The sequence below is a fragment of the Candidatus Methylobacter oryzae genome (assembly GCF_003994235.2).
GTDB lineage: Bacteria > Pseudomonadota > Gammaproteobacteria > Methylococcales > Methylomonadaceae > Methylobacter_A > Methylobacter_A oryzae.
Map to the genome: position 1 here is coordinate 1 of NZ_RYFG02000102.1, position 57,671 is coordinate 57,671.

The following is a 57,671-nucleotide window of genomic DNA, read 5'->3' on the forward strand; positions in this document are numbered from 1 at the left end:
ATTAAGTTTCATTACAGCTGATGAACCGCCTAGTGCGGACCCGCATGCTAGGTGGTGTGGGGGCTGGGAGCTAGACACTCCCGGCTACCCGGTTAGCTGCTACTTTACAGTTCATGCTTTTCATTGCAGCCAAAATCTAAAGCCACGCATGGTTGATCACCGTTCACCCATGCATCATGACCTGGTGCCAATTCAAAAGCCTCGCCGGGACCAACCACGGACTCCTCGCCGTTGGCGCTTTTCACAATAAAAGAGCCAGATAATATATAGCCGATGTGATTTTCTGATGGTTTTCCCGTTTGCTTGCCTACATGCTCAGACCACCGCCAGCCAGGCCGATATGTGCCTATGCCGACAAATGACGTTCTAAGGTTTACGGCAGATCTCGTACTGCCGTCTAGAAATTCCCATCTCGTATCAGAAGAAGATGGATCTTTGATTATGGGTTCATTATTCAAGTTTCGACCTCAATTATTGGAATGTAGGAGCTACAACAGCTAACAAAGTATTAGAAAGTTTCTTATATCTCCTTCTAACAGATGATATACAGCTATTAATCTTAACAACCGTCTGCTATTGGACTCAAATACGCCGTAATAGAAACTACCCACAAAGCAGTTTCGTACGATCATATTCTCCTAACAGCCGGATTACATTCAATCGGCACGCTACCCACCGCGTACCATTTTCAAATTTTCCCGATAAATTAAACCGGAAACGAAGAAAACTGATCCCCCACAGCCCACCAACGCCCCTCTTCCTTAACCATGAAAAACATATCGCGCCCGGCCGAATTGAAGGTTTGGCCGTTCATATCGAACGCTATGTCGAAATAATAGGCAACCACGGAGGCATCGCCGTAAACGTGAATCACCGGGTCGGTTTCCCGCCAATGGTGGATGCGCGTGGCTTCGGCAAATCCTTTCCAACCGGCAATACAGTCCACGCCGCCTTCGCGGCGCATGCGGTCGGTGGACGTAATCGCCACCATGTTCCGGTGAAAATAGTTAGCCAGATCATCCGGATTGCCTTTTGTCCAGGCATCGTTCAAGGCCCGGATGGTTGTCCAGATTTCCTGTTGTACCGGATCGTCAAAACGGATGATCATTGGCTAATGCGCTGAAAACTAGATGAGGTAAAACACGCACAGCTTATTGCCGTCGAGATCGCGGAAATAAGCTCCGTAAAAACCGTTATCGCCGCGCGGCCCCGGAGCGCCTTCATCGCTTGCGCCGAGTTCCAGCGCTTTTTCGTAAAGCGCATGCACTTTCTCCTGGTTGCCTGCATACAGCGAAACCATGACGCCGTTGCCGACCGTGGCCGGGTTGCCGTCGAACGGCTTGATGACACTCAAAGCCGTCTGTTTGGGACTGGTGCCCCAAGCAATGTATCTTTCGGTATCCCTAACGCGTTGCGCGCCGAATTCGGCCAGCAACGCATCGTAAAAAGACGCGGCGCGCTCTAAGTCATTGGTGCCGAGCGTGATGTATCCGATCATAAAATCTCCTGAAAATAATGGTGTAATAAAACGCTGCGTAGTTTACACGCTTGCACGGCCCGCTAACAGGCGTAATCAGCGTTTAAACTTAGAAACTTGGTTGACGAAGCATGAACGATTTTTCACTCGTTCCTAAAGGGATGGCGAAAAATTGCTGTTTAGCCTGGCAAACCCGCGTTCGGCTTTAAACTTCAAACCGATTAATTCCCCGAAACACATAAGCCGGATTAATGCCGAAAGTCTCGCGGAAGCTGTGGCTGAAATGGGGCGCATCCGCAAACCCGGCATCCAGCGCGGCAATGGTCATGTTATCGGCGGCATTTAAACTATCCATTGCCAAAAACAGGCGCTTCCAAGTCCTGAAACGCCGGTACGGCACGTCGGTATGCTGTTTGAACAAATGCAGAAACCGGGACGGCGAAAGATCGGCCCTGTCGGCCAGGTATTCTTTCGAGAAATTGTAATCCGGTTCACTGCGAATTAAATCGATAGCGGCCTGAACGCGCGGGTCAATGACTAGATTGAGCTCTCCATCGCAACGCAACAAATCGTCCAGACAGTTTTCAATGACGGCTTTATCGGGGTCCGATTCATAAATCCGGCATAATTGCTGAACCAGCTCATCATCTTGAAATAACGACAGCGCTTGTTCGCGATAAGCAAAGCGGCGCTTGAAATACAAAAAGTCGGAACTGTCCCGTTCAATGAATAACTTGCCGTGCACGCCGCCTTCAAAATCAAGCTCATGCGGAGTACCGGGCGGAACGATTGCACAACGACAGCTTTGCCATGCGCCGTTAGCGATTTTTATCCTGAAAGGCCGGTAAATGCCGACATGCAAGGCCACGGTCGCATAGGCGTGCGCAGCTAACTGCACCGACGGGCCGAAATAAAGCGCCCGGCCTCGCCAGATAAATAAACGCATATAAGCAGGATAAAGTTTCAGCATAGCCAATTTATACAAGATTTAATTGCGACGGCCTGATTATAATCCTTGCAACTGATTTTTATGATCTTTCAGCAAGAGGCTCATCATGGACACTATTCAATTCAAGTCGCGCTTTACCGAATTACTGGACAATATTGCCCCAGGCGTTATTGCCGAACACCGTTTTTTTGAACTTCCGTCCGCGCAAAAACCCTGGCTCGATACCGGCCTTGATGTCGAAGCCGGCGATAATTTTAGCTCTTTCGCAACCGGACAAACCCGCTTTAAAGACTTGCCTCTCGTCTTCGAACCTAACTTCCAGTTGTGGTTTCGCATCGATCAAAACGGCAAGATATTCCGCGGTACCCGCGATAGCCATAGTTTTACCGTAGAGCAACCGGGACGGCTTTATCTGGCCAGCTATTTTCCCGGAGAGTGGGCCGACAACACAGGCAATTTGGCAACGCCGGATGAAGTCTACGATAGCGTCGCCGGCAACCTGTCGGTTCTGCTGATCCGCTGGCAGGGCAATACGCTGGACGGCTTAAAAACGCTTGCCGAGAGCGGCGACGTGGATCACCGTATCGCCGTTGAAATCGACCGGCTGGTATCGCCGGTTATATCGCCATCAGGTTGGGATTACTTGTGGTTCGTGGGTCCCGCTGAAATTTATCAATCCTGCGCCGCACCGGCCAAAAAAGAATCGGCTATCTGCTGCCATACCCATAATGACTGCGGCTTGTTGCAAAAACCGGTCGACCTGCCGTTTAAACCGGGTACCCGCTTGCGTTGGTCGTGGAAAATGGATGCCCTACCCTCTAGTGTACGGGAAGACACGCTGCCCACTCACGATTATTTAAGCATCGCGGTCGAGTTCGACAACGGCCAAGACATCACGTATTACTGGAGTGCCGAACTGCCGCCGGAAACGTCGTATCGCTGCCCTATTCCGACCTGGACCCACCGCGAAACCCATGTCGTGATCCGTTCCGGCTCGCAAGGCTTGGGCGAGTGGTTCGACGAAGACCGGGACGTTTATCAGGATTACATTAATGCGATAGGCGGAACCTTGCCGGGCAATATCGTTAAGGTCTGGCTGATTGCGGTCAGCCTATTTCAGCATCAACAAGGCGTCTGCCAATATGCGGACATTAGTTTTCTGAGTGACGGCCGCGTGGTGCCTATCTAGCCTAAAAACCACAAAGAGCAGATGAAAACCGTTCCTGCCGAGTCTTTCAAGCCTGTCATGGCTTGCCGAATCACATGAACGGCTTTCAATCCCGCTATTATCGGTTATTTAAGAGAGCCGCCAACCACGACGCCTCTCGGGCCGTAATTCGAGTTGTAGTAATCGACTCGCATCGTAAATGAACCTGTCGTTGCGCCCGCAGGTATAGGCACGGAAAGCGCAAACGATTTGTTCAGTATTTCCCCTTTCGGCGCTGTGTACGTGTAGGTTTTACTATTTGCCCCTACGGAAACGGTCGCATAAACAACATAATTGAAATCATCGTCCGCAGCCGAAGCCTGTTCCACCCATCCGGTACCGGATATGGAAAGCGTGCTGCCGCTCAGTTTCCCTGAGTAGGTATAAATATCATACCCAAACGGAGCGGTATACTCCGGTGGATCGACAAGATTTGCCCCGCTTATCGTATATTTAAGATGGTACTGCCCCCATTCGGCTGTCCCGCTTTTGCTGGTGCCTCCCGTGCTTGCCGATGTTTTGCAGTAGGTAGGAACCTCGGTAAATGTTGGCGTTGAACTACCGTTGCCTATCAGAGTGGCCACGAAATTTTTGTAACTGCTGCTGTTGCGTCCTGAATCCAAATGGGTTTTCGCCACACTTTGCACGGCGGCGTCGACCGCTGACTTGCTCAAATAAGGTGCGAGCGCATTGCGGCTCTGCTGTTCGATCTCAATATACTTACGGAACAGGTCGACTTCGGTCGCGCTCGCTCCGCCGCTACGCTTTCTGAGATTGTCCATCTGTCCGACCGACAATTGAAGATAGCGAGCATAAATGTCGTTCAACCGCGCTTTTCTTGCCGGAGCCTGTCCTTCCGCCGCTTGCCATTTCTGGTATTGGGCGACGAGTTGCCTGTCCGCCTCATCCGTGCTTATCCCGCGTATCTTGGCGACATGCGACAAAAGCTCGAAAGACCCGGCTCCGGTGTTGGCCACTAGCCCGTCTTGCGCCTTCCATGATTGGTAATGGGTCATGACCAAATCGTCGTTGACCCACTCGTTCACTTTCCTGGCCGATTCGACGTACACGCCTAAACCGCAGCTTGTTAGCGGAAGCACCTCGTTAAAAACACCGGCAACCAGTGTTTTAAGCGCCTGCTTGTAGTCGCCTCCGCATGAAGATCCCAATGCCGGCGCTGTCGCATCGACATATCCGCTTTTCTCCGATATTTTTTGCGCAAGCCGGGTTAATTCCTTCGGATCGCTGACCGACTCGATCAGCGCTTTCCCGATGGCTTTTGAAAACAGCAGCGACGCTTCCGCGGTCTGCCCTTCGGCGAGATTCTCAATCCCTTCCTGAACGACATCCGAGTTCGAGGCAAGCTTGGCGGCGACATTAGCGGCATAAGAATCGAACTCGAGATTCCCGGCTAACTTGCGCCCGCAGTCAAGTAGAGCGGCTTGCAAATCGCTCGACGACGGCAGCGATATTTCCACCTTGGTTTGCTCGTTAATCCATTTATCAATCGCCGAACTAGCCGCACGGCTGATAGGCGCAAAGGCCGTTTGAGTTCCCCAATATTTGTCATAAAAAGCCTTGTTAGCGAGCTTATCGATTGCGCTTACCTTGAAGCCGTTGTTGCTTTGCGAAAAGGCCAGCGTTACCGCATAGTAGTCGCTGCCGACGCGTAACGGAATAATCGATATGCCAAGCGGCGGACCGTACAGATAAGCGCTGCTGCCGGAACTATCGATTCCGGGTAACGGGGATTTCACCAACGGATTGGGATAGCCCGCTGTTATATTGGTTAGATCGAAAGAGTAGCCGGACAATCCGGAACGCAATGTCCAATCCACGGTCATATGCTGAGTTTTACCGGAAATAATATTCTCTATCCTTAGCGTATCGCCTATGAACGACGCCTTGGTATTCAGCAGCGACAAGCCGGAAATTCCAAGCGGTTCCTGGCCCAATATAACCGGGTATAAACCGTCGTCGAAATACTCGGGAAACATTGCCGCCAATTCATCCAACGTGATGGGTTCCGGCGTTGCGGTAGTCGATGCGCTAAACGTAGCAACCGCGCTCTTTTGCTCGGTAACATTGCTAAGCGTGCAAGTCGAAGCCGTTCCCGAGCAATTTCCGCTCCAAGCGGAAAAAGTGTAGCCGCTATTCGCTGTAGCCGTGCAAGTACTGCTGCCGCCCGACGTAACAGGGTTAGGACTGCATGCCACGCTGCCGCCGGCAGTCGGGCTTGCAGCCGTGGAAATCGTATAAGTGGCGGCTATATCGCCTTTGATTATAGTAATGCCGGCATTGCCGGATTGACTGTTGTACGACCAAGTCGATGGCGTTGAGTCGATGACGGTGTAAGTTCCCGCCTTAATAGTCGTCGCCGGATGTACTTCCCAATACAGGTTGTTTCCGGCAGTGCTGACCGCCTGCCATGGCCCATACATCGTTCCGTCGGAATGCTTAAGCCCTATTGTCCCCACCGTGCTGCCGCGACCGCTGTTCCAGTGGTACGTCAGAACATAGGTGATAGTGACAGGATTCGTCACGGTAAACACTGTTGCCGCGGTAGGATTATTATAGACGCCGGCAATATTGCCGTTATCGAAGATCGTGCTTTCCGCGTACGCCGCTTGTCCGCCGCTGCCCAACAAGAAAATCGCCCAAAACATCAAGTAAATAGTCTTCATGACCCGCTCCCTATAAACATACATGAGATGTGGAAGTCATTTCTATTCCAGGTTTTAAGCATTTCATCGACGGAAAATTATCAATCCGATTGCACCGGCATTTGCCGGCCACACAAAAACCATCAACGATGATCATCCACTAAATTCGATTATAACGCTCTATCACTGTATAACAAGATATTGCAGAGCTGTTTAATAATTAAGAACCGATGTTACGCACGGGAACGGTATCCATAACATTTCCCAATATCGGGTGGTGAAAGTCAGATCAGCAATTGCTGTCGCCAGGAGTCTCTGACGGTTGGATTGGCTGCTGAGGAACTCGTCCGGGCGCTAAACGTTTAAGCTTCGGATGTTATAAGAGAAAATGCAGGAAGCCCATCGTTAGGGATTATTGATGGGCTTAAAATTTGATGCAACAACTATTTTGACTTGGCAGGAACACTGTCCCATGATTTCTTGTTAAAGCCTAAAGCCGTTGCGGCCGCCCGTTTTTCCTTGCTTAGTTTATTCCATGCGGCGCCGTCGGATAGAACGCTCCAGAGTTTTTGTTCCTCAGCGGACATATCATCCCAATCGATTGCATCCCAGAATTTATTGACATCTCCGGTAGGTGTACGAACACCTGTTCTTGCTCCATCCTTTGCCGCTTCGGCAACTTTCTCAACAGGCGCGCCAGCTTCGGCGACAGGTGCCGGCTCAGCGTAAACCCAATTAGAAACTACAGCTAACGCCAAGATACAAAATAACTTTTTCATAAAATTCCTATCGGTAAAATTAACTATCGGTAATTGCTAATTAGCATAACAGATTGACGTTTCTTTGATAAGTTTGAGTTTGAGCTTTACGGCCGGGATAGAGTAAAGGACGTTGGGAATTATCTAACTGATGTTACGCACCGTCCACGAAAGGCACGGAAAATATCGGCCGTAGATTGGCCGCTTGCTGGAGATTAGACCTTCCAGGTTTTTACTGGAGCCGCTCCCGGCGGCTCCAGCACTTCTGACCTCCATGGATGGAGGAAATGCCGAGGACTGCCCGGAGCAGTCTCGGCCGCCATCCATGGCAGTCGTAAAACCTGGAAGGTCTGCCTATCGAACTGTTCTCCGCATAACGCCAGTTCCGGTTGCGCGTATTTTTCATCTCCTACACTACTTGACTGTTCCCTCGTGAAACCGCCAAGGATCAATAACAAAGCCGGTTTCTGCCGTCGGCTTTTGCTTGAAACAACTTACCGTCGGCTGCCGCCAGCATGTGTTCAAAGCGATCAAAACTAAGATCGTCATTCAGACCTATGCTCATCGTAACCTGAAGCTCGGGATGTATGGCTGCCCAAGGGAAATTTTCAATCTTTTTACGTAGCCTTTCGCACTGTTCCACTGCTTGCGTCAACGGCGTTTCAGGAAAAATAACGACAAACTCCTCTCCGCCATAACGGGCAACAATATCGCTTGCGCGTATGCTGTCTTTCAATATGCCGGAAACTGCTTTTAGCACTTCATCGCCGATCGCGTGAGAAAACTTGTCATTTACTTGCTTAAAATGATCAATATCGCCAATCATAAAACTCAATGGATGCTTATACCGCTGCATCTGGATAAAAAGCTTATCCGCCTGCTCATTAAAAAAGCGGCGATTATAGAGTTGAGTCAATTCGTCTCGGATGCTCAACTCTTTTAAAAGCAATGCCTGCTCACTGATCGTGCAATTGGACTCCTCCAGTTTCTCATAAGCATGAGCAAGATCGGCACTCATGCGATTAAATGCTTCAGCAAGGACGGCTGTTTCGTCCGTACCGTGCACTGTCACTGTTTGGCGGAGTTCCCCTTGATTCATCGCCCTGATAGCCGTAGTCAGTTCATGAAGCGACTTACTTAAGCGTTTACTGAACAGAAAACCAAGAAAAATCGCCAATGTGCCGGCAATAACAAATGCATAGATCAGTGCTTCCCTGATTATGGCCAGATAATTCCGGTCTATCGCCGATAAATTGGGCTTGCCCTGTGGAACCGCCAATGCCAGTAGCTGATTTTCCAGCATAATGGGAGTCACTCCCGAACGGTCCGACACCGGCACAAATTCTCCATGTTCATATTTTCCACCGCCCAATAACACCTTGCCCTGCGGATCGAGCAATATAAACAGGAACGGCGGAGCCCACTCCGGCTCATCCGGCATCGGCGGCCTTGATCGCGCCCCGGTAGGCTCTATTCGATCTTTCGATCCGGAAAAGATCGGCTCATCAGGATGCGGGCCGGTTAACGTGTGCCTGCGTCTGACGAACTGGCCAAAACGTTCGGCCTTTTGCGCCTCGTCCCAAGACCCGTAAGCGGCAATATAGGCCGTAACGTCCCCTTGGAAATTCTCAAAAGCGCGCTCCATCGCGATTTGGTCGAATCTTGTCGATACCTGCCACTGGGCAATAATACCGACAACAATCACCGCGCTCATGCTGGTGATAATAAGCGCTAATGAAAATTTAAATCTGAGCGACATTGATCCCTATGTTATGCAATTTGGTTTTATCCCTGATTATAACCGATGTTACCCGGCCTTTATTTATTGCAGTTGCGTAGGCGCGTCGACAGCTTTCCGTTGCCCAATCACAGGATGCTGGTTGTTATCATAAAGGTTCCGTCAACAATGAATAATGCGCAAAAGCTTTAACCACTTTTTGCTCTTCATTGAAATGAAACACTTCGGCAGCCAAGCGGCCGCCTGCCCCTCGATAATGGAGCGTGATGCTATTTACGCCAACCAACGTCGTTATCAATTCAAAATGCAAATCCGGAATCAGTTGCAGCGCTTTAGCCCAATAAGCGCCAACCGCAGCCTTGCCGCGAAGTGTGCCGCCGGCTTCGCCGGCAAGCTGGATAATCACCGGCGACGACATTTCAAAATCGTCGTCATAGTGCGATAAGATGCGCGCCAAGTCGTGGCTGTTCCACGCGTCTATCCAATCTTTGGCAAAATGTTCGGCAAACGCATTATTCATAAGTAATCCTTAGGGGTCATAGTAAAAGAGGACAGCCTTTTCGGCGGAACAGTTATAACTTCGGCATCCGGCAAGTTTTCAAAAACTTCCTCTACCGTTTTGTACTGCGTCAATGCTTCTATCACCACCGGCAATGGCTCGGGCAATATTTGCGGAAAGTCTTTTTCCAACGCATCGATAATCGGGAACGCCAGTTTTTCAATAGGCGGACAAAACTCGGCCGCCACGCCTGGCTTATTGCCTCGGGCATCAACGCGATACCAGCCGTGCTTTTCAAGATAAACCGCATTCAAGCCGTGCAGGCAATACGGCGGGCTATCGTTCTGAACCGTCAGCCGCTGGTAGCAAAGCCCGGCCGGAATGCCGTTAGCTCTTAACAGCGCGGCCAGCAAATGGCCCTTCGCATAACAATAACCGGTACCGTGTATTAATACGTCCGACGCTTTGCAGGTCACCGGGTTCTGCCGGTAATCCCAACTGTGCTTAATCGCATCGCGGACGAACTCAAAGCACCGTTTCGCTATCGCTTCATCGGAATCGCAGCCTTCGGCAAGTTCCGCTGCCTTGGCCGCTACCAAAGGATGATCGCAGTCAATGTACTCGCTGCTGTCGAGATAGTTTTCGATATCCAGTTTCATTTTCGCCCCGGTTGCCATTCCGGATAAGCAGGAATGCCTTCATGCTGAAGCCACGGCACATCGTGGGATGTCCAGATATGCAGTTGCGGAGTAACACCGGGATCTTCATCCAGCGTCGCTGCCCGAACAATAACGTTAGGCTGATTGACACGCTCAGCCACCAAATGCGAACCGCATACCGAACAAAAATAACGCAATTTTCCCGGCGAAGATTCAAAAGATGACAGTTTGTCTTCCCCCCTCAACCAGCGAAAATGCTCGCGCATGACTCCGGCCCCGGTGATAAACGGCGCCGCATGCGCTTTTTGGCAAGTCCGGTAATGGCAGTGAGTGACAGGCATATCGATGCTGTCGATTTCGTACTCAATTGCGCCACATAAACAACTACCTTTCATTTTGTCCTCCTTGTTAAATTAAAGCACGCCTAACACTTTAAGACTGGCTTTGCCCAATTCGATACGCTTAGCCGCGTCGCTTGCCTGCTGCATGTCCATGTTTAACGCAAAACTGTATAACTTATCGCCTTTTTGCACCCAGCCGACCCACCAACCGATGTTCGGCTTTACGGCGCTGGCCCAACCGGTCTTGCCGTACAAGATACAATGCTCATTCTGCTCCAATTGAACGATGTCCCGAACTTTGGCTTGAATCTCTTTGGGAAACGGCAGCTCGTCCCGGGCCAAGCGGGTCAGAAACTGTGCTTGTTCCACTGCGCTGATCATCAACGGTCCCTCTAACCAGAATTTATCGACAATGTTGCCTATTTCGCCGTTGCCGTAGTCCATTTCGTCAATACCATCCTGCATCGCCTCAAGACCTATGCGCCGGGCAAGCTCCTGATAGATCGGCACGTTGGATATTTTAATCGCCGCCCGCAAGCCCATATCCTGTTCCCATGTTTTATAAGGTTGCGGTTTGCCGCCATAAGGCAGCACGTCGTCAACATCCTTGACCGCAGCGACGGAAAGACCGATCAGACTATTGGCGATTTTGAACGTGGATGCCGGAATATAGCGGGTTTCGGCCCGGGCAAGATCGTGCCCTATAAAACGGTCCTCGGCAACATCGTAAAGGACAAAGGTACCTTGTACCCCGGCATGACTAAACAACTTTTCAACCTCCGGGCTATCCTGCCAATCTAAGACGTGGACCGGGTTAACGAGCAGCAGCATTACGATTGCGAATAGATATTTCACGTTAAAGTTATCCTGTTTTCTTTGAAAATTTAGGTTCAGTTTCCCATGCTCAGTGCGTAGCGTGACAACCGGAAACAGACCATAGCCGATATGCAGACCTTCCAGGTTTTTAAAACCTGGAAGGTCTAACTCGCAACGTTCTGAAAATACATAAGTATTTTTTTGCTTAAGCCGGCCGTGTGCGAAACGCAAGACGAGGACCGAACAAATTAATACACAACCCCGTAATAACCAATATCGCCGCGTTTATTTTCCAATCGAACAGCGGCTCGCCCAAGACTAACGTTGAAGAGCCAAAGCCGAATATCGGCACCAGCAGCGTAAACGGCGCTACGGTCGCGGCCGGATAGCGGCTAAACAGCCAGCTCCATGCGCCAAAGCCCAGTAAAGTCACCGGATAGACCATATAGCCAATCGCGCCGATAGTCAGCCACGAAATATGCGAAACGACGTCAATATTCCAACTGCTCCGCTCCATTAAAAACGACAACACCAACAGCGGCGGCCAAGCGACAAAACTGCTCCAAACCACCAGCGCCAGCATATCGACTTTGCCGAGCTTCTTGGAAATCAGGCTGCCTACTCCCCAAGTCACGGCTGCGGCGACAATCAGGATCAGGCCGTAAGCCGAAACTTCCCCGCCAATATTCGCTGCGACCAGACCGATTCCGGAAAACGAAACCAAGGCGCCCACGATTTGCCAGACGGATGGCTTTTCAGCCAAAAATATCACCGCCAGCAACACGGTAAAAAACACCTGCAATTGAAGCACTAAGGAGGCCAAACCCGCTGTTGTCCCGGCATGCATGCCGGAAAACAGCAATGCAAACTGTAACGAGAACATCACCAAGCCGAAAGCAACAACCATCCGCAATGGCGCGTCGGGCCGTTTGACGAAAAAGATTGCCGGAAACGCGGCCAGAAAAAACCGGAGCGCGCAAAGCAAAATAGGCGGAATCTCTTTAAGGCCGACTTTAATGACGACAAAATTGAATCCCCAAATGGCAACGATCATTACTGCCAACGCGATATGATGTAAACGCACTGCCGCTCCTGAGACTTGTTATGGTTAATGTAAAAAGGGCCGAGGCGCTTTTGGCACGTTCTGATTAGCCGCAATGTTATGTATTCGTTGACGTAGACGTAGACGTAGACGAATATGGTTGAAAAACTCAATGTTAAGTTGGAAACCGGTAAACACTGGTGTCCCAATAGCTGTTCCGGTGCTTGGCGGGTCCTGCCCAGCCCAAGGCGATAAGCTCTTTGGCAATCAGGCGGTTCATAATGCCGTGTCCAACCAACAAAACCGGGCCTTGCCCGGCAAGAGCAACCAGTTTACGAGCTGCAATCTTCGCGCGAGCTCTCGCAACTTGAATTGACTCGGAACCTCGCGAATAGCCGAAAAACCAAAACAGCCGAAAAAGTGCGGCCCAAACAACAGGCGGTAAGCGAGGAAATCGCCAAACAGCGAACGGCAGTTGCGCCTCGCAGAATACCGCATCGACAACGGATGGCGTATGCCCCAGCGCCTGAACCGACGATAACGCACGGGGAGCAGTGCTTGCGGCGATACAAGTAGAAGCATTGAGCCACGGTAAACCGTCAATCGGCGGCGCGCCGTTGGCTTCCACCTCGGCAAGGTTGTAATGCTCGATCCAGCGTTCCATCTCGACCGGCGTAATCCGGCCCGATTGAGCCAGAACAGGCTTTCCGTGCCGCATCAGGATGATTTTCATTGTAGAAGAACGTACTCTCACTCTATTCGCTCCAAATTACCGTAAGGTTCGCCTAATTGGCGGCATATTTCAGGCGCAGCCCGGTAGAGGCATGAATAATGCGATAGGCCGTTAAAAATTTCACTCGAAACGCAACCGGGAATCGCCGTTGCCAAATATTCCGCCATAGCAACCGGCGACCAGTTGTCCTCTGCGCCATGCCAGATGTATGTCTTGACGCCAATACCGGAAAGCGTGTCTTTCCAGGGCTGGACATAAGCCCTGATGTCTCTGACATACCCTTGAACGCGGCCAGTAAAACAGGATTTCAATATCTTGGCGATGCCGGATTGAAATTCGTGGTCGTCAGACAAGGCTTTGTCATCACCTGCCGCGCCGGAAAACAATAAACGAAATAACGCAACCGGAGAAAGTAAAGCCAATAACTTTTGCCAGTAAGATAACAGAACAAATAAAGCCGGGCATGTCTTTGCTAACTGAAAAACCCGCTTTCCAGCCATGTTTTCAAGAGAAATATCCGCATCCAACGGTGCGGCAGCCGAGATTAAATGCAGACTCCGAACTCCGTCACTCAGATAGCGGCAGCTCTGTAGAGCGATAAACGCACCGATTGAAAAGCCGATCACATCCACTTTTTTCCCGGCGGCTTGTTTTGAAATTTCCTGGGCCAGGAACTGATAATACGCGTCACCGGCTGTCGAATAATCGCAAGAAAAACGGTCGAAACAAATAAACGTCAATCCCTGTTCTTTAGCATAAAGATCGAAAATCGCACATTCTTCCGGTGCGCCGGGCGCGCCGTGAAAGTAGATCACTAATTTTCCATTATCGGCACCGAACCGGCTGAACATCATTGAAAACTCCGTTTAATACTTAACTTAAACAGGTTGCGCGAACGGTTACGAAATATTGCGCTCCGCAGGATGATTAACGCCATCGTTCGTTGGCACCTTCTCGGTTTCAAACGGATTGACGCCTTCCCGGCGCGCTTGACCACAATCTTAGATTGCACGATCAACTACCGTCTTCAAAAAAGCCGTAATTAACGGATGGGGCTTTAAAGAAGTCGGACGCGATTGCGGCACGAACAGCGTCCCGATAAAAAACGGATGCTCGGGATGCTCAATAACGCGAATTTCACCTTCGCCAAAGGAACAATGCAGTTGCGAAATGAACAGGTTTGAAGCGTAGGGATCGTATTCGGCGTGTTGTGCGTCCTTAAAACCTAGGACATTCCGGGCATATTCGATCACCATATGCTGAAACCCGCCGCAGGTGCCTAAACAAGGAATTTTATTTTCCCTGGCATGACGAATCGCCCACAAGGTAAGCTCCATATTTTTATACGGGCTTCCCGGCGCAATCCATAGGCCCGAATAGTGTTCAAACAAATTCGGGCTTATGTCTTCGGTTGAAATCCAGTCGGCCGTTAGCTTCGCATCCAACAGGCTTCGAGCCCGTTCTATGGCTTCGTTTGTCGAAATATGCGGCGGAAAAGCCGGCGTATATTCACCGAGCAAAGCAATTGACTTCATCATGCCGTTAGGATCGCAAAGTGATAAACCAAGAACTGCTCATCGCGCTTCCAGCCGGCCGATTCATAAAGTTTCTGGGCGGCTTCGTTAGTTATCGCCGTTGACAGCGAAATGCGGGCGGCCTCCCCGGACTCCGCGTATTCAACGGCGGCGTTTATCAGTTGCGAGGCCACGCCTTTTCTTCGGGCATGCTCATCGACGAACAGATCGTTAAGCACCAATATCCGAGCCAGCGATACCGATGAAAAGCTCGGATAGAGCTGGGTGAAACCAACGGCTTTAGCGCCTTCATGGGCAATGAACAAAACCGATTCATTATGATTGAAGCGCGCCGATAAAAACGCCGTTGCCGCCGACAAATCGCTTGGCCGGCCGTAAAATTGGCGATAATTGTCAAAAAGCGGCGCAAGCGCCTCAAGGTCCGTCAGGACGGCTTGGCGAATGGTGATGGTATTCATAATTCTCCGGAAACGCGGTTCGAAACCTCGATTAAATTCATGTCCGGGTCGCGCAAATAAACCGACATAATCGGCCCTGTCGCCCCAGTACGTTGTACAGGCCCATCAATCACCGTTACCCCACATAAAAACAAATGCCTTATCACCTCGGCTAACGGAACCGAACTGATAAAGCTGAGTTGAGCGGCTTGTCTGCTCAAACGAAACTTATGCCCTTTGGGTATAAAACACAAATCGGCAGAACCTGGAGTAGGCAACGATGCTTTGGGTTCAAATTCATTTCCGTATTCATGCAAATTAATTTTTTGCGAACCGAATGACAACGCTTTGCGGCCGCTGCCAAAGGTAACGACCTCCATGCCCAAGACTTTCGCGTAGAAAGCTGAGCTAACGTCGATGTTTTTAACCGTTAATACGAGATGGTCAAGGCTGTCTATTTTCATGGGTTTGGGAGTTTAATGTAACCTGCTTGATTGAAGACCATGTCAAGCCTGTTCCTTCACCTCAAGATCGGGATTTACATAATCCCAAGGCTGATGGCTTGCGCCCCAAAAAACTTGCTGCGGCTTAAACACGCCGGGATCTTTCAGCGTCGCGGCATGAAAGAACAACATGCCCGGATAACCGGACGACTTTTTTAAGACCGGGTTTCCGCAAGTCGGACAAAAACCGCTGCTGAGGGTATTGCCATTGTCCGAAGTTAATTCGTAAAACTTGAGTTCTCCGGACACAAGCGTGTCTTTGCCCAATGCGACAAACTCGGCCGAATGCCCCGTACCGGTGATTCTTTGGCATTGCCGGCACTGGCATAAGAAAGATAGCCGAGGCTCGGAGTTCAGCTGATATTTAACCGCTCCGCATATACAGTTGCCTTTAAATAAATTCATTTAATTCCCCTTGATATTCAGCGCGGCCCTGCGCCGGCTTCGCGATAATCGTTCAGCCAAGTCCCGGCATTTCTTGTTATCTCCTCATACACCTCATGGCGCCAGCTTTCCTGAAGCGCGGCGTTATGCCATTCCTGCATGGAAGGCAAGGCCAGCAGCCGTTCGGAATAGGCAAGCGCTTCCGGCGCCATCGCCAATTCATAGGTCTGTACGCGGAACGCGACAGGCGCAAAAAATGCGTCCGTCGCGGTGAACGACTGGCCGGCAAGATACGGGCCGCCGAAACGGTCGAGACTTTGTAACCACAGCTCATCAAGCCGGTCCAGATCCTTTTTCAGTTCCGAAGAATACGAGTCGATTCTCACCCTCGCCCCGCAATTCATCGTACAGAGGCTACGCAATGCCTGAAAACCCGAGTGCATCTCCGCCGCCGCACTACGCGCCCAAGCGCGTGCCGGCCGGTCGGAGGGCCATACTTGGGGTGTTTGCTCCGCCAAGTATTCGGCGATAGCCAATGAATCCCAGACAACGGTATCTCCGTCAAGCAGGCACGGCACTTTCCCGCTGGGCGAGAAATTCCGGAACGCATTCGACTTGATGTTGTCGCTGAAAGGTATTAAATGTTCAACGAACGGAATTTCAAGTTCGCGCATTAGCACCCAAGGTCTGAGTGACCACGACGAGTAGTTTTTGTTGGCAATAAAAAGTTCCAGCATGAATATCTCTGTAAATTGGATTCGGATGTTCAAAAAGCTGCCGGTTAGGCAAGCCGTTCCGCAAAGTGATAACTGACAATGCTCAGATTTTGGTTCAGGTAAAACTTGTGGGCTCGATGACGCTGAACGCCGGAATCGAGATGGAAAGCATTGCACCCATCCGCTATCGCCAGATCGCGAAGCCGGGCCATCATTCGTTTACCATAATCTTTCGACCGTTCAGTCTCTAATGTCGACAAGTCTTCGACATAGAGATGCCTGCCATAGAAGAGATTTTGCGAAATTTTAAACCCGGCGACGCACACAACCTGAGTTTCATCCCTGAGGTATGCGAGCCGGTAACCGTCAGTCATCAGTTCCCGGACAAGAGGAACAAAAGCAGCTTCGTCAAGCTCCGTGCGGAGCTGCTTCATGACTTGGAAGCAATCGGCTATTTCAATATCGTTTTGTGCTAGTTTGATCAAGAATTCACCCTTTAGGTTTTAGTGCGCATAACCTTTCAAACCGAAACGCGACGCGCACAGCGCCAATGGTTTCAATCAACGTTCGATTATCGATTTTTTTGATTACGCCAAGCAGGCGCTGGCTAAATTAGACTGGATTTTGCTATCAGCAACAACTGTTAATACTGACAGGTTCTGCCGCTTTTATTCGAGCATATTCCAAACTCAAGCCTCATAATATAGCCACTAGAAAAACCGGCGACAAACCTCATGAAAACTTGGCAAGAGAATCAACTTCAAGCATTGCAGTCCATTCAATCCGAGCAGCCGCTTTTCCAAATCATCGCTTCGCTTGGCAAGGAACTCGGCTTTGATTATTGCACTTACGGCTTGCGCGCGCCGCTGCCTCTTGCCGCGCCTAAGACCCTAATATTCAGTAATTACCCAACAGCTTGGCAAGCGCAATACAGAGCCAAAAATTATCTGGCGATTGATCCCACCGTACATCACGGTATGCGCTCTCTTCTCCCCATTCTGTGGACGGATAATCTATTCAATCCCGCGCGCGAGCTATGGGAGGAAGCGCAATCATTCGGGTTGCGTCATGGCTGGGCGCAATCCAGCCATGATTTCAATGGCGTTAAAGGCATGTTAACGCTGGCCCGCTCGAATGAGCCGATCTCCGATACGGAACTTGAAGACAAGCGATTCAAAATGGCGTGGCTGACTCAAACCGCGCACTTGGGCATGTCGCGATGCTTGACGCCGAAGTTGATGCCGGAAGCCGATGTGAAATTATCCAACCGCGAGATAGCGGTGCTCCGCTGGACTGCCGACGGTAAAACGTCCGGCGAGATTTCGGACATTCTTAAGATTTCCGAGCGTACCGTTAACTTTCATATTCATAATGCCATTACCAAGCTGAATGCAACCAACAAAACTTCAGCTGCGGTAAAAGCTGCGATGCTTGGATTTTTGTAACGGCACTATCGAATTACCTGATAAATAGTCTCCAAACGGCCAATTTTTTGCGCCTCGCCTACCTAAAACAACCGGATAAGCTTGCGCAAAAATACCGGCTCTCAAACAACGGGAAACGCAGTCTTATCGACGACCCGGCGCAGTACGAAACTTGAATGCACGCCGCTGACGCCTTTAATGCCGGTGATCCGTTTCAGCAGTAATTCCTGGTAAGCCTCCAAATCCTTCACGACCACTTTCAATTGATAATCGGCCGACTGGCCGGTAATTAACAGGCATTCCAGCACTTCCGGAATATCGGCGATGGCGGTTTCGAAATCGTTGAAACGCTCCGGCGTATGTTGATCCATCGAAATGTGGATCAAGGCCGTCAGCGTCAGCCCCAATGCCTTCGCATCCAACAGCGCGCGATAACCGCTTATCAGACCGGATTCTTCCAACGCCCGCACCCGGCGCAAACACGGCGACGGCGAAAGGCCGACGCGGTCCGCCAGTTCCTGATTGCTGATGCGCCCGTCGGCTTGCAGCACCTGTAATATTTGCCGATCAAAACGATCAAGTTCCATAAACCACCAATAAAATCATGACAATTGAAATATACATTAGTATATTCAATAAATCGCGCAATTATCTGCCAATTATTAGCTATTTTTAGAGTATAAACGCAATCACCTGCCGGACTGTTTTGGCTATGCTATTAGCATCGATTACCCAACAGGAGCCCCCTATGATGCTGCAAAACCCTTCCAGTAAATACCGGCCTTTCCCGCCGGTCCAGTTCGCCGAACGGCAATGGCCGAACCGGGTCATCACCGCCCCCCCGATCTGGATGAGTACCGATTTGCGCGACGGCAATCAGGCGCTGTTCGAGCCGATGAACGCGGAACACAAACTGCGCCTGTTCAAGACTCTTTGCGAGATCGGCTTCAAGGAAATCGAAGTCGCTTTTCCGTCTGCGTCGCAAACCGATTTCGATTTCGTGCGCCGGCTGATTGAAGAGCAGCGGATACCGGACGACGTCAGCATCGAAGTGCTTAGCCATGCCCGCGAACCGCTTATCCGCCGTACCGTCGAATCGCTGAAAGGCGCGCGCCGGGCTATCGTGCATATCGTTAACGCGACCTCGAAACCGTTCCGCGAACTGGTATTGGCGATGTCGAAGGCTGAAGTGCTGGAATTGGCGGTTTCCGCTGTGCGCTTGGTCAAGCAACTGGCCGCCGATCATCCTGAGACCGAGTGGGTGCTGGAATATAGCCTGGAAACCTTCACCGCGACCGAGCTCGATTTTGCCGTCGAAATCTGCGACGCGGTCAGCGCCGCCTGGGGCGCGACGCCGGGCAACAAAATTATCCTGAATTTACCGTCGTCGGTTGAAGTCACGACGCCGAACGTCTACGCCGACCAAATCGAGTGGATGCACCGCCATATTGCCCGGCGCGACAGCGTCATCCTCAGCGTACATCCGCATAACGACCGCGGCACCGCTGTCGCCGCGGCCGAGCTGGCGGTGATGGCCGGCGCCGACCGCGTCGAAGGGTGTTTATTCGGTAACGGCGAGCGCACCGGAAACGTCGACATCGTTACGCTGGCGCTAAATCTTTATACCCAGGGCATTGCTCCCGGACTCGATTTCTCGGATATCGATGCGGTCGCGCGTACTTTTGAACAATGCACACAATTGCCTATCCATCCTCGGCATCCTTATGTCGGCGATCTGGTATTTACCGCTTTTTCCGGTTCGCACCAGGATGCGATCAAAAAAGGCTTTGCCGCGCAACAGCCCGACAGCGCTTGGAATGTTCCGTATCTGCCGTTCGACCCGGCCGATCTTGGCCGCAGCTATGATTCGGTCATCCGTATCAACAGCCAGTCCGGCAAAGGCGGCATCGCCCATTTGCTGGAATCGCAATACGGAGTGGTCTTGCCGCGCCGCTTGCAGGTCGAGTTCTCCGGCGTCGTGCAACAACATACCGACAACCACGGCGGGGAAATCAGCGCTGCCGAACTATGGCGATTGTTTTCGCGGACTTATCTCGATACCGTCAATCCAGTGCGCTACGTTGAACATCATCTTTTCGAGCACGGTAGCGGCCAGGGCCTCCGCCTCACACTGGAAATAAACGGCGCGGTCCATCCGCTTGCCGGAGAAGGCAACGGCCCTATCGATGCGGCCGTCCATGCGTTGCAAAGCGTAATCACGAATTTCAAGGTTCGCGATTATCAGGAGCACGCAATGAGCCGTAACGCCGATGCCCGCGCCTGCGCTTTCATCGCAATGACGCAAGCGGACGACCATCGCGAATATTATGGAGTCGGCATCGATACGAATATTGTGACCGCGTCGATCAAAGCGCTGGTTAGCGGCATTAACCGGTTGGCAATTAGTGCGGGATAGTAGGCTCTGTGTCCGCTACGCAGACCTTCCAGGTTTTAGAAACCTGGAAGGTCTATCAAGCAGCCAGAAACACGATGTTTACCGTATCTGCCGGTCGGTGTTTCCTGATAAAATAGCCGCCTAATCGCCGCTAAGGCCCTGTTTTATCCACCTTCCGATTTTTTCCACTTATTCGAAAAATATATGAAATTAGAAAAATCCTCCCGCTTTTCCGCTTGTCCCGGCCCTGTCGTAACCATCGTGCTTGACGGCGTCGGCATTTCTCCTCGCGAAGACGGCGATGCGGTTAAAACCGCGCGCACGCCGATGTTAGATAAACTAATGGCGAATTTCCCGATGACCGCACTGCGCGCGCACGGCACCGCGGTCGGCATGCCCAGCGACGAAGACATGGGCAATAGCGAAGTCGGCCACAACGCGATTGGCGCGGGCCGCGTGTTTGCCCAAGGCGCCAAACTGGTCGCCGAATCCATCGCCAGCGGCAACTTGTGGCAAGGCCAGGCTTGGCAGGAAGTCGTTGCAACCGCGAAACAAGGCGGCACGCTGCATTTTCTCGGCCTGTTCTCGGACGGCAACGTGCATTCCCATATCGACCACCTGCGCGCGATGATCGATCAAGCCAAAAAAGAAGGCGTCTCCAAGGTGCGCCTGCATATCTTGCTGGACGGTCGCGACGTCGGCGAAACTTCCGCATTGGATTATGTCGATCCGTTCGAAGCTTACCTGGACGGCTTGCGTAGCGCCGATTTCGATGTCGCTATTGCGTCCGGCGGCGGCCGCATGACCATCACGATGGACCGTTACGAAGCACACTGGGCCATGGTGCAGCGCGGCTGGGACATCCACGTGCGCGGCGAAGGCCGTCAATTTGCCAGCGCCCACGAAGCAATCGTCACCTACCGTAACGAATCGAACGTCATCGATCAGGATTTGCCCGGCTTCGTGATCTCCAAAGACGGCAAACCGTTGGGACCGATTGTCGACGGCGATGCGGTGGTGCTGTTCAACTTCCGCGGCGACCGCGCTATCGAAATTTCCCGCGCGTTTACCGAAGAAAATTTCACCGCGTTCGCGCGCGGCCCGCTGCCGAAAGTTACCTATGCCGGCATGATGCAATACGACGGCGACACCAAATTGCCGCCGCGCTTTCTGGTGCAGCCGCCGGCAATCGACAGAACGATGGGCGAATATCTGGCTAAAAACGGCATTTCGCAATATGCAATCAGCGAAACGCAAAAATACGGCCACGTGACGTATTTCTGGAACGGTAACCGCTCCGGCAAATTCGACGAAACGCTGGAAACTTATGTCGAAATCCCCAGTGACGTCGTACCGTTCGAACAACGCCCATGGATGAAATGCGCGGAAATCACCGACGCGTTGATCGACGCGGTTCGTAGCGGCAAATACCGCTACCTGCGAGTCAATTACGCGAATGGCGACATGGTCGGCCATACCGGCAACTTCGAAGCGGCAGTTACCGCGATGCAAGGGTTGGACCTGCAATTGGCGCGCTTGATTCCGGTCATTTTGGCAGCGAACGGCACGGCCATTATTACCGCCGACCACGGCAACGCGGACGAAATGTACGAGTTGGACAAGAAAGGCAACGTCACCCGCGACGCGGAAGGCCGCACTAAAGCCAAAACTTCGCACACGCTGAATCCGGTGCCGTTTGTGTTGGTTTCAGGTGAAGACAACCCGGGCTATAAACTGCGCCAGGATTTAGCGGCGGCGGGGTTGTCGAATATTGCGGCGACAGTTCTGAACCTGCTGGGTTATGAAGCGCCGGAAGATTATGATGCTAGTTTGATTGAGTCTGTTTAACGGCAACAAATCTGTATCGCTACGGCATATGACCGTAGTTACGTAGTAGGTTGGGCTGACGTAAGGAAGCCCAACGCATCGGAGCCATAAAGTGTTGGGCTTCGTACCTCAGCCCAACCTTGTATCTTAATCTCTGTCATGGTTAGCTACCCTGGCACAGAGACAGAAAGAGCTTGTGCCCACCCTTAAGGATCAACCTTGTCGCGTAGATCAAGCCTTCTGTCTCGTTTCTGATGCCAGCGAAGACACTGAACGGTAGCCAAGGGCATTGACCCTGTATGCACAAGGCAAGTGGGCTCAGTTGGTTTGTGTTATTCCCCATTCTATAGGATTCAGGTTATGTTATTTGTCGGTATTGATGTCTCTAAAGCCAAGCTCGACTGCAGTCTCTTACTGGATGCCTCTAGCGCTAAACGCCGCGCTAAAACCGTGACGAATTCCAAAGTCGGTGTCAGCGAACTGCTGATGTGGTGCGCCAAATACCAAGCCGAGCCCAACGAGCTCCACGCCATCCTGGAAGGCACCGGCGTTTATCATGAACCAGCCGCTCTGGCCCTGGCCGATGCCGGCGTCACCGTATCGATTGTCAATCCCGCTCAGGTTAAAGATTTTGGCCGCAGTTTGGGTGTCCGTACTAAAACCGATGGCGTCGACAGCTGGGTACTGGCCCGTTACGGCGCCTTGCTCAATCCTAGGCCTTGGACGCCGCCCGCACAGGAAGCCCGCGTCTTGCAAGCGTTATTGTCCCGCCGTGAAGCCATTGCCCAGGACTTGCAACGTGAGCGCAACCGCCTGGAAAAAGCCGAGGCCACCGAGACACCTCTGTTAATTCGGCAATCCCTCCTGGACTCCATCGCTTTTCTGCAACAACAACTGGCCAAGCTCCAGCACGATATTGACGATCACATCAATAAACATCCGGCGTTGAAAGCCGATCGAGAACTCCTCCTCAGCATTCCTGCCGTGGGGCCGCAAGTCAGTAACCACTTATTGGCGGTGATGCATAACCATCGCTTCCAGTCCGCCGAACAACTAGCGGCTTATCTCGGGCTGGTACCGGTCGAGCGGCAATCCGGCTCTTCTATTCTGGGGCGACCACGTCTATCTAAAGCAGGGCCGGCACGTGTTCGTGCCGTACTCTACATGGCCGCTATCGTGGGTACTCAATATAACCCACATATCAAAGCGCTGTACCAACGCCTACAAGAACGAGGTAAAACCAAAATGTCCGCTCTGGGGGCGGCCATGCGTAAGCTGGTGCATTTATGCTTTGGCGTTTTGAAAACTCGTCAACCTTATCAACCCAATTATGGGATTTAATGTTGACTTCCAAGACGGTATCTACTCACTGAACCTGTTGGGTTATGAAGTGCCGGAAGGTTATGATGCTAGTTTGATTGAGTCTATCTAAAAGTATCGCCTCTGCTCGCTGTCGATATGTAATGCATACCGGCAGCTAGCGTATACGATCAAGATAATACGTGTTGAATATACTCGGTTACAACGAACAGAAAGTCTGCGTTTCAGTTTAATCAGATATGTTTAATAACGTCGTAATTTCTTTTACGGTGTATATCCGTAGCGGCGCAGATTAATTTCTAATAAAAAGGAAATATAAAAAACGTGGCAATTCCTGACTATCAAACACTTATGCTACCTGTTTTGAAACTTGCATCGGACAGAAAAGAACATAAATTTAGTCAAGCAGTAGAAGAATTGGCTAACAAGTTTTTATTAACAACAGAAGAAAGAAATGAGCTCCTTCCTAGCGGCGGTCAAGCTGTTTTTAATAATCGTGTTGGATGGGCTCGATCTTATTTGAAACAGGCAGGCTTACTCGTATCTCCAAAACGTGGATTTTTTTCTATTACTGAAAAAGGTATGGAATTACTCGCAAAAAATCCAACACAAATAGACTCATCATTTTTGGAACAGTACCCGGAATTTGTTGAGTTCAAGAACCGTAAAAAGGATAAAAACGAAAGCGGATTAGAACCAGTTTCCACATCTGAATCGGAATCCGCGTTAACACCAGAGGATGCTCTGGCATCGGCTTACAATAAACTCCGTTTATCACTTGAATCTGAAATTCTATGTGCAGTTAAGGAGGTTTCTCCTTCGTTTTTCGAGCGTTTAGTCATCGATCTCCTTGTAAAAATGGGGTATGGAGGAAATCGACAAGACGCTGGAAAAGCTTTGGGTAAGAGTGGAGATGGTGGTATTGATGGCATTATTAATGAAGATCGTCTAGGACTGGACATTATATATATTCAAGCCAAACGATGGGAGGGTGTTGTTGGACGCCCTGAAATTCAAAAGTTTGCTGGCGCTCTTCAGGGGCAACGAGCAAAAAAAGGCGTTTTCATTACGACATCTTCTTTTTCAAAAGAGGCTGGAGAATATGTTTCGGTAATTGAGTCGAAAATTATATTGATAGATGGAGCTCATCTTGCAAAGCTTATGGCCGAACACAATGTTGGAGTCTCTACAGTTGGTCAGTACGAAGTAAAAAAGCTGGATTCGGACTATTTTGATAATGAGTAAAGGCAAAAAGCGGATTACCAAAAGTTAATCCGCCATAGCTTTTCAGTTACCTATGATTCGCGGTTATTTAGCTTAAGTTGAAGGCAGTTTAGGCTTGTTCTAAATTGACAGTTATCCCAATCAGAACAGTTATAATCATTTTGACGATATAGTTGTGTATCACCAATTCCAGAGATCATAAATGTCTGTTTAGAAATAGTGACAGACTTTTCTAAAATCTCGCAGTGAACTTGAACGGTTTCAAAAGTTGTCATGTGATTACTCTCAGATAATATGGAGCTTTCATATTACGGTCACGACATTGCATCGCTTCCACTCTTGTCGTTATACGCATCTTGGCGCAGGCCGGGATAGACCGTCCAAGCGCGTAGCACGAGGTGGCGTTTCCGGCAACAAGCTCTCATAAGGAATATGCAACCCATCATGAAGCCGTTTAATCATTCGCAAGCTCAACGGCCGTTTTCGATTTAATACTTCCGATACACGTCCGCTGCTGCCGATATTAAGCCTCCAGGTCGCGTGCGGTCAGGTTTTGCTGTTCCATGCGAAATTTAATAGCTCCAACCGGATCGGGCGGGGTTATCGGATAGTGTTTGTTTTCGTAGGCTTCGATCAGCGTGACCAACACTTCCATTTCATCGGCTTCCGGAGTACCCGCCTCGGCTTGAAAAACTGTTTCGAGTTGTTGAAACGCGGCTTTTAATTCTTCGTCGTTTCGGATCGGTCTAATAGTCATTGATAGTCTCCACGTCAATCATGTCGTATTGGGCCTGCGGGTCCACGAATTTTAGCTAGGTAAGTGGCATAGCGCCCCTTTTTTTCGATTCCGTCGATATATCGAAATCCGCAAATGGTGCGCAATGCGCACCCTACGATACTCTGAGTCCTATTGCAGCTCCAATTACGCGGTTCGTACCTCATCGGCTTTATAAAGCTAAAAAGATATGTACACATAATCCGCTTCCTGTGTTATTTAAACGCAGCTATTCAAAATCACAAACAAAGTCAGGCCACCATCACGCCTTGATGCCGTTTTAACAGAACATCTCGCCCAACCTAGCCGATAAATATTATGAAACACCCCGAATTCCCGCTAACCGACGAACTAATCTACCTGAACCATGCCGCCGTAGGTCCTTGGCCGAAAAGAACCGGCGAGGCGGTTATTAAGTTTGCCGAGCAAAACACCCGTTACGGCTCGCACTTTTACCCGGACTGGCTGAATAAGGAAGCCGAATTGCGTACGCAGTTACAAGCGTTAATCAACGCGCCTTCCGCTGACGATATTGCCTTGGTTAAAAACACGTCGGAAGCTTTGTCGTTTGTTGCCTACGGTTTACCTTGGCAGGCCGGCGACAATATCGTATCCAGCAATGAAGAATTCCCTTCCAACAGATTGCCTTGGCAGTCTCTGGCCGATCAGGGCGTGGAGTTTCGCCAAGCCGACCTGCACAGCGCCGATACGCCAGAGGATGCTTTATTTGCACTGGTCGACGGCAACACTCGCTTATTGACGATCAGTTCGATACAGTTTGCCTCGGGACTGCGTATGGACCTGGAAAGAATCGGCGCATTCTGCAAGCAGCGCGGCATTTTGTTTTGCATTGACGCGATCCAAAGCCTGGGTGCGGTGCAGTTTGACGTCCAGGCTTATCGAGCGGATTTTGTGATGGCCGACGGCCATAAATGGATGTTCGGGCCTGAAGGTTTGGGCGTTTTTTACACCACGCCGGAAGCCAGAGATAAACTAAAGCTGACCCAGTACGGCTGGCACATGATGAAAGACACTCATAACTATGAAAACCAACCCTGGGAAGTTCATGCCACTGCCCGCCGTTTTGAATGCGGCAGTCCTAATATGCTGGGCATTCATGCGTTTTCGGCCAGTTTGTCATTGTTGCTGGAAACGGGCATGGCGACGGTCGAGGAACTGGTTTTAGAACGCTCCGATTATCTAAAGGATTTAATCGATAAACACGCGCAGTTGGTCTTATTGTCGTCGAAGCAAAATCGGCTGAAATCCGGCATTATTACTTTTAAACATCGGACGGTTCCGAACGAAGCGTTGTACCAACATTTGCAGAAAAACGGCGTGGTTTGCGCCCCGCGTGGCGGCGGCATACGCTTTTCGCCGCATTTTTATAATACTTTCGCAGAAATCGACCGGGCGTTTAAACTGATTGGCTTATTGTAATATTCGCTGATACGTGCCAATACGCAATCGATCCAGCTTGCGCATCGTTGAAACTATCGACATGCTACCGGCTGGAAACCATGCAACAATGCAAAAATGCAAAAACTCAACTTCTAAAGCCAGGTAGCTATGCGAAATCAAACTAAACACTACGTACTCAAAATATTTTTTGCGTTATTACTGGGTTTAATGGCTGTCGGTCAGTCAATAGCCGATGATTTGCAACCGCCCCAGCAAATCATTCAAAGTGTTTCAAACCAATTACAGAAAAAGCTACAGGATAAAGCGTTTACTAAGAATTTTGCCCAAGTAGTTGAGTTTGTTGACGGCGTTATTTCTTTGCATACGGACTTCGGCAAAATCGCACCGTTAGTTCTGGGAAAATATTGGAAAACAGCAACGACTGAAGAACAGCAGCGCTTTAAACGCGAGTTTCAGACACTGATAATAAGAACCTATTCCAGGGCGTTTGTGGAGTATAACGACTGGACCATCCGTTTCGTACCGCTTGAAATGTCGAATGATGTGACGAAAATTGTCGTAAAAACAGAGGTCTTGCAGCCCGGCCTTCAACCTGTTAGCGTTAATTACCGGATGTTCCTGAATCAAGGCGACTGGAAAGTCTACGATATTGTTATTGAGGGTGTCAGCCTGGTGACGAATTACCGCTCAACGTTTAATGAACAAATACAAACCAAAGGTTCATTAAGCGCTGTTATTGACGATCTGGCTAAACGTAACGCCGAAGCGCTTTCAGCAAAAGGTTCCTGATGTCAGCATTTAGCCATCGCGTAAAAAACTTCTTTCATATTTTAGCGCTCTTCATTGGCATGGGCGTTATTTTGTCGTTGGTCGGCTTTGTTTTGGCGGGTGTCGACGGCATTTTATGGGCGGTTTTCTTAGGGATTTTGATATTGGCTATTAGCCCGAATATATCGCCGTCTTTCATCTTGTCCCTGTATAGCGGCAGATTGCTTTCAGCAAGTGATGCGCCCGGCCTTTACCAGGCCACACAAGAACTGGCCTCTCGCGCCCACTTGCCGGCGCCGCCCAAGCTTTATTACTTGCCCAGCCGGCTTATGAACGCTTTCTCTGTCGGCACATCGGCAAATTCGGCGATCGGCCTCAGCGATTCGCTGCTGAATACGCTGACTATGCGGGAAGTTATCGCGGTGCTGGCGCATGAGATTAGTCATATCCAACATAACGACGTACGGGTCATGACTTATGCCGATATTCTGAACCGGATCACCAACACCTTGTCTTTAACCGGCTTTTTGTTGGTTTTTTTAAACTTGCCGCTGTATTTGCTGGGTTTTGTGACGATTTCATGGTTTGCATTGGGCGTATTGATTATCGCGCCGACGCTTATGAGCTTCCTGCAACTGTCATTATCCCGAATGAAGGAATTCGATGCCGACCGCCACGCTATTCTATTAACGGATGATCCGGAAGCCCTGGCAATGGCATTGGCTAAACTGGAAGTTTACGAGTCATCAATTCTAGACATTCTGTTTGGCCGAGGTCACAAAGGATCAATTCCATCTGTTTTTAGAACGCATCCTGACACCGAAGAAAGAATCAAGCGGCTGTTAAATTTAAAAAGTTCAACAAATCGGGAAGCGAAATATCCCGACCATGAACGATTCTTCGTTCCCGTTCACTATCAAAAATCGATCAAAAAACCTCGCAGGCATCTGGGAGGATTTTGGTATTAGATTATTTGGCTGATGTTACGCAAGTGTCCACGAAAAGCACGAAAAAATATCGGCCCGAGGTTTCTTGCCGGCCGTGTTATATCCGGCATTGATGATCATCCGTTCGATAGTTCCCGCCTGTTCGGAACGTTGCCGGTTAAGACCTTCCAGGTTTTCAAAACCTGGAAGGTCTGCCTAGCTCTAGGTTTCTCGCCTAACCTTTGCTCAGGAACGGTTATCATGACGACAGCCCGCACAGAGCGGTCTATAACGATAAACCCAACAGTGAAGGAACGATGTATTTTCACTATTTTCGTGCCTTTCGTGGACTACGCTTTTTGATCATCTACATCAATTATTCAACCATCGTCTAAATGCAATTTTTGCTCTTCTGGTTTGCTGCTAAGCTCTTTCTTAATTTTACTGAACTGCAACAACTGGGCTTCAACTTGGCCGTTAAAGGATTTTGACTGGTAAACGCCCTGCTCGTTAACAAGCCCTGCTTCCATTCCGCTCAGTAATTCAAGCGCCTCGTCGACGGTCGTTACCGCATAAATATAAAATTGGCCGGATTGAACGGCATGAACCACATCCCAGCGCAGCATCAAATGTTTAATGTTGGTTGCCGGAATAATAACGCCTTGAGTGCCGGTTAAGCCTTTTTTGGCGCAAACATCGAAGAAACCTTCAATTTTTTCGTTAACGCCGCCTATCGGCTGGACGTTGCCGAATTGATTGACGGAACCGGTAATCGCCAAGTCCTGGCGTAACGGAACTTGCGCAATCGACGATAAAATAGCGCAAAGCTCGGCAAGCGAAGCGCTGTCTCCTTCAATATGTCCGTAGGATTGCTCAAAGACCAGGCTGGCCGCTACCGAGAACTCCGTTTTTCGGGAGTACCGTGAACCGATAAAACTCGACAATATCAGCACGCCTTTGGAATGGATGGCTCCGCCTAATTTGGTTTCGCGTTCAATATCGACAACCCTACCACCGCCCAAGCGCGTCGTTGCCGTAATCCGGGAAGGCTGCCCAAAGCTGAATTCGCCCAATTGCAAGACCGAGAGCCCGTTTACCTGGCCTACCGTTTTCCCTTCAAGGTCAATTAATACCGTGCCTCTTTCGATATTCTCGTACAGTTTTTCCCTGAGTTTATCCAGCCGGTGCGTTTTGTGGTCGATCGCCTGTTGTACGTCGCTGTTGGTAATATGTTCGTGGCCGTTGCTATCGGCCCAATAGTCGGCTTCCGATAACAGATCCTTGATGCTGCGTAAGTGGGTTAACAACTTTTCCGCATCGCCGACCATTCTGGAGCTGTGTTCTATCACCCTGGCAACCGCATTCCGGCTCAAAGGGCGTAAATTTTCGCTACGCGCGATAGTGCCCAGCAAGCGGGCATAGTCATGGTCATTGCCTTCCCTGGCAACCGAGTTGTCAAAATCCGCGGCGATTTTAAACAGATCGTGAAATTCCGGATCGTATGCGCAGAGCAGATAATAAATTATCGGCTCCCCCATCAGGATCAGCTTTAGATTTAGCGGTATCGGTTCCGGCTCCAGCGATGTCGCGCTGATCAAACTCAGCGTCCGCTCCAAGGATTCGATGCGGATTTTGCCGGACTGCAGGGTTCTTTTCAGCGTATCCCAGGCATAAGGTTGAGTCAGCAACTTTCGGGCATCGATCAGCAGATAACCGCCATTGGCTTTATGCAAGGCGCCGGGTTTGATCATCGTGAAATCGGTAACAAGCGAGCCCATGTAAGCTTGATGATCGGTACGCCCAACCAGATTGCTGTAATTCGGATGATCTTCATAAACAACCGGAGCCGCTTTCTTGTCGCTAAAATCCACAATCAAGTTCACGCCATAGCGTTTAAGCGGATTGGCTTCTTGCGCCAACTCCATAAACGGTAACATTTTTTCGCTTCGCGGCAGAAAGTCCAGCACATGATCGATAATGTCTTTTTGGGCTTCGTTCAAGTAACTCAGCACGGCTTCCTGTTTCGCATATTTTTCGATCAAGTCGTCTATCGAATGGTTGACGGCCTGCTCCGCGACTTCGCGGTTCAACGCTTGCAATTTGCGCTTGGTTTCCTTGCGCCAAATAGGGAAGTTTTTCAACAGTTTTGCCAGGCGTTCCTGTAAGTCGAAAATAGTTTGCTGGATTTCGTGCTGCTTTTCTTTATCGAACTTATTGAACTGCTCGGGACTAATAATTTCGTTGTTTTCATCGGCCGGGGAGAACGCGTAACCGGTCGCAGTTTCGGTAAGAAGAATATGGGAATTCGCAGCATCCTCTCGCAAGCGGCTGAGTTCGCTTATTTCCCGCTGACGCGATTCGCTTTCAAGCTCGCCGGCCCTGGAGCGGTATTCGTCACCGTCGAAAGCCGCAGGAATAGCGACGCTAAGCTCATCAACCAGTTGCGCCATATCGTGCTTGAACACCTTGCCTTGTCCCGGCATCAAGCGAATGGCTTTCGGCTTGGCCGGCTGGCTGAAGTTATTGACATAACACCAGTCCGAAGGAATGGCTTGACGGCCGGCTTCGTGTTCGACCAACTGGCGAATGGTCGTTAACTTGCCGGTGCCGGCAGGCGCCATCGCAAAAATGTTGTAACCGCTTTTATTCATACGGATGCCCAATTTGACGGCATCCACCGCGCGTTGCTGCCCTACGGTAATATCAATATCCTCAAGCTCCTCAGTGGAGTTGAACTTTAATTGTTCAATATTGCAAGGCTTATAAAGTTGTGAGGGGGCCAACGGTGTATTTTTCATAAGTTATGTCTTGTATGGAAAACTTAGTTTATTAATTGGGTAACGTTTAGTATACGCTTCCTGCGTTTTGTGCAGAAACTATACTAATTATGAACGGCTTATGCCCTAAGGGCATAAGTTTCGTTTGAGCGGACAAGCCGCTCAACTCAGCTTTATAGATAATCGTTTAGAGGTTGATAATTAACAACTTTCAATTCAATAATAAAATACGTTTTTAATAATACCCGCTATTTAATCTTATTTCTATACCATTGTCACAGCGGGTATTAGTTACATCCGCACCATCTATTCGCTTCCGATAATTAATATCTTAACAAATACTAATTGCACGGCTAAAAAGAGCATTAATTCTAGCCTGTTTTTATCTTTTCTGTGGAACTAGGTATTTGCACTAATATTTTTATTCATCATTTTTTGTTTCAATAACCGCAACTGGTTTTTGTTCATTAATTAACAAAATCTTATACGAATTTAGTAACGTAGATGTGAGTGAAGTGGAAATGAGTACACCCGTCCAAGACGCCATTTTAAACCCGATAGCGTCTTTTACACCTGTCAACCTCCCCGACTGCTATACAAAAATTGCCGAACTTGCTTTTTATAAAGCGGAAAAAAGAGGTTTTAAAACAGGTCATGATTTTGATGATTGGCTAGAGACGGAACGGGAGTATAAAGAAATGCTTGCTAAAGACATTCTTCACTAGACCGGATTAATTTAAATACTTTAAATTTCTTATACTACTGGAGATGTTATGGCTGATTAACTAAATAATATTCAATAAAAATACTTGGTTAACTATTTAACTGATAGTTTCCATTTACAGCAAACAGAATTAAGTAATATATCCATTACTTAATGAAAACTAAATTTATTCTTTGGGATTTTAATTATGTCGACACAAACAAATACCGGTACAGTAAAATGGTTTAATGCTAGCAAAGGCTTTGGTTTCATCGAACAGGAAAAAGGCCCTGATGTATTTGTGCATTACAGCAATATCAGTACTACAGGATTTAAATCATTGACCGATGGACAAAAAGTAAAATTCAACGTCACACAAGGAAAAAAAGGTCCGCAAGCTGAAGATTTAGTTATTCTCTGATGCTGCAATAACCAACTCATTCCCGTATTTAGCCGAAGGGTGACTGATATGCAAATCCCATTACAAATTACTTTTCGTGGGATACCTCATTCAGATGCCGTAGAGGCTCGAATTCGTGAGAAAGTAAGCAAGCTGGATAGATTTCACTCGCATATTATGAGCTGCAGAGTGGCGGTGGAGTCCGAGCACCACCGCCATCATCAAGGCAACCAGTACCATATCCGCATCGATATTACCACGCCTCGCAGGGAATTGCTCGTCAGCCGCGAGCATCACGACAAGAAGGCCTATGAAGATATTTATGTGGCCATACGCGATGCCTTTAACGTAGCGGCAAGATTACTGGAAGATTATGCACGGATTCAGCACGGTAAAGTTAAAACCCACAACCTGCAAAGCGCCGGAACTGTAATCCGCGTATTGCCGGAAAAAGATCACGGTTTTATCGAGTCTGAAGACGGGCGTGAAATTTATTTCCACCGGAACAGCGTGACAGGAAATGGATTCGATTCGTTACAACCGGGCGACGAAATCCGTTATATCGAGGAAAAAGACGATCTCGGCCCGCAGGCCAGTATTGTTTATTCTTGAAGCGGCCGGCCCGGCCGTTGCAACTCAGGAAAATTAGTAACTACTCAGCGTATGTTTAATAGAACACGGATGACACGGATTAAACAGATAAACACGGATTTAAAGCTGAGTTGAGCGGCCTGTCCGCTCAAACGAAACTTATACCCTTTGTGGGTATAAAAACTCAAACAAACCGAGGTTCAAGCTAAAAATCCGTTTAAATCCGTCCTATCTGTGTCATCCGTGTTCCATTTTTCTATGCGCTGAATAGTTACAAAAATTATTCTATTAACGCTCGCCGAAAACCATTTCTACCTTACCGTCGACCAATTTCAGGTTAGCTTCAAACTCCTCACCTTTGCCGGACTTAAAGCCTTTTAGCATTCCTGTCTCGCCTTTGCTTAATAACTTTTTAGCCATAGCACCAGTAATTTTTTTATGCGCGACGGTTTTCCAGATCGTCATTTTACAGCCATTGCGCCATTCGCTACAGCCGTAGGCTTTTGCTGTCTCAACAATCTTGCCGTTACACAGCGGGCAATCGGCAATCGCTTCCTTTACGGTAGCGCGCTGTACCGGCTCGGCTTTGATATAGCCGGTTTCGCCTTGTTTGTTCAGCGTCAATTGCGCGTTAAACACTTCATCGTCCAGCTTAAGCGCGTAGACATGCAGGGTGCGGTTGCTTTGCAATAACTGGCAGGCCATATCATGGCTAACCGCTACGCCATACACTTGTTTCCACAACACAAATTGGCAACCGGCTTTCCAGGCGCTGCATCCGTAGCCTTTTCTGCCTTCTATGACCGGCTGCCCGCATAACGGGCAATCGCCCAAGCGGCTTTGATCGTAAAGCGGCCGTTCCGATTCGTCTTTAATTTGCTGGGTAAACTGGATGATTTCGGCCATGAAGCGGTCTGGATCGTAATTGTTGTGTTCAATCTTTTTGAGCTTGGCCTCCCATTCGCCGGTCATCGCTGCGGACTTCAAGCGGTCGTCGGCAATGATAGAGATCAGATGCCGCCCCGATTCGGTGCTGGTCAGGGTCTTTTTTTGCCGCTGGATATAGTTGCGCTTGATTAACACCTCGATAATCGAAGCCCTGGTTGCCGGCGTGCCCAGGCCTTTTTCTTTTAACGCTTCCTTGAGTTGCTCGTCGTCGCAGGTTTTACCGGCCGATTCCATGATGCTGAGCAAGCTGGCTTCGTTGTAAGGTTTGGGCGGCGTGGTTTTGCCCTGGTTGATCGACGCTTGCTGCGGGCCGGTTTCGCCTTTTGCAAAATTGGGCAGGATTTTCAGCTCTTTATCGGCTTGCTTTGAACCGTCGTTTTTATACAAAACCTGCCAGCCGGGCGATTCGATAACAGTGCCGGTGGTTTTGAATTTGACTTCGCCAACTTCGGCTTCTGTACCGACACTGCCTAAAACGGTAGTAATCCGTTTGATGCAAGGCGGGTAGAACGCTGCAATAAAGCGCAGGACTATCGCTTCGTAGACTTTGGCTTCATGGCCCGAAAGCCCGCCCGGCACTGCGCTTGTCGGTATGATCGCATGGTGATCGCTGACTTTGGCATCGTTGAATGTGCGGCTGCCTAATGTCAATTTGTCGAGATCCAACGGCTCAATCTGCTGCTCGAATTTAGCCCGTAATTTGTTCAGCAAGGGCTTCACGCCCGGCTTCATATCATTGCTTAGGTAGCGGCTGTCGGTACGCGGATAGGTGATGTGCTTTTTTTCATATAATTGCTGGGCGCAGCTTAAGGTCTGGTCGGCAGTCAGGCCGTAGCGGATGCTCATGTCTTTTTGCAGGTCGGTCAGGTCATACAGTAACGGCGGGCTGACCGTTTCTTTCTTGCCTTTGACTTCGTCGATCCGAAAATCCCGCCCGGCGACTTGATTCAGCAGGGCTTCCGCATCGGCTTTGTTGTCGAAGCGGCCGCCGGTATATTGAAAATCGGCGTCCCGGTACAGGGTGTGCAATTCCCAGAAATCCTTCGGCACGAAGCTGCTGATTTCCGCATCTTTTTGTACGATTAACGCCAACACCGGCGTTTGCACGCGGCCTATCGTCCATAAGCTGCGTTGCTGCCCGAACTTCAGCGTATAAAGCCGCGTCGCATTCAAGCCGACGATCCAATCCGATTCGCTACGGCATTTGGCGGCCCGGTAAAGCCCGTCGTAGGCATGGCCGTCCTGTAACCCGGCAAAGCCTTTGCGTATTGAGTCGTCGGTTAAGGAACTGATCCACAGACGTTTAAACGGTTTTTGCACGCACCCGGCCCAGGACAAAATGTACCTGAAAATCAGCTCCCCTTCCCTTCCGGCATCGGTCGCGCAAATGATTTCATCGGCTGTTTTGAATAAGCGCTTGATAATGTTCAACTGCTTTTGCGCAGAGGCATCGCCCCTGGCTTTCAGGCCGAATTTTTCGGGAATAATCGGCAGCGATTCCAACGACCAGCGTTTCCAGGCCTGGTTATATTCATCCGGTTCTTTCAATTCGACCAGATGACCGAACGCCCAGGTAATTTGATAGCCGTTGCCCTCAAAATAGCCGTCGCGCTTGCCGTTGATATTCAGGCATTTGGCTATGTCGCGTGCGACTGAGGGTTTTTCGGTCAGGATGACTTTCATGATGCTGGTGACGCTCCGGGGCCACGTTTAGAAACATGCCTCTAGTCAGACCTTCCAGGTTTTAAAAACCTGGAAGGTCTGACTGTCGTATTATTAACGAGCGGCAACGCTCTCGTTACTTGATAATCTTATAACACGGCGAATATTTTTTCCCCGGCAACTTCATACGGTGCTGCGCAACGAACGAAGCCAGCAGCGAATCCATCAGCGCCATGATGTCTTCATCGCCATGAATTTCGAAATGTCCGTATTGCTCAATCGCACGTATGCCCTCGTCTTTGACGTTGCCCGCGACAATGCCTGAGAACGCGCGGCGCAGATTAGCGGCAAGCAAATGATTCTCCTGATCTTTATGCAGGGCCAGATTGCTCATGTTGTCATGGGTAGGCGTAAACGGCTGCTGAAACACATGATCAACCTTAAGCAACCAGTTGAAATAATACGCATCTCCGGTTTCTTTGCGGAACTGGCGCACCTGCTGAATACCTTCCTGCATTTGCCGGGCAACCTCGGCCGGGGCGTCGATAATGATTTTGTAACGCTGTTGTGCGGATTCGCCCAAAGTGCCGGCGATAAACCGGTCGATTTCCTCGAAGTAATCGGCCGAACAATCCGGGCCGGAAAATATCAACGGAAACGGCATGTCTTTATTTTCAGGATGCAACAGCACACCCAGTATATAAAGTATTTCTTCCGCCGTGCCGACGCCGCCGGGAAAAACCACGATACCATGCCCGATGCGAACAAAGGCTTCCAAGCGTTTTTCAATATCCGGCAGGATCACCAGATCGTTAACGATGGGATTCGGCGACTCGGCCGCGATGATTCCGGGTTCGGTTATGCCTAAATACTGGCCGTTTTTGATCCGCTGTTTGGCATGACCGATAGTTGCGCCTTTCATCGGGCCTTTCATTGCGCCCGGTCCGCAGCCGGTGCAAATATCCAGACCGCGAAGGCCCATCTCGTGCCCTACGATCTTGCTGTAATCGTATTCCTTGCGGCTGATTGAATGCCCGCCCCAGCACACCACCAAATTCGGATTGGTCATCGGCCGCAGAATTTTGGCATTGCGCAAAATGTGGAATACGGCGCTGCTGATACCCTCCGACGTTTCCAGATCGATTATTGAATTATTGGTAATCTCGTCGCTGATATAGATAATGTCCCGCAGCACCGCGAACAAATGTTCATTGATGCCTTTAATCATTTTACCGTCAACAAAAGCATGGGCCGGAGCGGACTTTACCTCCAGTTTAATACCACGCTGCTCCTGAACTACGCGTATCTCAAAATCGGGATAGCGTTCCAGCAGCTCCTTGCCGTCATCCATCGTGCCGCCGGAATTCAATACCGCGAGCGAGCAATTGCGAAATAACCGGTACAGCCCGCCCTGGCTGGTATCCAGCAATTTGCTTACTTCAGTCTTGGACAGCACGTCCAACCGTCCTTCAGGCGTAATACGCGCGTCAACCACTTGGTATTTCATAAGACTCCTTAATTAGTTATGTCTTGGCGACAAAAAACGAATATTTCCGATTCATCCGGTATTCAGCGATCAACGGCTATTGTTGACACAGATTAATTATCACGGGGTATTTAAAATGAATACGATAATAAAAAAAATGCTGCTCGTCGGTTTTGCACTGCCGGCTACGGCTTGTGCACATTATCCACAGCAATATTCATACTATCCCAGCTACGGCGGTTATAGCAGCGGATATACCATTATGCACAGAAATTATTACGGAGAAAGGTCGGATCGGCATGATTATGGCGGCGCCTATTTTCCATATCATCCCCGGCATGATCAATACAATGCACGGCTCCACTGGGATCACGACGATTCAAGGCGTGATCCGCACGAAAGATATAACGGCCATTCTTTTGACCATGAAAATAATCGTCAGCATAACGATGATGACGACAGCCGTTACCATAACTTCGATCATAGAAACCATCATTAACAGCCTAGCCATTATTTAAATTTTAGAGACGTTATCCCTACGAAGAAACGCTGTCTTTTAAATTATCAATGGCTATACTGGGGATTAGCCTCTATAATGCACCACGCTTAATTAGGCAGCATTCAGCACAAACGTGAGGTTTCTATTTAAGTTTTGCATGTTATTCAGCACTTTTCAGAAATTCCATTCGCTTTTCTCCCTAAAATTGCCCGGCATGATTTGCAATTAAACATTTTCATTGATTTTATAGAGGTAATTTATATGGCGACAGGTACTGTTAAGTGGTTTAACGAAGCAAAAGGTTTTGGTTTTATTGCACCTAGCGATGGCAGCGCGGACGTATTCGTACATTTTTCCGCAATCGCAAGCAACGGCGGTTTCCGCACACTGGCCGAAGGCCAAGCCGTCAATTACGATGTCGAGTCAGGCCCTAAAGGCCTGCAAGCTTCACAAGTAAGCGCAGCTTAAAGCTGAATTGAGCAGCTTGTCCGCTCAAACGAAACTTATGCCCTTTGGGGATAAAAACCCGCTTTACTTTCCAACATTCAACCCCGCCTGGATAATACGCGGGGTTGTGACCTATCCGGTTCATCCGGCCAATCAACTCACCCCTTATATTTAGGACATGTCTTTTGAAACGAATTTTTGTAGGAAACTTACCTAGCGAAGCCACTGAAGAATCGGTACAGGCTTTATTTTCTGAATACGGCAAAGTCCGTTCCATTCAACTTGTTTCCGATATATTTAGCGGAAAATGCCGAGGCTTCGGTTTTATAGGAATGGAAGGGCACGAAGCCAGAGCCGCAATAGCCGCGCTGGACGGCAATCTATACTGCGGAAAACCATTGAAAGTTAAATTTGAAGATACGACTGCCGGTAAGAATGGCAGACGTCATTAACAACTCAAACTCCACTATCTCCTGATTTTCCCCAAAGGGCATAAGTTTCGTTTGAGCGGACGAGCTGCCCAAGTCAGCTTTATCCAACTGTCTTAACCGTATTGCGGTGACAGGTCATTATCACAAGCTGATTATCTAAGTCATTCTATACAACGGGGGATTTAAACGGATTGTCTTCCGTATAAAAGACATCCGTAAAACCGCCGAGCTATTTGGGCGGCCCGAGTATTGGCCGCCCAAAATTTCAGCCTGCAATAACGCTTCTATCAAGAATGTCGTTTTTTGAATGTACTGTATCAAACAGGCAACGCATTCAACCACTTGCATGAATCATCCCGTCTGTCATATTCCTGTAAAAAAAGCTTGACAAGCAATCTCTAGCTCGAGCTTTTCCACAGGCCTGTACAATATACTTTTGTTTCAGCAGCATACCTGCAGAACTTCAGTCCGCAGGTAGAAAACCATCGTTAAAATCATTTTTTATTTCGCTAAGTCATTGATATTTGATGCGATATTAATAGCGAATCGCGCACTGGCTACAATCTGAACGATTTAACAAAAAAGCTTAAGAAGTGAATAGTTAGCTCATCTATTTTCAGTTTATGCACAGAGTTATCCACAGAAAATGTGGATAACTCCAGACTATAAAACAACTACCTTTATTGGCCGGTTTATGTTGCAAAAAACGGCCTAATCAGGTTACCGCAATGCTTTATTCCTGCTTGTCATTTACCAGATCGTAGGTGATGTCAGGATTAAATCCCATTGGCCAATAGATCGCGGCAAACGGCGGCCAGAAAATAGAAACGGTACGGAATTTTGTCCTCAGTTTTCCTTCCTTGACAACCTTACCGCCTTTCTCTAGGCGGTAAGGTATGCCGCCTTCAGGCGGTACACCGGCAGCCGTCCAGAAGAACGGCTTCGTGGTGACCTTGCCGTCAGCCTTGATGTCTACCGGCTCAGGCCTTTTGTAAACGTATAGATCGGTGCCGGGCGGCACTTTAAATGTTCCTGTCGTGGTACAGCCTGTGATCAAAATCAATAAAGCCAACGCTAAACATATTTTTCTTATCATTGTAGTTCTCCAGGGGTTGAACGGGATTTCATTTATCCCAACGCTTAAAAATTAAAGAAGTATTGATACCGCCGAAAGCAAAATTATTACTCATTACATAATCGCAATCGAACTGACGAATATCCTCTTTAATATAGTCCAGCCGGGCGCATCCAGGGTCAATGTTGTCAAGATTGGCCGTGGCATGAAACCAGCCTTCATTCATCATCTTTACCGCCACCCAGGCTTCCAGCGCACCGCAAGCGCCCAGAGTGTGGCCGGTAAAGCTTTTCAACGCGCTGACCGGCGTTTTGTCGCCGAATACCGCCGCGGTCGCATGGCTTTCGGCGATGTCGCCGTGACCGGTTGCGGTGCCGTGCGCGCTGATGTAACCGATTGCGGGCGCTTCCAGCCCGGCATCCTGCAAAGCCAAACGCATCGCAACCTGCATACTGTCGCTGTTAGGTTGGGTCACATGCAGGCCGTCCGAATTGGTGCCAAAACCCACCAATTCGGCATGAATCTCAGCGCCGCGAGCCAAAGCATGCTCCAACTCCTCCAATATCAACGTGCCTGCGCCCTCGCCGATCACCAGACCGTCCCGGTCGCGATCGAAAGGCCGTGGGCTTTTATCCGGTTCATCGTTGCGAAGGCTGGTTGCAAACAAGGTATCGAATACGGCGGACTGAATCGGTGAAAGCTCTTCCGCGCCGCCCGCCACCATCAGTTGTTGCCGGCCGAACTTTATCGCTTCGTACGCATAGCCGATGCCTTGACTGCTGGAAGTACAGGCGCTTGAGGTTGTATAAATCCTGCCGTTGATGCCGAAAAACAGGCTGATATTGACCGGCGCGGTATGGCTCATCATCCTGATATACGAGGTCGCATTCAAGCCCCCTGTGGCATGGTTAAGCAACATATTGCCGAATTCGGCGATAGCATCGGGACTGCCCGACGAACTGCCGTAGGCAACGCCCATCTGCCCGCTTTTAAGGCAATCGTCATCTAGCAAGCCCGCATCGCTCAGCGCCAGCTCGGTTGCATAAGTCGCCATCAACGCGACGCGGCCCATGCCGCGCACTTGCTTGCGCGAATAATGCTCGGGCCGGGTAAAATCGGCCGGCCCTCCGAGACGGGTATTCAAGCCTTGATACTTACTCCAATCCTGCATCACGGCGATACCGGTAGACTTGCTTTTAAGCCGCCCGGCAACTTGCGGCCAGCTATTGCCTATCGGCGAAATCCCGGCCATGCCGGTCACCACCACGCGTTTCAACATAAGCCACCATTAACGGAAATGACCTGCCGGGTCACATAGCCCGCATCCTCGGACATTAAAAAAGCCACGGCTGCCGCCACTTCCTTGGGACTACCGAGCCTTCGCGCCGGAATCATTTTCTTGATTTCATCCAGCGGCAATTCGTCGACCATTTCGGTCTCGATCAACCCCGGAGCGACGCAATTAACGGTAATGTCGCGCTTTGCCATTTCCAACGCCAGTGCCTTGGTCGCGCCGATGATTCCGGCTTTTGCGGCGCTGTAATTGACCTGGCCGCGATTGCCCATCAAGCCCGAAACCGACGATAACGTGACGATGCGTCCCGGTTTGCGGCGCCTGACCATCGGCATTATCACCGGCTGCAAGACGTTGTAAAAACCGTCCAGATTGCTGTGAATCACGCTGTCCCACTGTTCGCCGGTCAGCGACGGAAACGCGTTATCGGCGCTAATGCCGGCATTGCAAACGACGCCGTAATAAGCGCCGTGATTGTCAATATCCTGGGTCAGCCGATCGCTGCATTGTTCGCGGTCGGCGATGTCGAATTGCAAAATCCTGGCTTGCCGTCCCAGCTTTTCTATCTCGGCAACGACCTCCCCGGCCTGTTCAATCCGGCTGCGGCAATGGATGACCAAATCAAAGCCCTGTTTAGCCAGGTATAACGCAATCGCTTTGCCGATGCCTCGGCTGGAACCGGTCACTAAAACAGTTTTATTCATATTTTGCTCATGTGTTGTTTTAATACTTCATCTTGTTGGCAGGAAACATATCAATGTGGTAACTATTCAGCATATTCTCTAATGGAACACGGATGACACGGATTAAACGGATAATCACTGATTTTAAAAGCGTAATCAAACTGGATTTGGACTAAATATCCGTGTAAATCCGTCCTATCCGTGTCATCCGTGTTCCATTTCTTTATGTACTGAATAGTAACTCGCTATGCAGACCATCCAGGTTTTTACTGGAGCCGCTCCCGGCAGCTCCAGCAGTTCTGAGCTCCATGGATTGAGGAAATGCCGAAGACTACCGGGAGCCGTCTCGGCCGCCATCCCTGGCAGTCGGCCGCATCGGTTCCTTTCCGATTGCGGCACTTCCGCCATCCCTGGCAGTCGTAAAACCTGGAAGGTCTAACTCGCGATGTTTTCAATAGGTGCGTTATCCAACGGAGGCTGATAGACATTCAAGTTAGCCGTAACTTCGATATTTTCCCCTTCAATCCGGCAATCGAAAACCCCCAAGCCATCGTCCTGTATAATCTTTTCCACCCGTATCGTTAATGCTGTCCCCGCCTTGAACACGGCGACATTACTGCTGTAACGCCGAGTCCCCAGCAAAAAACCCATCCGTATCGGCTCATTGGCTTGCTTTGCCTTTACGCCGACATACGCGGCGACGGTTTGGGCCATATATTCAATGCCGGCCCAGGCGGGAACGGATTGATCGTCACCAAATAAGCCGTCACTGCGCACGACCAGTTCGGCCGTCAAGCCCTGATCGTCACAGTCAACAATACGATCCAGCAACGCCATGCTGCCGCTGTGCGGAATGAAATCGTTAACATCGTCCAATGCGACGGCCTCTTGCCGTTCCGGACATAAATTCTCCGTCACTGTTAAAACCGCATCAATGCAGTCGTCGGCAATATCGTTCATGCCCGCTCCACCACAATAGACAGGTTATTGCCGCCGAAAGCAAACGAATTGCTTTGGCAAATATCGATCTTGCGTCCCAACGTTTCTCCTTTTTTTACCAAATTTAACGCGGGCAATGTTGCATCCGCTTCGTCATCGTTGATATTCGGAATCAACGCGCCTTGATTATCGTCAGTAGTCAGCAATAGCCAACAAAAAGCCAACTCCAACGCAGCCGCAGCCCCCAATGTATGACCGGTCATGCCCTTGCTGGAGCTGACCGCGACCGTGGAACCGAACAACGCATTAACGGCTTTGCTTTCCATCGCATCGTTCAACTCAGTGGCGGTACCGTGCAGGTTCAGGTAATCGATCTGTGCCGGTATTTTACCGGCATCGTCCAGCGCATGTTGCATGGCTTTAATCACATCGGTTGCGTCCGGGTCCGGCGCGGCAAAATGATAGGCGTCGCTGGTTGCGCCAATGCCTTGCAACAGCACCGGTCCAGGCTCTTTGCTCAACACAAAAAGGCTGGCCGCCTCGCCGATATTGATGCCGTCGCGATGCGCGCCAAACGGCCTGCATAGCCCGGCGCTGATCGATTCCAAAGCTGTAAAGCCGTTAACGGTCAGACCGCATAAGCTGTCTGACCCGCCGACAATAACCGCATCGCAAAAGCCCTGCCGGATTAAGCGCCGCGCCGACGAAAACGCTTTGCCGCTGGAAGAACAGGCGGTAGAAATCGTGTAAGCCGGGCCTTCAATGCCTATAAAATCGGCCAAAAAATCCGCTCCGGCGCCCATTTGCTGCTGCTTGTAATGAAACTCGTCCGGCAATGCGCCGTGTTCAGCCCAATGCGCCAACGCAAATTCGGTATTGCGCACGCCCGAGGTGCTGGTACCCAACACAATGCCGATACGGTCAGAGCCGAATCGGCTGATCGTGTCATGCACCGTTGATTGTATTTGGCTTAACGCTGCCAACAGCAAGCGGTTATTCCGGCAATTGTAAAGACTGTAGCGCTGCGGAATCTCCGGCAGCTCGGCATTAACCGCACCGACGAAGCAGCGCGCGCCGAATTCATCGCTAGCGGCCAATCCCGACCGGTCGCCGACCAGCAAACGCTTTAATACGTCGGCTTTGCCGTTCCCGGCCGCACACAGCAAGCCTAAGTCATTCAGGTATAAGCTCATAACTTATCGTTTTAATATTCAGGCGGTAATTGTACCGAAAATTAACCAGCTCGACGGCTTTAGGCCAATCCGGGTCGGCGGATAAATAGTTCACTTCAACTTGTTTATTATTGCCGGCGGTTAAAATTCTTTTGTTTTGAGCTGCTTCCAAGCGCCAGTCGGCCGGAAGCTTTTTTTGCAATTCGGCAATAGGCCAATAGACCAGTTGCAGGTCGGCAATGATAAATTCCGGGTTGACCGATTCCGGCAATAACGGGCTTTTATCGGACACGACGGTGTTGCCGTCGTAAGTTAAATTGAACAAGCTTAAGCCGTCATTGCTGAGGCCTGACATCGCGATATGGCGCGCATCCAATTCCAGCACGGCCAGCATGGATTCCCGGCGATCCGCCCAGACGGCGTTTATTTGTTGCACGATACGTCTGGCAGGGCCTAAGGGTTGAGCGATTGGCATTGGTTCAGGTTTATCGGTAACTTGTTGCGTTTGTATCAGCGTGCAGCCGGACAATATAAAGCTAAAAAAAATAGAGATTATGGTGGCTTCCAATCTCCACTCAAATCTTCGTCCAACTTCAAGAAACGGGAAGCTTGAGCTTCCCTCACTGAATTCCCAAGCTGGAGCTTGGGAACTAGCGCAACGATGAACACAAGATAAACTTATCGATGGCACGGACTGAATCCCGTTTGCCGCGCCGAGTACCGGAGCTTTCATCGGGATCAGCCCGTTAGGGGCGCTGCAAGGAGGCAGCGCGTTGCCAGAAGGCCAAGGATGGTCCTTCTGGCAACCCTCGATGAAAGCGAGGAACGGAGGAAACAAGCGGCAACCGGGCCGCCTTTCTTTTGGATACTTTTCTTTGGCGGAGCACAAATTCGCCTGGAGCGAATTTGAACGGCCATCGGCTGGCCCGCAGGGCGAAAACCACGGATGGTTTTCGTAGCGAAAAGTATCTCGCCCTCGGGGGCGAGACCCCGATTCAAAAATCGTCGCGGTAGCGACACATTATTCTTATATATCGGCGTAGCGCGCCTTAAACTGCATTCCCATTTATGCCACAGAGGGTACGCAGCGCGTGGGAACGAGACGAACGTTGCAAACCAGACCTTCCAGGTTTTACGACTGCCAGGGATGGCGGAAGTGCCGCAATCGGAAAGGAACCGATGCGGCCGACTGCCATGGATGGCGGCCGAGACTGCTCCCGGCAGTCTTCGGCATTTCCTCCATCCATGGAGGTCAGAAGTGCTGGAGCTGCCGGGAGCGGCTCCAGTAAAAACCTGGAAGGTCTTCATATCGCTACGTTGGAACGAGACAATCAACCTTCCCGACATAACTCAACCAACGTATCCAACCTAGAACGGGAATTTTTGACATAAGGATTATTTTCATCCCAGGCATAACCGGCCAGTATCGAACTGATCATCGCCTTGACTTCTGGTTGTTGTCTCGGGTGAAAAATAACGTCCTGGAAGCGGCCGTCATACCAGGCATCGACAAACACCCGGAAAGTATTGACGCCGCGCTGCAAAGGCTCGGCATAATCCTGCTGCCAGTCGACGGCTTCATTATTAAATTGCCTGGCTAAAATAGCCGCGGCCAGACTGGCCGACTTCATCGCAATCGTCACGCCGGATGAAAATACCGGGTCCAAAAACTCGCCGGCATTGCCGAGCAGCGCATAGCCTTTGCCGTACAGGCTTTTCACATTGGCCGAATAGCCGACGATAGTATTGATTTTCTCATCGAACACCGCATTTCCAAGCAAAGCGGTCAAGCTCGCATCTTGGTTGACAATATCTTGCAAAGCCTGATCGTTATTATCCCAGCCCTGAAAAAATTCAGGTTCCGCGACCACGCCAACGCTGCTGCGGCCGTTGCTGAACGGGATCAGCCAAAACCAGACATCTTTATGGCCGGGATGCACGGTAATCCTGATTTTGTTCCGGTCGAATTGCCCTTCGCCGATCCGGTCTTCAATATGGCCGAACAAAGCTTGCCTGACCGGAAACCCGGACGGCGACTCCAAATCCAGCAATCTGGGCAGAATGCGCCCGAAACCGCTGGCGTCGAGCACAAAATCGGCACGATAAGCCGTGACTTCGCCATGTTGATCGCGCACCGTCAGCTCAGGCCGATCACCGGAAAAATCGGCCGCCAGCACTTCCATTTGCCACTGTATGTCAACGCCCATCCGCACCGCTTCATCGGCAAGCAGTTTGTCGAAACGGCCGCGCTGCACCTGGAACGTAGTGCCGATGCCGGGGCTGAATTTGTCTTCAAACGAAAATTCGGTGTGTTGATCCCGATAGACAAAAGATGCGCCGTTTTTATACTGGAACCCGGCATCGACCAACGCGTCCATCATCCCGGCTTGCTTGATGAACTCCATGCATTGCGGCAGCAAACTTTCGCCGATACTGAAACGCGGAAACAACTGCCGCTCCAGAATCGTTACCTTAAAACCCTGGTTTTGCAGCAATGCCCCGGCGATACTGCCGGACGGTCCGGCGCCGATGATGATGATTTCGCCTGTATTTGTCATGATAATTTGCCGCTATTTAAGTATTAAAAAATAGAACACGGATGGCACCGATCGGACGGATCTACACGGATTTTATTTATTCTTTATTTATCCGTGTTTATCAGTCAAATCCGTGCATCCGTGTTCCATTATAATTTTTGTCCCTTAAGCCCAATCAACGGCGCGCTGAGCAGCGCCGTGACAATACCGCAAGTGACCGTAAAGCCGAACGCATGCACGATCTCGGTCGAACTGACCGCCAGCAATCCGAACGCCAGCAGCGTCGTTAACGCCGACAGCGTCACGCCCAACGAAGTGCTGGCGCGCCTGTCGCCGGCCATGAAAAAAAACAGCCCGTAATCGACGCCGATACCCAACACCAGCAACAATGCAAACAGGTTGAACAGGCTGAACAACTGATTAAACCAGCCTAACATCGCCAACGAAACCGCCAGCGCCAAGACCGGCACCGACATGATCGTCGCGCCGTTGCGCCAGCCGAACTTATAAGCCAAACCCAGCGAAGCCAAGCAAAATGCAATCGCCAACAAGCCGCTGGCCCTGATTCTATATCGCGCAAACAACGACGATACCGATTCGACCTGATCGACCCAGGCCACGCCCGGCAAATCATGTACCGCCGCCAACGCGTTAATATCGTTGATGCCGGTCAGCGTCACCGTGCTTTGACAGCGGCCGGCATCGCAACCTAGCCACAACTGCTGTTTGTTTTGATCGGCAGCCGCCAGCCATTCCGGCAAGGCCAAAGTATTGCCCTCCGCGGCGGCAAATTGCTTAAGTTCAGATTGCACCGCTGCCCGGTCAAAACCCAGATCGGTCATATAGCGCTCCAGTAAACCGGAATCGTACCAACTGTGCTTTAACAGTTGGTAATTTTGCTGCTGTTGATTCGCATCGGGCCAGTAGCGGCTCAAGCCTTCGTAAGCTGCCAGCGCTTTTTGCGATTTTAACGCGTCGAGACGTTCGAGCAGTCTTTGCTCGTTTCGATGCCAGTCGGCTTGATCTTTCCCCGACACCAGGAAAAACTGGCTGTCGGGACTCATCGGAAACAGTTGCCTGATTTTATCGGCGGTACGGAGCAATCCGGCCGGCGGCGATTGCAGCAAGCGCACATCGTCCTGCGGCGTCAACAGCCACAGGCCGCCGCTTGTAAAAACTATCAGCAGTAAACCTAAGCAGCGCCGGTTTTTGCTGACCCACAGCGGCCAATGTTGTTCCCAATAAGTGGTTAATTTAAGGATGCCGGGCCGATGATTAAACGTGAATCCGCTCAGCAGCAACGGAAACAGCAACACCACCGTCAACCAGGCAAACAACAAACCGGCAGCCGAGAACAGCGCCACTTCCTGCAAGCCCGGAAACGGCGAGAATCCCAAGCCGGCATAACTGAGCAGATTGCTTATCAGCCCCAGAGAAAGCCCCGGCAGAATAAACCTCAGGCCTTTGCGCGGACTCCAATCCGTCTCTCCGAAACTGTCGCATAAAAAATGCTGCGCATAGTCATCGGCGACGCCGATCAAGCTGGCGCCGAACACCAACGTCAAAATATGTATCTTGCCGAAAAACAGCACGCAGACAACCAGCGCAGCCAACAGACCGCTGCCGATCGCAAGGCTCGATAACAGCAAAGGCCTGACGCTACGGAAAGTCGCCCACAGCAATACGATAATGCCAAGACTGGAACCGATGCCGACCGTGGAAATTTCCTGTTTAGCCGACTCGGCCCCATGCGCGGTAAACAGCGCCATGCCTGAAACCAGCAATTCGCCGCCGGCCGCTTTGACTTGTTCGGTGGCGCTGTCGACCAAAGCGGACAGGGTTTCCAGCTTATCCAACTGCAAGCGCTCGTCCTGCAAGTCTGTCAACACCAATGCCCAGAACTTATTCTTGTCCGGCAAAACGACGATGCCCTGCTCCAGGTTCAGCTTAACCGGATTTTGCGAATTGAAATAACGGCTGAACAACAACGCCGAATCGCGTTCAAGATCGGCCGCCTGCATCTGCCCAATCGGGCTGTTCAGTATCTCCAGGTTTTGCTTGATTAACCGGTCGGGGTTATTAGCCAGCATGGCTTGGGTTTGCGTATCCAGCAACTGATAGCGATAAGAAAACAGTCGCTGGTACTGCCGGATATATTGCTGCGGCGAAAACTCCAACACGACCTTGCTGAACAGCCTGCTTTGCTCCAGTTGCCGTTTAAGCTTTTGCGCGTGACCGATAGCTTCCTCGGATGTTGTAGCGCCGGCCAGCCAGATCACTTTCCGGTTCGACAGCTCGTTATGCTGCCGCGTGGCTTTGGCGATTTCCGGCTGCTGCTCGTTGGCCGGCAATAGGGCTAAAAAACCGGTTTCGAGCCAGTCCTTAGTCAATGCTTGAGCACCGAGAATACAGATAACCAGCATTCCGGCCAGCCAAAGTGCTGCGGTCAGCTTAGGGTGATAAACGTTCAAAATCGGCTTGTTGCTCGTCGGTTAATTGCGCGGGATGGCTAATGTTATCGAAAGCGATGTCGGTCACGTTGCCGCCCGCTTCGCGTATTTCCAGCTTGCGCAGTTCGGTGTCGCCGGACAGCAGCATCGTGCCGATCACTTTTTTCAGCATGTCGTCCTTCGGCGTCAGTTCCAGTTGCCAGGATGTTTTTTGATCGCTTCCGGTCACGTTAAAGCCGTCGGTCAGCGCCGCCAGATCGCCGCCGAGCATGGCTTTAAAAACCTTGCCGAAAGCCGCCGGCACCGCTTGTTCGCCCTGCCCGGTCAACAGCTTCGACTCATTGACCAGCAGTACTGAAACAACCGGCGTCAGCGTTTTCCAGATAACGCCTTTGTTTTGATCGTAAGTAAACGTGCCGCTGGAAATTAACGGCTTGTGTAGTACCTTCAGGTGTTTTTGCTGGTGAAACTCGCCTTGGGTGATTGGTGTTTTTACCAGTCGAGCGGCAATTCCAGCCAACAAGTCTTCGCTTGCAAACCCTTGTCCGCATAATAATAAAGACAAAAACAACGCTTTTATTAAAATCAAGAAACCTCCATCCCAAGCTTTTCAAACAACACCGGCGGCGACACAAAGCACATTTCTTTAGTCGCCATATCCACCGCCACCTGCACGCTATGTCCTTTAGTCAGCCTTAAGCCGGAGTTTTTATCGGTGATCAGGTAATTTATTTTCAGGCGATTTTCCCATTCGACAATTTGCGCCGTTATCGTAATAGTCTGCCCGAATACGGCCGGCTGCACATAACGGATGTTCAGGTCGATTACCGGCCATGCATAACCGGAATCGCGCATTTGCGGGTAGTTGTAACCGATTTTTTCCAATAACGCGCAACGGGCGATTTCAAAATACTTGGCGTAATGCCCGTGCCAGACGACTTCCATCATGTCGACATCGTGGAAAGGGATTTGCAGATCGATTGAAGTTTGATGAGTCATAGCTGATGCCGGTTGCCAAGATCGGAACTTGGATGCCGGCGTTTTATTTACTTAATGCCAATGCGGCGCGTGGGAGCGGGAAAAATTAGGGCTTACGATAACACTTTCTGTATTCAGGTCAATGGAATTGGCTGAATGAGGCGGGTATTCTATCATCATGCAGACCTTCCAGGTTTTGCGACTGCCAGGGATGCAGGAGGTAGGCAGAAAACCGCTCCTGCATTTTCTGCATTCACCACATCCTTGTGGCTTAGCAACGCAAGAGCAGTTGCCGAGGGAATCGATGCGACCGACTGCCAGGGACGGCGGCCGAGACTGCTCCCGGCAGTCTTCGGCATTTCCTCCATCCATGGCGGTCAGAAGTGCTGGAGCCGCCGGGAGCGGCTCCAGTAAACACCTGGAAGGTCTAACGAACGGATAACGACGAGGAGCGGTCTATCTGATTAGGAGTAAGTCGGCGCAAAAGCCTGCTCAGGGTTTGCAACCGGGCCGTTACCGTCCCAGTACGGCGACAATTTGCGCAAGGTCGCGACAATGCCGGGCATCACTTCCAGAACCTTATCGACTTCCGCCATCGTGTTATAGCGCGAGAACGAAAAGCGTATCGTGCCGTGCGCGGCGGTATACGGAATATCCATAGCCCGCATTACATGCGAAGGCTCCAACGAACCGGAAGTACAGGCCGAACCGCTCGACGCGGCGATACCGGCTTTGTTCAGCAACATCAAAATCGACTCGCCTTCGATATATTCAAAAGCGATGTCGGTCGTATTAGGCAAACGGTTGTACATGTCGCCGGTCACGAAACAATGGCCGATTTGCTCGGTAATGCCTTGTTCCAGACGGTCGCGCATGGCTTTGACTTTGGTATTTTCATATTCAATATACTCCAACGCCAATTCGCAGGCTTTGCCCAAACCGACAATCGACGCGGTATTTTCAGTCCCTGCCCTTCTGCCGCGCTCCTGGTGGCCGCCGCGCAGCAACGGACGATAGCGCGTGCCGCGGCGCAGGTATAAAACGCCGATGCCTTTCGGCGCATGCAATTTGTGGCCGGATAACGACAACATGTCGATTTTGGTGTCCTGCAACATCATCGGAATTTTGCCGACCGCCTGCACCGCATCGGTATGAAACATCACGCCGGCGGCATTCGCCATCTCCGCCATTTCGGCGACCGGGAAAATCGTGCCGGTTTCGTTATTGGCCCACATGACCGACACAATCGCGACCTGGTCTGACAGCAGCCGTTTATACGATTCCAAATTCAAGCGCCCAGCCTTGTCGACCGGCATTCTGTGAATCGTATAGCCTTCTTTTTCCAGGTGTTCGCACAGGTTCAAAATCGCCGGGTGCTCCACCGTGGTAGTGATGATTTCTTTCTTGTTCGGTTGCGCCTTGATTGCAGACAAAATCGCCGTAGAGTTGGATTCGGTGCCGCACGAGGTGAAAATGATTTCGGAATCGTGTTCGGCGCCGATTAAAGCCTGAACCTGCTGGCGGGCCTGCTTGAGTCCGCGCGCTACGCCGTCGGCGAATTTATGGATCGACGACGGATTGCCGTATTGCTCAAGAAAATACGGAATCATCACGTCGACGACCGCCGGATCGACCTTAGTGGTCGCATTGTTATCAAGATAAATGTCAGTCATCACGCCACCTCGATATTGACCAGTTTCGACATTTCCGACGCCGGCACGACTTTAATGAATTCGCCCATCACTTCCATCAAGCGTTGTTGAATGCCGGCAATCGTCATCGCGGCCATTTGGCAACCGTTGCAGGCGCCGGTCATGTTCACGTAAGCGGTGTTGCCGATCACTTCGACCAGTTCCACGTCGCCGCCGTCCGCCATCAGCGACGGTCTTAACGACTCCAACACTTGCTCGATCTTTTTGATGCGTTGCAGATTGGTCAACGGCGCTTTAACCGCGGCGACTTTCTCCGCAGGCTTGCTGACCGACTCAGCGCTTGGATCGAATTTTTCGCCTTTTTCGGCCAGCACTTTTTCCAGGATCGCCTCTATGTCTTCATGACAAGCCGCGCAACCGCCGCCGGCTTTGGTGAAGTTGGTCACGTCTTCAACCGTGCGCAATTTATTGGCCCAAATCATTTCCTCTATCATCACCGCATCGATTGCGAAACATTTGCAGATCAGCGCGCCTTCTTCATGATCGTCTTTCCATTCTTCGCCGCGATAATTCGCTATCGCCGCTTGCAAAGCTTCGCGGCCCATGACCGAACAGTGCATTTTTTCGGGCGGCAAGCCCTCCAGATGATCGGCGATGTCCTGGTTGGTGACTTTTAACGCTTCATCCAGCGTCATGCCTTTGATGATTTCGGTCAGTACTGACGACGACGCAATCGCCGAACCGCAACCGAAGGTTTGAAAACCGGCTTCAAGGATAACCTCACTATCGTCATCGACTTTCAAGGTCAACCGCAACGCATCGCCGCAGCTGATTGAACCCACTTCGCCGATCGCATTCGCATCGACAACAGCGCCCGCATTTTTAGGGTTAAAAAAATGTTCTTTAACTTTATCTGAATAGTCCCACATGACTTTTTCCTCGAATTAGGTTTGCTGGTGCGTTAAGAACAGGTTTTAGTTCCGGTACCGTCGCTACTAGTATTAAAAGAAGTGCCGCAAGCACAGCTTTTAGCCGCATTAGGGTTGGTAAATTTGAATCCCGAACCTTCGATAGTATCGAGAAAATCAACAGACATACCGTCGAGCATCGGCAAACTGACGGGGTCTATAAAGACTTTTACATCGCCGCAATCAATGACGGTGTCTTCCGCTGTTTGACTGCTTTCAAGTTTCAATCCATATTGATAACCCGAGCAACCGCCATCGGTCACTTCTATCCGTAAACCCGCTGTTGGTGTATCCGAACCGGCAATGAACCGGCCGACTGCGCTAATTGCTTTTTCTGTTAATGTAATCATTTTTATGCACTCCTGAATGTATGGCATCGTTCTTGTTAATGCTTAAAGCAACCTGTATGCCATATCATTATTTATTCGCTAAAAGCTTATTTAATAAGGCCTTAACAAAATGTCCAGACAATAAACAATGTATTAACAGACAGGTTTCAAGTACACAATCAGCCAACAATGTAAGGTTTACGACAAAACCCGAGGAGATATGCAATGAACGTAGAAGATTTAGATATAGGCGATGTCGTCTATGCGGCAAAGACGATTACCGACGACGGCTCCATGCCCGATGGTACTGAAGGAGAAATCTTGGCCGAAGCCGGAACTCGCGGCGTAATTACGCTGATAGGACATGTTGAAGAAGAGCCGAACCGCAGTGTTTTTTTGGTGCGCTTTGAGGATAAGGATATGAATCTGGGTAACCCGATCGGCTGCTGGGTTGATGACTTGGCCGTGGAGCCGAAGTTCGTCAACTAAAATACGCACCATAAAAGTGCAAAAAGTTTATCGTTGCCGCGCTCCAGAGACGGTGAAAGTTTTATCAAAATTAGTTTAAAAACCTATTCACCACGAAAGCACGAAGGACACAGAGTTTTCAGTACATTGAGTTTAAAAAATTATTTTTCCTTCGTGATCTTCGTGCCTTCGTGGTGAGCGCTTTTGCTTTTGTTCTAAAACAAATACCTTTACAGTCTCTCCAACATGGCGACAATAAATAATCAGGAGTACAGGCTTTGCCTGTCAACAAGCAGAGCTTGCACTGCATTGATCCGATCTTTGGATTTAAACCACTATGACCAAACCAACCGAAACCGTCCTAGCCTACCACAACCGCACCAAACACAGCCTGGAGCGTTACGCCAAGGGACCTGAATCAATCGACTGGGAAGACCAACCCGATCAATTCCGGCGCTTTTCCGGCTGCGAGATTGTCACATTGCCCTTACCCGGCACTGAGCTTGAGCCTTTATTCACCGATCTGGATAATCCGGAAACAATCGCCGCCAAACCGCTAAACCTGGCGAATGCCGGCTTGCTGCTGGAACTCGCCTTCGGCCTTTCGGCCTGGAAGCAATTCGGCCCCAGCCGCTGGGCGTTGCGCTGTAATCCTTCCAGCGGCAATCTGCACCCGACTGAAGCTTATTTGATCAGCACCGGCAATGACTTTATTAAAGCCGGGGTTTACCACTATGTCAGCCACGACCATCATCTTGAACAGCGTTGTCGCTTTTCCGACAATTTTGCCGATTCAGCCTTATTGATCGGCTTCTCTTCGATTCATTGGCGGGAAGCCTGGAAATACGGCGAAAGAGCTTACCGCTACTGCCAACATGACCTGGGCCATGCGTTGGGAGCCTTGCGTTATGCGGCGGCAACGCTGGGCTGGTCGGTCGAGTTGCAGGCCGAATGGTCCGATGACGACATTGCCAAGCTATTGGGACTAGACCGGGATGATTTTAAAAAGCAAGAACATGAATCGCCCGATATTATCTGCCGGATTAATACGCGCTCCGGTGCGATGCCGGTAGACATCGAAAGCTTGCTGGAAAGCGCGCAATCGGGGACTTGGTCCGGTAAAGCCGACAGTCTTCGTGCTTATCATATGTATAAATGGCCGGTCATCGATGAAGTCTCGATTGCCGCGAGCAAACCGCAAACGGAAGAACCTGCTTGGAAAGCAGCAAGGCAGCCGGTTATAAAATCATCCTGCATCCAAACGGCTACAAAAATCATCCGCCAACGCCGCAGTGCGCAACACTTTGACGGAAAAATGCGGCCAATGCCTCTGGGCGATTTTTACCGGATGCTGTCCGCCGTTTTACCAGGCTCTGCCGCATTCGAATTCTGGCGCTGGCCGGCGAAGATCCACCTGTTTATTTTCGTGCATCGCATTGAGGGATTAGATCCCGGCATCTATGCGCTACCGAGGCATAACGATGCGCTTGAACCGTTGCAAACCGCAACCTTGACCGATTTTGACTGGCGGCCGGTTTCCGAAGACTTACCGCTTTATCATTTGTATTCGGGCGATTGCAGGCAAATCGCCAAAACGCTGTCCTGCCATCAACCCATCGCCAGCGATAGCGCTTTCAGCCTGGGCATGGTTGCCGAATTTGGCGAAACAGTCCAAACCGCGCCGTGGCTTTATCGCCGCTTGTTCTGGGAATGCGGCCTGATAGGCCAAACGCTGTATCTGGAAGCCGAAGCGGCGGGCCTTCGCGGCACCGGTATCGGCTGTTATTTCGATGACAGCGTGCATGAGCTGTTGGGGATCAAGGACGAACAATTTCAAAGCCTTTATCATTTTACGATGGGTAAGCCGCTAGAGGATAGCCGGCTGGAGACTTTGGCGGGTTATGGGCATTTGGGTGGTGTAAGATGAACTCACGGAAAATGTACGACAAATTAGATCTTTTATTAAGACAGTCGGTATCGTATATATTAAGCTAGTTTTTTGATTTTTGTTCTGATAACAGGCAATGTATTGTATATATACGGATAAAGAAATAACTCTAGAAGAAGCAAATAGCGAACATATAATTCCACTCTCACTTGGCGGGGTAAATGGATTTGAAGTTCTAGTTTCCTCTTCTTTCAACTCAGACGTGGGAAGTAGCATTGACGGGGAAATGGCTAATTGTTTTTTCATAATGTTTAAACGTAGAGACCATGATGCGCGAGGACACTCAAGAAAAGCGCCTATTCCGATAGCTAAAAAATCGACAATTCAAGGACTCGGTACACCGGTTCAAATTTCCTTTGCCAAAGATAAAGTTAAAGTATTTTCTCCAATACTTCGTAAAGAGCTTACAAATGAAGAGATGCTGGATCAATCATTCATATTAACAGTGCCGCTCAAGCCAGACGCAAGAGCTAGGTTTTCGGCTAAAGTTGCACTATCGTCAGGGTACTTTATTTATGGAGATATTTTTAGGGACAACGCAAAAATATCTGATCTCCACACATTAATTAACTTTGATAGAGCCTCTTCTACTAAAGACAAAGACTTTTATGGCTTTGAAACAAAAGGATGGTACTGGCCTAAAGAAGTTACAGGAAAAGACAAGTCTGAGCATCATGTTTACGAATATATTGCCCAATATCTAAACTGCTCATTTGTTTTAGTAATCCCAACCACATCCAGCATTATTTTTGTCATTGGCATATTGGGTGATCTTGTTGGCATTCTTAATTGTCCCGCCAAAACCGAATTACTTCCTAACAATGGAGATTATGATCTGGGACACGCAATAATTCTCCAAAATAAATCTATTCGCAGAATGTCCTATCGAAAGCTACTTCAAGAAATTTACGAAAACCTTTAATACGCTGAATAACAACGCGATAGGATGTAATCTGTAGCCAAGTAGAGGGCGCATCGCGCCCCATTTTTGCTAAATTTACGCTGGTTCCCAAGCTCCAGATTGGGAACCTAGAAGGCGAAGCTCCAACTTCGCGAGACAGGAAGCTGGAGCTTCCAAAAGCAAATTCCCAAGCAGGAGCTTGTGAACTAGCGAAAAGCCATTGTTCTGCCTACCCTGCTTAACACTTAAAGGTAACTACCATGCCAATACAACAAATCAGCCTTCAAGAATGTAGCTCCGAATTCCCCAAAGTTTTTGACCGTGTTTTAAAAAATCACGAAGTCATTTCGGTCCGTAACGAATCCGAACAAGAAATTGTCATTTTAGACGCAAAAGAATATAGCGGCTTAATCGAGACTTTGTATTTGTTAAGCAACCCGGCAAATGCAGACCGCTTGCGGGAAGGTATTTCTCAACATCAACAAGGACAGGTAAGAGAAATAGATGTTACGACTTACCTGGACTGAAAACGCTTTAGAAGATTTGGACTGGTGGCAACAGCACGATGCCAAGATGCTAAAACGCATCATCCATCTCTGCGTTGAAATCTGTAAAAATCCTACACAAGGCAAAGGCAAACCGGAACCTTTAAAGTTCGATTTACAAGGTTATTGGTCCAGGCGTATCAACCAAGAACACCGGATTATTTACGCATTCGATGACAAGCAAGTCACTATTACGCAATGCCGATTTCATTATCAAAAATAAAAGCTGTAAGGCAGATTCACATTAGTCAAATGGCGGTTTGCTGGCGCGAAACCGCCCTACTACAACTACCTTTTGCGCTGGTTCCCAATCTTCAGCTTGGGAACTAGCGAAACGACCTTAATCAGGAGAAAATTCATATGAGAAGTTACACGGCAATTGTAGAACGATGCCCGGATACGGGGTTTTATGTCGGCTTTATTCCTGGGTTCCCAGGAGCGCATACGCAAGCAGAAACCTTGGATGAGCTAAATCAAAATCTTCGGGAAGTTGTTGAAATGTTGCTTGAAGACGGTGAGCCGATATTGGAAGCTGAATTTATCGGCACTCAAAATGTCGTTGTGGCTTAAGCATGGGGCATTTGCCTGTTCTTAAACCTCGCGAAACCGTTGCATTGCTTGAAGTATTGGGATTTAACGAACTTCGGCAGCGGGGCTCGCACAAGTAGTTTCGCCACCCGGACGGCAGATGCACAACAGTACCGTTTCATGCCGGCCGTGATGTATCGCTCATTTTACTTCGGCAAATTGCGAAAGATATTGGCTTAACAGTCGAGGAATTGCTTAAATCCTTATAAAGCGGATTCGCGCCTGCAATCCGCTTTATAGGGATGATCTAACCTGGAACAGCGATTTACCAGTGCGAACCCACTTTACCCCGTTATCCACAAAATCTGTGGATAACCTTGTTACTGTCTTATGAGTTATAGGTATAACTACCTATTGCAATAAGCCTTTTTGTTAAATCGTCCAGAAATTGACCAGCCATACAATTATATCGGTCAGCCATGCTATTTATCGCAATGTTTACACGACCGAAAACGATGAATTTCGCCTTCCGGATTCCCAAGTTGAAATCCTGGGAACCAGCGCAAACTGTAACGCAATCCGTATTGCAGAATATGTTGCCGGTAAGGATGTCGAGCAACGAAAAGCCGTTGCCTTACGACTACCCAGCTTTGCTTAGCTATTCTTGTCCATTCCATCGACATATAAGTAGCTATGTGTCGAAAATCACTGTCTATTTGTAC

The 57,671-nt window shown here is 49.9% G+C and carries 60 protein-coding genes and 1 pseudogene; 23 read left to right on the top strand and 38 right to left on the bottom strand.

The annotated features are described in order from the left end of the window. Positions 1-104: 104 nt before the first annotated feature. The 4 genes from EKO24_RS12825 to EKO24_RS12840 all read right to left on the bottom strand — a co-directional run bounded on the left by EKO24_RS12825 (position 105) and on the right by EKO24_RS12840 (position 2,447). Positions 105-458: a cupin domain-containing protein gene (locus tag EKO24_RS12825; protein ID WP_127029790.1), complete on the bottom strand. Its 354-nt coding sequence runs from the start codon at positions 456-458 to the stop codon at positions 105-107. A gap of 248 nt (positions 459-706) precedes the next feature. Then, a complete protein-coding gene (locus EKO24_RS12830) occupies positions 707-1,108 on the bottom strand; it encodes a nuclear transport factor 2 family protein (RefSeq protein WP_127029789.1) in 402 nt (133 codons plus the stop codon). 18 nt (positions 1,109-1,126) lie between these two features. Further along, positions 1,127-1,498, bottom strand: a complete 372-nt coding sequence (locus tag EKO24_RS12835) for a VOC family protein (protein ID WP_127029788.1) — start codon at positions 1,496-1,498, stop codon at positions 1,127-1,129. 184 nt (positions 1,499-1,682) lie between these two features. Then, positions 1,683-2,447, bottom strand: coding sequence for an AraC family transcriptional regulator (locus EKO24_RS12840; protein ID WP_127029787.1), 765 nt, complete (start codon positions 2,445-2,447; stop codon positions 1,683-1,685). Between the two features lie 85 nt (positions 2,448-2,532). Here EKO24_RS12840 and EKO24_RS12845 point away from each other — a divergent pair, with 85 nt between their 5' ends. After that, positions 2,533-3,615, top strand: a complete 1,083-nt coding sequence (locus EKO24_RS12845; protein WP_127029786.1) for a DUF3047 domain-containing protein — start codon at positions 2,533-2,535, stop codon at positions 3,613-3,615. A 104-nt stretch (positions 3,616-3,719) separates the two neighbouring features. On the opposite strand, the gene EKO24_RS12850 is transcribed toward EKO24_RS12845, so the two are convergent. From EKO24_RS12850 to EKO24_RS12930, 16 genes are all read right to left on the bottom strand, one after another. Beyond that, a complete protein-coding gene (locus EKO24_RS12850; RefSeq protein WP_127029785.1) occupies positions 3,720-6,317 on the bottom strand; it encodes an InlB B-repeat-containing protein in 2,598 nt (865 codons plus the stop codon). Positions 6,318-6,739: 422 nt separating this feature from the next. Beyond that, positions 6,740-7,075, bottom strand: a complete 336-nt coding sequence (locus EKO24_RS22580; RefSeq protein ID WP_127029784.1) for a hypothetical protein — start codon at positions 7,073-7,075, stop codon at positions 6,740-6,742. Positions 7,076-7,502: 427 nt separating this feature from the next. Continuing rightward, positions 7,503-8,813 carry a GGDEF domain-containing protein gene (locus EKO24_RS12865; protein ID WP_127029782.1) on the bottom strand — a complete coding sequence of 437 codons (1,311 nt, stop codon included), beginning with the start codon at positions 8,811-8,813 and terminating at the stop codon, positions 7,503-7,505. Positions 8,814-8,940: 127 nt separating this feature from the next. After that, positions 8,941-9,312: a nuclear transport factor 2 family protein gene (locus EKO24_RS12870; RefSeq protein ID WP_127029781.1), complete on the bottom strand. Its 372-nt coding sequence runs from the start codon at positions 9,310-9,312 to the stop codon at positions 8,941-8,943. After that, a complete protein-coding gene (locus EKO24_RS12875) occupies positions 9,309-9,950 on the bottom strand; it encodes a transglutaminase-like domain-containing protein (RefSeq protein ID WP_206667271.1) in 642 nt (213 codons plus the stop codon). The genes EKO24_RS12870 and EKO24_RS12875 overlap by 4 nt, the downstream gene beginning before the upstream one ends. Continuing rightward, positions 9,947-10,345, bottom strand: a complete 399-nt coding sequence (locus EKO24_RS12880) for a GFA family protein (RefSeq protein WP_127029779.1) — start codon at positions 10,343-10,345, stop codon at positions 9,947-9,949. Before EKO24_RS12880 ends, EKO24_RS12875 begins: the two co-directional genes overlap by 4 nt. Before the next feature lie 18 nt (positions 10,346-10,363). Next, positions 10,364-11,146: a class D beta-lactamase gene (blaOXA, locus tag EKO24_RS12885; protein ID WP_421743928.1), complete on the bottom strand. Its 783-nt coding sequence runs from the start codon at positions 11,144-11,146 to the stop codon at positions 10,364-10,366. A 166-nt stretch (positions 11,147-11,312) separates the two neighbouring features. After that, positions 11,313-12,191, bottom strand: coding sequence for an EamA family transporter (locus EKO24_RS12890; protein ID WP_127029778.1), 879 nt, complete (start codon positions 12,189-12,191; stop codon positions 11,313-11,315). A 133-nt stretch (positions 12,192-12,324) separates the two neighbouring features. Continuing rightward, positions 12,325-12,903: a histidine phosphatase family protein gene (locus EKO24_RS12895; protein ID WP_241674521.1), complete on the bottom strand. Its 579-nt coding sequence runs from the start codon at positions 12,901-12,903 to the stop codon at positions 12,325-12,327. Further along, a complete protein-coding gene (locus EKO24_RS12900) occupies positions 12,900-13,736 on the bottom strand; it encodes an alpha/beta fold hydrolase (RefSeq protein WP_127029777.1) in 837 nt (278 codons plus the stop codon). The genes EKO24_RS12895 and EKO24_RS12900 overlap by 4 nt, the downstream gene beginning before the upstream one ends. Before the next feature lie 147 nt (positions 13,737-13,883). Further along, a complete protein-coding gene (locus tag EKO24_RS12905; protein ID WP_127029776.1) occupies positions 13,884-14,420 on the bottom strand; it encodes a glutamine amidotransferase-related protein in 537 nt (178 codons plus the stop codon). Next, positions 14,417-14,875 carry a GNAT family N-acetyltransferase gene (locus tag EKO24_RS12910; protein WP_127029775.1) on the bottom strand — a complete coding sequence of 153 codons (459 nt, stop codon included), beginning with the start codon at positions 14,873-14,875 and terminating at the stop codon, positions 14,417-14,419. The genes EKO24_RS12905 and EKO24_RS12910 overlap by 4 nt, the downstream gene beginning before the upstream one ends. Then, a complete protein-coding gene (locus EKO24_RS12915) occupies positions 14,872-15,318 on the bottom strand; it encodes a VOC family protein (RefSeq protein ID WP_127029774.1) in 447 nt (148 codons plus the stop codon). Before EKO24_RS12915 ends, EKO24_RS12910 begins: the two co-directional genes overlap by 4 nt. Before the next feature lie 42 nt (positions 15,319-15,360). Next, positions 15,361-15,762 carry a GFA family protein gene (locus EKO24_RS12920; RefSeq protein ID WP_127029773.1) on the bottom strand — a complete coding sequence of 134 codons (402 nt, stop codon included), beginning with the start codon at positions 15,760-15,762 and terminating at the stop codon, positions 15,361-15,363. Positions 15,763-15,779: 17 nt separating this feature from the next. Next, positions 15,780-16,478 carry a glutathione S-transferase family protein gene (locus EKO24_RS12925; RefSeq protein ID WP_127029772.1) on the bottom strand — a complete coding sequence of 233 codons (699 nt, stop codon included), beginning with the start codon at positions 16,476-16,478 and terminating at the stop codon, positions 15,780-15,782. A 44-nt stretch (positions 16,479-16,522) separates the two neighbouring features. Further along, positions 16,523-16,942: a GNAT family N-acetyltransferase gene (locus EKO24_RS12930; protein WP_196240022.1), complete on the bottom strand. Its 420-nt coding sequence runs from the start codon at positions 16,940-16,942 to the stop codon at positions 16,523-16,525. A gap of 249 nt (positions 16,943-17,191) precedes the next feature. Here EKO24_RS12930 and EKO24_RS12935 point away from each other — a divergent pair, with 249 nt between their 5' ends. Then, a complete protein-coding gene (locus tag EKO24_RS12935; protein ID WP_127029771.1) occupies positions 17,192-17,902 on the top strand; it encodes an autoinducer binding domain-containing protein in 711 nt (236 codons plus the stop codon). A 101-nt stretch (positions 17,903-18,003) separates the two neighbouring features. Here EKO24_RS12935 and EKO24_RS12940 read toward each other — a convergent pair whose 3' ends face one another. Next, positions 18,004-18,468 (bottom strand): Lrp/AsnC family transcriptional regulator, encoded by a 465-nt coding sequence (locus EKO24_RS12940; RefSeq protein ID WP_127029770.1) that lies wholly within the window; start codon positions 18,466-18,468, stop codon positions 18,004-18,006. 161 nt (positions 18,469-18,629) lie between these two features. Here EKO24_RS12940 and leuA point away from each other — a divergent pair, with 161 nt between their 5' ends. From leuA to EKO24_RS12960, 4 genes are all read left to right on the top strand, one after another. Continuing rightward, positions 18,630-20,297 (top strand): 2-isopropylmalate synthase, encoded by a 1,668-nt coding sequence (gene leuA / locus EKO24_RS12945; protein ID WP_206667272.1) that lies wholly within the window; start codon positions 18,630-18,632, stop codon positions 20,295-20,297. A gap of 183 nt (positions 20,298-20,480) precedes the next feature. Next, entirely contained in the window at positions 20,481-22,124 is a 1,644-nt protein-coding gene (gene gpmI, locus EKO24_RS12950; protein WP_127029769.1) for a 2,3-bisphosphoglycerate-independent phosphoglycerate mutase, read from the top strand. Positions 22,125-22,463: 339 nt separating this feature from the next. Continuing rightward, positions 22,464-23,444 carry an IS110 family RNA-guided transposase gene (locus tag EKO24_RS12955; protein ID WP_127029768.1) on the top strand — a complete coding sequence of 327 codons (981 nt, stop codon included), beginning with the start codon at positions 22,464-22,466 and terminating at the stop codon, positions 23,442-23,444. A gap of 303 nt (positions 23,445-23,747) precedes the next feature. Then, complete coding sequence (locus EKO24_RS12960; RefSeq protein ID WP_127029767.1) at positions 23,748-24,668, top strand: restriction endonuclease; 921 nt, start codon at positions 23,748-23,750, stop codon at positions 24,666-24,668. Between the two features lie 502 nt (positions 24,669-25,170). Here the strand turns inward: EKO24_RS12960 and EKO24_RS23640 are convergent. Continuing rightward, a complete protein-coding gene (locus tag EKO24_RS23640; RefSeq protein ID WP_241674523.1) occupies positions 25,171-25,404 on the bottom strand; it encodes a helix-turn-helix domain-containing protein in 234 nt (77 codons plus the stop codon). Between the two features lie 336 nt (positions 25,405-25,740). Here EKO24_RS23640 and EKO24_RS12975 point away from each other — a divergent pair, with 336 nt between their 5' ends. The 3 genes from EKO24_RS12975 to EKO24_RS12985 all read left to right on the top strand — a co-directional run bounded on the left by EKO24_RS12975 (position 25,741) and on the right by EKO24_RS12985 (position 28,580). Next, positions 25,741-26,862, top strand: coding sequence for an aminotransferase class V-fold PLP-dependent enzyme (locus tag EKO24_RS12975; protein ID WP_127029766.1), 1,122 nt, complete (start codon positions 25,741-25,743; stop codon positions 26,860-26,862). 129 nt (positions 26,863-26,991) lie between these two features. Beyond that, positions 26,992-27,633 (top strand): MlaC/ttg2D family ABC transporter substrate-binding protein, encoded by a 642-nt coding sequence (locus EKO24_RS12980; protein WP_127029765.1) that lies wholly within the window; start codon positions 26,992-26,994, stop codon positions 27,631-27,633. Further along, entirely contained in the window at positions 27,633-28,580 is a 948-nt protein-coding gene (locus EKO24_RS12985) for a zinc metalloprotease HtpX (RefSeq protein WP_127029764.1), read from the top strand. Before EKO24_RS12980 ends, EKO24_RS12985 begins: the two co-directional genes overlap by 1 nt. A gap of 338 nt (positions 28,581-28,918) precedes the next feature. On the opposite strand, the gene EKO24_RS12990 is transcribed toward EKO24_RS12985, so the two are convergent. Next, a complete protein-coding gene (locus tag EKO24_RS12990; protein ID WP_127029763.1) occupies positions 28,919-31,336 on the bottom strand; it encodes a Lon protease family protein in 2,418 nt (805 codons plus the stop codon). Between the two features lie 500 nt (positions 31,337-31,836). Between EKO24_RS12990 and EKO24_RS12995 the strand changes: the two genes are divergently transcribed. The 3 genes from EKO24_RS12995 (at position 31,837) to EKO24_RS13005 (ending at position 33,030) form a co-directional block, all read left to right on the top strand. Next, a complete protein-coding gene (locus tag EKO24_RS12995) occupies positions 31,837-32,040 on the top strand; it encodes a DUF2934 domain-containing protein (protein WP_127029791.1) in 204 nt (67 codons plus the stop codon). A gap of 186 nt (positions 32,041-32,226) precedes the next feature. Next, positions 32,227-32,439 (top strand): cold-shock protein, encoded by a 213-nt coding sequence (locus EKO24_RS13000; RefSeq protein ID WP_127029762.1) that lies wholly within the window; start codon positions 32,227-32,229, stop codon positions 32,437-32,439. A 48-nt stretch (positions 32,440-32,487) separates the two neighbouring features. Further along, positions 32,488-33,030, top strand: a complete 543-nt coding sequence (locus EKO24_RS13005; RefSeq protein ID WP_127029761.1) for an HPF/RaiA family ribosome-associated protein — start codon at positions 32,488-32,490, stop codon at positions 33,028-33,030. A 267-nt stretch (positions 33,031-33,297) separates the two neighbouring features. Here the strand turns inward: EKO24_RS13005 and EKO24_RS13010 are convergent, their stop codons facing one another. Beyond that, complete coding sequence (locus EKO24_RS13010; RefSeq protein ID WP_127029760.1) at positions 33,298-35,640, bottom strand: type IA DNA topoisomerase; 2,343 nt, start codon at positions 35,638-35,640, stop codon at positions 33,298-33,300. A gap of 115 nt (positions 35,641-35,755) precedes the next feature. Continuing rightward, a complete protein-coding gene (gene ppnN / locus EKO24_RS13015) occupies positions 35,756-37,126 on the bottom strand; it encodes a nucleotide 5'-monophosphate nucleosidase PpnN (RefSeq protein ID WP_127029759.1) in 1,371 nt (456 codons plus the stop codon). A 173-nt stretch (positions 37,127-37,299) separates the two neighbouring features. Between ppnN and EKO24_RS13020 the strand changes: the two genes are divergently transcribed. The 3 genes from EKO24_RS13020 to EKO24_RS13030 all read left to right on the top strand — a co-directional run bounded on the left by EKO24_RS13020 (position 37,300) and on the right by EKO24_RS13030 (position 38,503). Beyond that, the gene (locus EKO24_RS13020; RefSeq protein WP_127029758.1) at positions 37,300-37,623 is read left to right on the top strand and encodes a hypothetical protein; all 324 of its coding nucleotides are present in this window, start codon (positions 37,300-37,302) and stop codon (positions 37,621-37,623) included. 242 nt (positions 37,624-37,865) lie between these two features. Further along, on the top strand, positions 37,866-38,072 hold the full coding sequence (locus EKO24_RS13025; protein WP_127029757.1) for a cold-shock protein: 207 nt from the start codon (positions 37,866-37,868) through the stop codon (positions 38,070-38,072). A gap of 164 nt (positions 38,073-38,236) precedes the next feature. Next, positions 38,237-38,503 carry an RNA recognition motif domain-containing protein gene (locus EKO24_RS13030; RefSeq protein ID WP_127029756.1) on the top strand — a complete coding sequence of 89 codons (267 nt, stop codon included), beginning with the start codon at positions 38,237-38,239 and terminating at the stop codon, positions 38,501-38,503. 712 nt (positions 38,504-39,215) lie between these two features. On the opposite strand, the gene EKO24_RS13035 is transcribed toward EKO24_RS13030, so the two are convergent. The 13 genes from EKO24_RS13035 to EKO24_RS13105 all read right to left on the bottom strand — a co-directional run bounded on the left by EKO24_RS13035 (position 39,216) and on the right by EKO24_RS13105 (position 52,580). Beyond that, positions 39,216-39,578, bottom strand: a complete 363-nt coding sequence (locus tag EKO24_RS13035; RefSeq protein WP_127029755.1) for a hypothetical protein — start codon at positions 39,576-39,578, stop codon at positions 39,216-39,218. A 28-nt stretch (positions 39,579-39,606) separates the two neighbouring features. Next, positions 39,607-40,836: a beta-ketoacyl-ACP synthase gene (locus tag EKO24_RS13040; RefSeq protein ID WP_127029754.1), complete on the bottom strand. Its 1,230-nt coding sequence runs from the start codon at positions 40,834-40,836 to the stop codon at positions 39,607-39,609. Continuing rightward, positions 40,830-41,555, bottom strand: coding sequence for a 3-oxoacyl-ACP reductase FabG (fabG, locus tag EKO24_RS13045; RefSeq protein ID WP_127029753.1), 726 nt, complete (start codon positions 41,553-41,555; stop codon positions 40,830-40,832). Before fabG ends, EKO24_RS13040 begins: the two co-directional genes overlap by 7 nt. A 414-nt stretch (positions 41,556-41,969) precedes the next feature. Further along, on the bottom strand, positions 41,970-42,494 hold the full coding sequence (locus EKO24_RS13050; protein WP_127029752.1) for a hotdog family protein: 525 nt from the start codon (positions 42,492-42,494) through the stop codon (positions 41,970-41,972). Then, entirely contained in the window at positions 42,491-43,666 is a 1,176-nt protein-coding gene (locus EKO24_RS13055) for a beta-ketoacyl-ACP synthase (RefSeq protein ID WP_127029751.1), read from the bottom strand. The genes EKO24_RS13050 and EKO24_RS13055 overlap by 4 nt, the downstream gene beginning before the upstream one ends. Then, complete coding sequence (locus EKO24_RS13060; protein WP_161990602.1) at positions 43,647-44,120, bottom strand: DUF3261 domain-containing protein; 474 nt, start codon at positions 44,118-44,120, stop codon at positions 43,647-43,649. The genes EKO24_RS13055 and EKO24_RS13060 overlap by 20 nt, the downstream gene beginning before the upstream one ends. Positions 44,121-44,976: 856 nt before the next feature. Further along, entirely contained in the window at positions 44,977-46,203 is a 1,227-nt protein-coding gene (locus EKO24_RS13075) for an NAD(P)/FAD-dependent oxidoreductase (RefSeq protein ID WP_127029748.1), read from the bottom strand. Positions 46,204-46,331: 128 nt separating this feature from the next. Further along, positions 46,332-48,653 carry an MMPL family transporter gene (locus tag EKO24_RS13080; RefSeq protein WP_241674525.1) on the bottom strand — a complete coding sequence of 774 codons (2,322 nt, stop codon included), beginning with the start codon at positions 48,651-48,653 and terminating at the stop codon, positions 46,332-46,334. After that, entirely contained in the window at positions 48,634-49,221 is a 588-nt protein-coding gene (locus EKO24_RS13085; protein ID WP_127030488.1) for a LolA family protein, read from the bottom strand. Before EKO24_RS13085 ends, EKO24_RS13080 begins: the two co-directional genes overlap by 20 nt. Further along, positions 49,218-49,631 (bottom strand): acyl-CoA thioesterase, encoded by a 414-nt coding sequence (locus tag EKO24_RS13090; RefSeq protein WP_127030487.1) that lies wholly within the window; start codon positions 49,629-49,631, stop codon positions 49,218-49,220. Before EKO24_RS13090 ends, EKO24_RS13085 begins: the two co-directional genes overlap by 4 nt. A gap of 443 nt (positions 49,632-50,074) precedes the next feature. Next, the gene (gene nifS / locus EKO24_RS13095) at positions 50,075-51,283 is read right to left on the bottom strand and encodes a cysteine desulfurase NifS (protein ID WP_127030486.1); all 1,209 of its coding nucleotides are present in this window, start codon (positions 51,281-51,283) and stop codon (positions 50,075-50,077) included. Beyond that, a complete protein-coding gene (gene nifU, locus EKO24_RS13100; RefSeq protein ID WP_127030485.1) occupies positions 51,283-52,191 on the bottom strand; it encodes a Fe-S cluster assembly protein NifU in 909 nt (302 codons plus the stop codon). The genes nifS and nifU overlap by 1 nt, the downstream gene beginning before the upstream one ends. Before the next feature lie 32 nt (positions 52,192-52,223). After that, positions 52,224-52,580 (bottom strand): HesB/IscA family protein, encoded by a 357-nt coding sequence (locus EKO24_RS13105; RefSeq protein WP_127030484.1) that lies wholly within the window; start codon positions 52,578-52,580, stop codon positions 52,224-52,226. 204 nt (positions 52,581-52,784) lie between these two features. Between EKO24_RS13105 and EKO24_RS13110 the strand changes: the two genes are divergently transcribed. The 8 genes and pseudogenes from EKO24_RS13110 to EKO24_RS22880 all read left to right on the top strand — a co-directional run bounded on the left by EKO24_RS13110 (position 52,785) and on the right by EKO24_RS22880 (position 57,607). Further along, positions 52,785-53,048 carry a nitrogen fixation protein NifZ gene (locus EKO24_RS13110; RefSeq protein WP_127030483.1) on the top strand — a complete coding sequence of 88 codons (264 nt, stop codon included), beginning with the start codon at positions 52,785-52,787 and terminating at the stop codon, positions 53,046-53,048. Positions 53,049-53,364: 316 nt separating this feature from the next. Continuing rightward, positions 53,365-54,954, top strand: a complete 1,590-nt coding sequence (locus EKO24_RS13115) for a SagB/ThcOx family dehydrogenase (RefSeq protein WP_143733225.1) — start codon at positions 53,365-53,367, stop codon at positions 54,952-54,954. A gap of 97 nt (positions 54,955-55,051) precedes the next feature. Beyond that, positions 55,052-55,897, top strand: coding sequence for a hypothetical protein (locus tag EKO24_RS13120; RefSeq protein WP_127030481.1), 846 nt, complete (start codon positions 55,052-55,054; stop codon positions 55,895-55,897). Between the two features lie 239 nt (positions 55,898-56,136). Further along, positions 56,137-56,403 (top strand): type II toxin-antitoxin system Phd/YefM family antitoxin, encoded by a 267-nt coding sequence (locus EKO24_RS13125; protein ID WP_127030480.1) that lies wholly within the window; start codon positions 56,137-56,139, stop codon positions 56,401-56,403. After that, a complete protein-coding gene (locus tag EKO24_RS13130; RefSeq protein ID WP_127030479.1) occupies positions 56,381-56,644 on the top strand; it encodes a Txe/YoeB family addiction module toxin in 264 nt (87 codons plus the stop codon). The genes EKO24_RS13125 and EKO24_RS13130 overlap by 23 nt, the downstream gene beginning before the upstream one ends. Before the next feature lie 137 nt (positions 56,645-56,781). Continuing rightward, on the top strand, positions 56,782-56,991 hold the full coding sequence (locus tag EKO24_RS13135; RefSeq protein WP_127030478.1) for a type II toxin-antitoxin system HicB family antitoxin: 210 nt from the start codon (positions 56,782-56,784) through the stop codon (positions 56,989-56,991). 110 nt (positions 56,992-57,101) lie between these two features. Next, a pseudogene (locus EKO24_RS23645) lies at positions 57,102-57,218 on the top strand (type II toxin-antitoxin system HicA family toxin); the annotation flags it as partial. A gap of 179 nt (positions 57,219-57,397) precedes the next feature. Further along, a complete protein-coding gene (locus EKO24_RS22880; protein WP_127030477.1) occupies positions 57,398-57,607 on the top strand; it encodes a hypothetical protein in 210 nt (69 codons plus the stop codon). Positions 57,608-57,671 lie beyond the last annotated feature (64 nt).

Coding starts and splice junctions, on each gene's coding strand:
- EKO24_RS12830 (WP_127029789.1), bottom strand. CDS start 1,108: ATGATCATCCGTTTTGACGATCCGGTACAACAGGAAATCTGGACAACC.
- EKO24_RS12835 (WP_127029788.1), bottom strand. CDS start 1,498: ATGATCGGATACATCACGCTCGGCACCAATGACTTAGAGCGCGCCGCG.
- EKO24_RS12840 (WP_127029787.1), bottom strand. CDS start 2,447: ATGCTGAAACTTTATCCTGCTTATATGCGTTTATTTATCTGGCGAGGC.
- EKO24_RS12845 (WP_127029786.1), top strand. CDS start 2,533: ATGGACACTATTCAATTCAAGTCGCGCTTTACCGAATTACTGGACAAT.
- EKO24_RS12850 (WP_127029785.1), bottom strand. CDS start 6,317: ATGAAGACTATTTACTTGATGTTTTGGGCGATTTTCTTGTTGGGCAGC.
- EKO24_RS22580 (WP_127029784.1), bottom strand. CDS start 7,075: ATGAAAAAGTTATTTTGTATCTTGGCGTTAGCTGTAGTTTCTAATTGG.
- EKO24_RS12865 (WP_127029782.1), bottom strand. CDS start 8,813: ATGTCGCTCAGATTTAAATTTTCATTAGCGCTTATTATCACCAGCATG.
- EKO24_RS12870 (WP_127029781.1), bottom strand. CDS start 9,312: ATGAATAATGCGTTTGCCGAACATTTTGCCAAAGATTGGATAGACGCG.
- EKO24_RS12875 (WP_206667271.1), bottom strand. CDS start 9,950: ATGAAACTGGATATCGAAAACTATCTCGACAGCAGCGAGTACATTGAC.
- EKO24_RS12880 (WP_127029779.1), bottom strand. CDS start 10,345: ATGAAAGGTAGTTGTTTATGTGGCGCAATTGAGTACGAAATCGACAGC.
- EKO24_RS12900 (WP_127029777.1), bottom strand. CDS start 13,736: ATGATGTTCAGCCGGTTCGGTGCCGATAATGGAAAATTAGTGATCTAC.
- EKO24_RS12905 (WP_127029776.1), bottom strand. CDS start 14,420: ATGATGAAGTCAATTGCTTTGCTCGGTGAATATACGCCGGCTTTTCCG.
- EKO24_RS12910 (WP_127029775.1), bottom strand. CDS start 14,875: ATGAATACCATCACCATTCGCCAAGCCGTCCTGACGGACCTTGAGGCG.
- EKO24_RS12915 (WP_127029774.1), bottom strand. CDS start 15,318: ATGAAAATAGACAGCCTTGACCATCTCGTATTAACGGTTAAAAACATC.
- EKO24_RS12920 (WP_127029773.1), bottom strand. CDS start 15,762: ATGAATTTATTTAAAGGCAACTGTATATGCGGAGCGGTTAAATATCAG.
- EKO24_RS12925 (WP_127029772.1), bottom strand. CDS start 16,478: ATGCTGGAACTTTTTATTGCCAACAAAAACTACTCGTCGTGGTCACTC.
- EKO24_RS12935 (WP_127029771.1), top strand. CDS start 17,192: ATGAAAACTTGGCAAGAGAATCAACTTCAAGCATTGCAGTCCATTCAA.
- EKO24_RS12940 (WP_127029770.1), bottom strand. CDS start 18,468: ATGGAACTTGATCGTTTTGATCGGCAAATATTACAGGTGCTGCAAGCC.
- leuA (WP_206667272.1), top strand. CDS start 18,630: ATGATGCTGCAAAACCCTTCCAGTAAATACCGGCCTTTCCCGCCGGTC.
- gpmI (WP_127029769.1), top strand. CDS start 20,481: ATGAAATTAGAAAAATCCTCCCGCTTTTCCGCTTGTCCCGGCCCTGTC.
- EKO24_RS12955 (WP_127029768.1), top strand. CDS start 22,464: ATGTTATTTGTCGGTATTGATGTCTCTAAAGCCAAGCTCGACTGCAGT.
- EKO24_RS23640 (WP_241674523.1), bottom strand. CDS start 25,404: ATGACTATTAGACCGATCCGAAACGACGAAGAATTAAAAGCCGCGTTT.
- EKO24_RS12975 (WP_127029766.1), top strand. CDS start 25,741: ATGAAACACCCCGAATTCCCGCTAACCGACGAACTAATCTACCTGAAC.
- EKO24_RS12980 (WP_127029765.1), top strand. CDS start 26,992: ATGCGAAATCAAACTAAACACTACGTACTCAAAATATTTTTTGCGTTA.
- EKO24_RS12985 (WP_127029764.1), top strand. CDS start 27,633: ATGTCAGCATTTAGCCATCGCGTAAAAAACTTCTTTCATATTTTAGCG.
- EKO24_RS12990 (WP_127029763.1), bottom strand. CDS start 31,336: ATGAAAAATACACCGTTGGCCCCCTCACAACTTTATAAGCCTTGCAAT.
- EKO24_RS12995 (WP_127029791.1), top strand. CDS start 31,837: ATGAGTACACCCGTCCAAGACGCCATTTTAAACCCGATAGCGTCTTTT.
- EKO24_RS13000 (WP_127029762.1), top strand. CDS start 32,227: ATGTCGACACAAACAAATACCGGTACAGTAAAATGGTTTAATGCTAGC.
- EKO24_RS13005 (WP_127029761.1), top strand. CDS start 32,488: ATGCAAATCCCATTACAAATTACTTTTCGTGGGATACCTCATTCAGAT.
- EKO24_RS13010 (WP_127029760.1), bottom strand. CDS start 35,640: ATGAAAGTCATCCTGACCGAAAAACCCTCAGTCGCACGCGACATAGCC.
- ppnN (WP_127029759.1), bottom strand. CDS start 37,126: ATGAAATACCAAGTGGTTGACGCGCGTATTACGCCTGAAGGACGGTTG.
- EKO24_RS13025 (WP_127029757.1), top strand. CDS start 37,866: ATGGCGACAGGTACTGTTAAGTGGTTTAACGAAGCAAAAGGTTTTGGT.
- EKO24_RS13035 (WP_127029755.1), bottom strand. CDS start 39,578: ATGATAAGAAAAATATGTTTAGCGTTGGCTTTATTGATTTTGATCACA.
- EKO24_RS13040 (WP_127029754.1), bottom strand. CDS start 40,836: ATGTTGAAACGCGTGGTGGTGACCGGCATGGCCGGGATTTCGCCGATA.
- fabG (WP_127029753.1), bottom strand. CDS start 41,555: ATGAATAAAACTGTTTTAGTGACCGGTTCCAGCCGAGGCATCGGCAAA.
- EKO24_RS13050 (WP_127029752.1), bottom strand. CDS start 42,494: ATGAACGATATTGCCGACGACTGCATTGATGCGGTTTTAACAGTGACG.
- EKO24_RS13055 (WP_127029751.1), bottom strand. CDS start 43,666: ATGAGCTTATACCTGAATGACTTAGGCTTGCTGTGTGCGGCCGGGAAC.
- EKO24_RS13060 (WP_161990602.1), bottom strand. CDS start 44,120: ATGCCAATCGCTCAACCCTTAGGCCCTGCCAGACGTATCGTGCAACAA.
- EKO24_RS13075 (WP_127029748.1), bottom strand. CDS start 46,203: ATGACAAATACAGGCGAAATCATCATCATCGGCGCCGGACCGTCCGGC.
- EKO24_RS13090 (WP_127030487.1), bottom strand. CDS start 49,631: ATGACTCATCAAACTTCAATCGATCTGCAAATCCCTTTCCACGATGTC.
- nifS (WP_127030486.1), bottom strand. CDS start 51,283: ATGACTGACATTTATCTTGATAACAATGCGACCACTAAGGTCGATCCG.
- nifU (WP_127030485.1), bottom strand. CDS start 52,191: ATGTGGGACTATTCAGATAAAGTTAAAGAACATTTTTTTAACCCTAAA.
- EKO24_RS13105 (WP_127030484.1), bottom strand. CDS start 52,580: ATGATTACATTAACAGAAAAAGCAATTAGCGCAGTCGGCCGGTTCATT.
- EKO24_RS13110 (WP_127030483.1), top strand. CDS start 52,785: ATGAACGTAGAAGATTTAGATATAGGCGATGTCGTCTATGCGGCAAAG.
- EKO24_RS13115 (WP_143733225.1), top strand. CDS start 53,365: ATGACCAAACCAACCGAAACCGTCCTAGCCTACCACAACCGCACCAAA.
- EKO24_RS13120 (WP_127030481.1), top strand. CDS start 55,052: ATGTATTGTATATATACGGATAAAGAAATAACTCTAGAAGAAGCAAAT.
- EKO24_RS13125 (WP_127030480.1), top strand. CDS start 56,137: ATGCCAATACAACAAATCAGCCTTCAAGAATGTAGCTCCGAATTCCCC.
- EKO24_RS13130 (WP_127030479.1), top strand. CDS start 56,381: ATGTTACGACTTACCTGGACTGAAAACGCTTTAGAAGATTTGGACTGG.
- EKO24_RS13135 (WP_127030478.1), top strand. CDS start 56,782: ATGAGAAGTTACACGGCAATTGTAGAACGATGCCCGGATACGGGGTTT.